At 59.0% G+C, this 57,671-nt stretch carries 47 protein-coding genes (2 of these 47 cut by a window edge); 27 read left to right on the forward strand and 20 right to left on the reverse strand.

What is annotated here, in order from left to right; genetic code table 11:
- The 3 genes from ACIPF8_RS12685 to ACIPF8_RS12695 form a co-directional block, all read right to left on the reverse strand.
- A protein-coding gene (locus tag ACIPF8_RS12685) for a methyltransferase (RefSeq protein ID WP_400421423.1) crosses the window boundary here: on the reverse strand, positions 1-553 show its start. The gene continues 593 nt to the left of window position 1, outside the view; 553 of the gene's 1,146 nt are visible here — the first part of the coding sequence; its start codon is at positions 551-553; its stop codon lies beyond the left edge, outside the window.
- Between the two features lie 250 nt (positions 554-803).
- Positions 804-2,654: a methyl-accepting chemotaxis protein gene (locus ACIPF8_RS12690; protein WP_400421424.1), complete on the reverse strand. Its 1,851-nt coding sequence runs from the start codon at positions 2,652-2,654 to the stop codon at positions 804-806.
- 36 nt (positions 2,655-2,690) lie between these two features.
- Positions 2,691-4,337: a methyl-accepting chemotaxis protein gene (locus ACIPF8_RS12695; protein WP_400421426.1), complete on the reverse strand. Its 1,647-nt coding sequence runs from the start codon at positions 4,335-4,337 to the stop codon at positions 2,691-2,693.
- Between the two features lie 501 nt (positions 4,338-4,838).
- On the opposite strand from ACIPF8_RS12695, the gene ACIPF8_RS12700 reads away from it, so the two are divergent.
- From ACIPF8_RS12700 to ACIPF8_RS12735, 8 genes are all read left to right on the forward strand, one after another.
- A complete protein-coding gene (locus ACIPF8_RS12700) occupies positions 4,839-5,534 on the forward strand; it encodes a DUF3592 domain-containing protein (protein WP_400421428.1) in 696 nt (231 codons plus the stop codon).
- 654 nt (positions 5,535-6,188) lie between these two features.
- Positions 6,189-7,820 carry a methyl-accepting chemotaxis protein gene (locus tag ACIPF8_RS12705; RefSeq protein ID WP_400421430.1) on the forward strand — a complete coding sequence of 544 codons (1,632 nt, stop codon included), beginning with the start codon at positions 6,189-6,191 and terminating at the stop codon, positions 7,818-7,820.
- 73 nt (positions 7,821-7,893) lie between these two features.
- Positions 7,894-8,352 (forward strand): chemotaxis protein CheW, encoded by a 459-nt coding sequence (locus tag ACIPF8_RS12710; RefSeq protein WP_400421432.1) that lies wholly within the window; start codon positions 7,894-7,896, stop codon positions 8,350-8,352.
- Entirely contained in the window at positions 8,352-9,596 is a 1,245-nt protein-coding gene (locus tag ACIPF8_RS12715; RefSeq protein ID WP_400421434.1) for a CheR family methyltransferase, read from the forward strand. The genes ACIPF8_RS12710 and ACIPF8_RS12715 overlap by 1 nt, the downstream gene beginning before the upstream one ends.
- 87 nt (positions 9,597-9,683) lie before the next feature.
- Entirely contained in the window at positions 9,684-10,376 is a 693-nt protein-coding gene (locus tag ACIPF8_RS12720) for a chemotaxis protein CheW (protein WP_400421436.1), read from the forward strand.
- Positions 10,369-12,639 (forward strand): hybrid sensor histidine kinase/response regulator, encoded by a 2,271-nt coding sequence (locus ACIPF8_RS12725; protein WP_400421437.1) that lies wholly within the window; start codon positions 10,369-10,371, stop codon positions 12,637-12,639. The genes ACIPF8_RS12720 and ACIPF8_RS12725 overlap by 8 nt, the downstream gene beginning before the upstream one ends.
- Positions 12,636-13,673, forward strand: coding sequence for a chemotaxis response regulator protein-glutamate methylesterase (locus tag ACIPF8_RS12730; protein ID WP_400421439.1), 1,038 nt, complete (start codon positions 12,636-12,638; stop codon positions 13,671-13,673). Before ACIPF8_RS12725 ends, ACIPF8_RS12730 begins: the two co-directional genes overlap by 4 nt.
- A 30-nt stretch (positions 13,674-13,703) precedes the next feature.
- A complete protein-coding gene (locus ACIPF8_RS12735; protein ID WP_400421441.1) occupies positions 13,704-14,714 on the forward strand; it encodes a diguanylate cyclase domain-containing protein in 1,011 nt (336 codons plus the stop codon).
- Between the two features lie 53 nt (positions 14,715-14,767).
- Here ACIPF8_RS12735 and ACIPF8_RS12740 read toward each other — a convergent pair whose 3' ends face one another.
- The 3 genes from ACIPF8_RS12740 to ACIPF8_RS12750 form a co-directional block, all read right to left on the reverse strand.
- On the reverse strand, positions 14,768-16,027 hold the full coding sequence (locus ACIPF8_RS12740; RefSeq protein WP_400421443.1) for a PepSY-associated TM helix domain-containing protein: 1,260 nt from the start codon (positions 16,025-16,027) through the stop codon (positions 14,768-14,770).
- 8 nt (positions 16,028-16,035) lie between these two features.
- Complete coding sequence (locus ACIPF8_RS12745; protein WP_400421445.1) at positions 16,036-18,213, reverse strand: TonB-dependent siderophore receptor; 2,178 nt, start codon at positions 18,211-18,213, stop codon at positions 16,036-16,038.
- A 482-nt stretch (positions 18,214-18,695) separates the two neighbouring features.
- Positions 18,696-19,640 carry a cation diffusion facilitator family transporter gene (locus ACIPF8_RS12750; protein ID WP_400421447.1) on the reverse strand — a complete coding sequence of 315 codons (945 nt, stop codon included), beginning with the start codon at positions 19,638-19,640 and terminating at the stop codon, positions 18,696-18,698.
- 202 nt (positions 19,641-19,842) lie between these two features.
- Between ACIPF8_RS12750 and ACIPF8_RS12755 the strand changes: the two genes are divergently transcribed.
- Together ACIPF8_RS12755 and ACIPF8_RS12760 are read left to right on the forward strand one after the other, a co-directional pair.
- The gene (locus tag ACIPF8_RS12755) at positions 19,843-20,286 is read left to right on the forward strand and encodes a CHRD domain-containing protein (protein WP_400421449.1); all 444 of its coding nucleotides are present in this window, start codon (positions 19,843-19,845) and stop codon (positions 20,284-20,286) included.
- Between the two features lie 89 nt (positions 20,287-20,375).
- Entirely contained in the window at positions 20,376-21,002 is a 627-nt protein-coding gene (locus ACIPF8_RS12760; protein WP_400421451.1) for a hypothetical protein, read from the forward strand.
- Between the two features lie 49 nt (positions 21,003-21,051).
- Here ACIPF8_RS12760 and aroQ read toward each other — a convergent pair whose 3' ends face one another.
- Positions 21,052-21,633: a gamma subclass chorismate mutase AroQ gene (gene aroQ / locus ACIPF8_RS12765; RefSeq protein WP_400421453.1), complete on the reverse strand. Its 582-nt coding sequence runs from the start codon at positions 21,631-21,633 to the stop codon at positions 21,052-21,054.
- Between the two features lie 123 nt (positions 21,634-21,756).
- Here aroQ and ACIPF8_RS12770 point away from each other — a divergent pair, with 123 nt between their 5' ends.
- Complete coding sequence (locus ACIPF8_RS12770; protein ID WP_400421455.1) at positions 21,757-23,895, forward strand: site-specific recombinase; 2,139 nt, start codon at positions 21,757-21,759, stop codon at positions 23,893-23,895.
- A gap of 713 nt (positions 23,896-24,608) precedes the next feature.
- The gene (cls, locus tag ACIPF8_RS12775) at positions 24,609-25,958 is read left to right on the forward strand and encodes a cardiolipin synthase (RefSeq protein ID WP_400421457.1); all 1,350 of its coding nucleotides are present in this window, start codon (positions 24,609-24,611) and stop codon (positions 25,956-25,958) included.
- Here cls and hutG read toward each other — a convergent pair.
- The 6 genes from hutG to hutU form a co-directional block, all read right to left on the reverse strand.
- A complete protein-coding gene (gene hutG / locus ACIPF8_RS12780) occupies positions 25,953-26,771 on the reverse strand; it encodes an N-formylglutamate deformylase (protein ID WP_400421459.1) in 819 nt (272 codons plus the stop codon). The genes cls and hutG overlap by 6 nt on opposite strands.
- Before the next feature lie 13 nt (positions 26,772-26,784).
- Positions 26,785-28,200 carry a formimidoylglutamate deiminase gene (locus ACIPF8_RS12785; RefSeq protein ID WP_400421461.1) on the reverse strand — a complete coding sequence of 472 codons (1,416 nt, stop codon included), beginning with the start codon at positions 28,198-28,200 and terminating at the stop codon, positions 26,785-26,787.
- The gene (hutI, locus tag ACIPF8_RS12790; RefSeq protein ID WP_400421463.1) at positions 28,197-29,447 is read right to left on the reverse strand and encodes an imidazolonepropionase; all 1,251 of its coding nucleotides are present in this window, start codon (positions 29,445-29,447) and stop codon (positions 28,197-28,199) included. The genes ACIPF8_RS12785 and hutI overlap by 4 nt, the downstream gene beginning before the upstream one ends.
- Positions 29,428-30,033, reverse strand: a complete 606-nt coding sequence (locus tag ACIPF8_RS12795; RefSeq protein ID WP_400421465.1) for a HutD family protein — start codon at positions 30,031-30,033, stop codon at positions 29,428-29,430. Before ACIPF8_RS12795 ends, hutI begins: the two co-directional genes overlap by 20 nt.
- A 28-nt stretch (positions 30,034-30,061) precedes the next feature.
- Positions 30,062-31,600 carry a histidine ammonia-lyase gene (gene hutH / locus ACIPF8_RS12800; protein ID WP_400421467.1) on the reverse strand — a complete coding sequence of 513 codons (1,539 nt, stop codon included), beginning with the start codon at positions 31,598-31,600 and terminating at the stop codon, positions 30,062-30,064.
- A 132-nt stretch (positions 31,601-31,732) separates the two neighbouring features.
- The gene (gene hutU / locus ACIPF8_RS12805) at positions 31,733-33,439 is read right to left on the reverse strand and encodes a urocanate hydratase (protein ID WP_400421469.1); all 1,707 of its coding nucleotides are present in this window, start codon (positions 33,437-33,439) and stop codon (positions 31,733-31,735) included.
- Positions 33,440-33,717: 278 nt separating this feature from the next.
- Here hutU and hutC point away from each other — a divergent pair, with 278 nt between their 5' ends.
- The 4 genes from hutC (at position 33,718) to ACIPF8_RS12825 (ending at position 37,505) form a co-directional block, all read left to right on the forward strand.
- On the forward strand, positions 33,718-34,434 hold the full coding sequence (hutC, locus tag ACIPF8_RS12810) for a histidine utilization repressor (RefSeq protein ID WP_061533208.1): 717 nt from the start codon (positions 33,718-33,720) through the stop codon (positions 34,432-34,434).
- Between the two features lie 80 nt (positions 34,435-34,514).
- Positions 34,515-35,993 carry an MFS transporter gene (locus ACIPF8_RS12815; RefSeq protein WP_400421471.1) on the forward strand — a complete coding sequence of 493 codons (1,479 nt, stop codon included), beginning with the start codon at positions 34,515-34,517 and terminating at the stop codon, positions 35,991-35,993.
- Positions 35,990-36,793 (forward strand): ferredoxin--NADP reductase, encoded by an 804-nt coding sequence (locus ACIPF8_RS12820; RefSeq protein ID WP_400421473.1) that lies wholly within the window; start codon positions 35,990-35,992, stop codon positions 36,791-36,793. Before ACIPF8_RS12815 ends, ACIPF8_RS12820 begins: the two co-directional genes overlap by 4 nt.
- Before the next feature lie 13 nt (positions 36,794-36,806).
- The gene (locus ACIPF8_RS12825) at positions 36,807-37,505 is read left to right on the forward strand and encodes a DUF1120 domain-containing protein (RefSeq protein WP_400421474.1); all 699 of its coding nucleotides are present in this window, start codon (positions 36,807-36,809) and stop codon (positions 37,503-37,505) included.
- Between the two features lie 121 nt (positions 37,506-37,626).
- Here ACIPF8_RS12825 and ACIPF8_RS12830 read toward each other — a convergent pair whose 3' ends face one another.
- From ACIPF8_RS12830 to ACIPF8_RS12845, 4 genes are read right to left on the reverse strand one after another with little or no spacing between them, the layout of a single operon-like run.
- Positions 37,627-38,328, reverse strand: a complete 702-nt coding sequence (locus ACIPF8_RS12830; RefSeq protein WP_400421475.1) for an ABC transporter ATP-binding protein — start codon at positions 38,326-38,328, stop codon at positions 37,627-37,629.
- Complete coding sequence (locus tag ACIPF8_RS12835; RefSeq protein ID WP_400421477.1) at positions 38,325-39,101, reverse strand: ABC transporter ATP-binding protein; 777 nt, start codon at positions 39,099-39,101, stop codon at positions 38,325-38,327. Before ACIPF8_RS12835 ends, ACIPF8_RS12830 begins: the two co-directional genes overlap by 4 nt.
- Complete coding sequence (locus ACIPF8_RS12840) at positions 39,098-40,330, reverse strand: branched-chain amino acid ABC transporter permease (RefSeq protein ID WP_400421479.1); 1,233 nt, start codon at positions 40,328-40,330, stop codon at positions 39,098-39,100. The genes ACIPF8_RS12835 and ACIPF8_RS12840 overlap by 4 nt, the downstream gene beginning before the upstream one ends.
- Before the next feature lie 10 nt (positions 40,331-40,340).
- The gene (locus ACIPF8_RS12845; protein WP_400421481.1) at positions 40,341-41,285 is read right to left on the reverse strand and encodes a branched-chain amino acid ABC transporter permease; all 945 of its coding nucleotides are present in this window, start codon (positions 41,283-41,285) and stop codon (positions 40,341-40,343) included.
- A 229-nt stretch (positions 41,286-41,514) separates the two neighbouring features.
- On the opposite strand from ACIPF8_RS12845, the gene ACIPF8_RS12850 reads away from it, so the two are divergent.
- The 6 genes from ACIPF8_RS12850 (at position 41,515) to ACIPF8_RS12875 (ending at position 45,976) form a co-directional block, all read left to right on the forward strand.
- The gene (locus ACIPF8_RS12850) at positions 41,515-42,129 is read left to right on the forward strand and encodes a DUF2239 family protein (protein ID WP_400421483.1); all 615 of its coding nucleotides are present in this window, start codon (positions 41,515-41,517) and stop codon (positions 42,127-42,129) included.
- 94 nt (positions 42,130-42,223) lie between these two features.
- Positions 42,224-43,720 (forward strand): YdiU family protein, encoded by a 1,497-nt coding sequence (locus tag ACIPF8_RS12855; protein ID WP_400421485.1) that lies wholly within the window; start codon positions 42,224-42,226, stop codon positions 43,718-43,720.
- A 14-nt stretch (positions 43,721-43,734) separates the two neighbouring features.
- Positions 43,735-44,136 (forward strand): peptide-methionine (R)-S-oxide reductase MsrB, encoded by a 402-nt coding sequence (msrB, locus tag ACIPF8_RS12860; protein ID WP_400421486.1) that lies wholly within the window; start codon positions 43,735-43,737, stop codon positions 44,134-44,136.
- A gap of 49 nt (positions 44,137-44,185) precedes the next feature.
- Positions 44,186-44,806, forward strand: a complete 621-nt coding sequence (locus ACIPF8_RS12865) for a septation protein A (protein WP_400421488.1) — start codon at positions 44,186-44,188, stop codon at positions 44,804-44,806.
- Positions 44,803-45,084 carry a BolA family protein gene (locus ACIPF8_RS12870; RefSeq protein ID WP_400421490.1) on the forward strand — a complete coding sequence of 94 codons (282 nt, stop codon included), beginning with the start codon at positions 44,803-44,805 and terminating at the stop codon, positions 45,082-45,084. The genes ACIPF8_RS12865 and ACIPF8_RS12870 overlap by 4 nt, the downstream gene beginning before the upstream one ends.
- Before the next feature lie 112 nt (positions 45,085-45,196).
- A complete protein-coding gene (locus ACIPF8_RS12875) occupies positions 45,197-45,976 on the forward strand; it encodes a peptidylprolyl isomerase (RefSeq protein WP_400421491.1) in 780 nt (259 codons plus the stop codon).
- 230 nt (positions 45,977-46,206) lie between these two features.
- Here the strand turns inward: ACIPF8_RS12875 and purL are convergent, their stop codons facing one another.
- Together purL and ACIPF8_RS12885 are read right to left on the reverse strand one after the other, a co-directional pair.
- Complete coding sequence (gene purL, locus ACIPF8_RS12880) at positions 46,207-50,226, reverse strand: phosphoribosylformylglycinamidine synthase (protein ID WP_400421882.1); 4,020 nt, start codon at positions 50,224-50,226, stop codon at positions 46,207-46,209.
- Between the two features lie 275 nt (positions 50,227-50,501).
- A complete protein-coding gene (locus ACIPF8_RS12885) occupies positions 50,502-51,518 on the reverse strand; it encodes a zinc-binding alcohol dehydrogenase family protein (protein ID WP_400421493.1) in 1,017 nt (338 codons plus the stop codon).
- Positions 51,519-51,654: 136 nt separating this feature from the next.
- Here ACIPF8_RS12885 and ACIPF8_RS12890 point away from each other — a divergent pair, with 136 nt between their 5' ends.
- Positions 51,655-52,554, forward strand: a complete 900-nt coding sequence (locus tag ACIPF8_RS12890; protein ID WP_400421494.1) for a LysR family transcriptional regulator — start codon at positions 51,655-51,657, stop codon at positions 52,552-52,554.
- On the opposite strand, the gene ACIPF8_RS12895 is transcribed toward ACIPF8_RS12890, so the two are convergent.
- The gene (locus tag ACIPF8_RS12895; protein ID WP_400421496.1) at positions 52,538-53,449 is read right to left on the reverse strand and encodes a LysR substrate-binding domain-containing protein; all 912 of its coding nucleotides are present in this window, start codon (positions 53,447-53,449) and stop codon (positions 52,538-52,540) included. The genes ACIPF8_RS12890 and ACIPF8_RS12895 overlap by 17 nt on opposite strands.
- 110 nt (positions 53,450-53,559) lie before the next feature.
- Between ACIPF8_RS12895 and ACIPF8_RS12900 the strand changes: the two genes are divergently transcribed.
- From ACIPF8_RS12900 to ACIPF8_RS12915, 4 genes are all read left to right on the forward strand, one after another.
- Positions 53,560-54,162 (forward strand): short chain dehydrogenase, encoded by a 603-nt coding sequence (locus tag ACIPF8_RS12900; protein WP_400421497.1) that lies wholly within the window; start codon positions 53,560-53,562, stop codon positions 54,160-54,162.
- Positions 54,163-54,283: 121 nt separating this feature from the next.
- Complete coding sequence (locus tag ACIPF8_RS12905; protein ID WP_400421499.1) at positions 54,284-55,486, forward strand: DUF2252 domain-containing protein; 1,203 nt, start codon at positions 54,284-54,286, stop codon at positions 55,484-55,486.
- Positions 55,487-55,703: 217 nt separating this feature from the next.
- Positions 55,704-56,969, forward strand: coding sequence for a D-amino acid dehydrogenase (locus tag ACIPF8_RS12910; protein WP_400421500.1), 1,266 nt, complete (start codon positions 55,704-55,706; stop codon positions 56,967-56,969).
- Positions 56,970-56,996: 27 nt separating this feature from the next.
- Positions 56,997-57,671: the 5' portion of an NAD(P)H-hydrate dehydratase gene (locus tag ACIPF8_RS12915; RefSeq protein ID WP_400421502.1), read on the forward strand. The gene runs 834 nt beyond the window's last position; the window shows 675 of its 1,509 coding nt (coding positions 1-675); it begins with the start codon at positions 56,997-56,999; its stop codon lies off the right edge, out of view.

A 57,671-nucleotide genomic window follows, 5' to 3' on the forward strand; every position in this document is an offset into this window, starting at 1 on the left:
AGTAGACGCCATAGTGGGGATGAATACGATCTCCCAGCGCCGGGATCTCAACCCCTTTCTTGCGCCATTCATGTGCGCCGATCAGGCCCAGCAATTCGCGTAGCGATGCCACAAACGGCTCGCTGGGCTTGCCATAGGCCTCATTGCAGGCCTGTTGCACATCCGGCGCACGGCGCAACGGGATACTGTAATCGGCTTCGAAAGGCAGCAACAGCATGCCCAACGTCCGCGCGCGTTGCGATTGCGCCTGGCGATGCAGGTTAAAGGCATCTTTCGGTGAGGCGGGAGGCTGGCGCGGCTTGCCGCGCTTCTCAGCTTTCGGCTCAGCACGCCGGGCCAGCGCCTGCAACAGCTGGCGGGCATTCTGGAAATCTCCGCGCCACAGCATGCCGGTGCCTTCGCAGGCCAACCGATACGCGGTATCTGCGGTCATCCGGTCGTCGGCTATCACCACGCGCTTTGGCGCGGCATTGCCGCTTTCCGAGCGCCAGCGGGCTGAGCGAGGCTGGTCGTCTTCGACCCAATGAATCAATGGCTGCTCAATTGCGCTCATGGTGCGCCCGCAGGACGCGATTCGACAGAAGGGAAATTCAAGCGCATGGGGTAGTCTCGATCAATATAGGTAGGTAGGAAGCAAGCCATGATGTGCATGACATCATTCCGGCTGCAATGCCGATTTGCCATCGCAGGACGGCAAATCGGGCATTGTCGACAGTTTCCAAGTATACCTCGTGGCCGTGGCGCCGACTGTTTTCTTTCGTCAGGAACGCTTGCCGCGGTAACTACCGGACCTGAGACACGCTCTAGAATGTCTCCCAGTCATCGCCATTGGATGCCGCCAGCTTGGCCTTGGGCGTCTGCCACTGTTGCTGCACTTGCGGCTTTGGTAGTTTTGATGGCTTTGATGGTTCGGACGGCTTTAGCGGCCGGACAGACTGCGTTGCCGCAACGGCCTTGCTCGGCGCTTTGCCGACATCGGCGGATGCGACCGTTTTCAGTACGCTCGGCGCCGCACGCCGCGGCACCGGTTGCGTGGCCGCAGGCCTCACTGCGTCGCGCTTGATGCCTACCAGGACCGGCTCCAGCTTGGCCGCCTGCCGATGTCCGCCTACCTGGAATACTGACACGGCATCCTGCAACCGTTGCGCCTGCCCTTCCAGCGCGCCTGCCGCCGCAGCCACCTGCTCCACCAAAGCAGCATTTTGCTGCGTCACCTGATCCATCTGGGTTACAGCCTGGTTGACCTGTTCGATGCCGCTGCTTTGTTCTTCAGATGCGACCGTTACTTCGCCCATGATGTCGGTCAGCCGTTTGACCGCCTGCACGATTTCGCTCATGGTCTCGCCGGCCCGGCCGACCAGCTCGGAGCCGCCATCAACCTTGCCGACCGAATCGTTGATCAGCTCCTTGATTTCCTTGGCCGCCTGGGCACTGCGCTGGGCCAGGTTGCGCACTTCGGCGGCAACCACCGCGAATCCGCGCCCCTGCTCGCCGGCCCGCGCCGCTTCAACCGCTGCATTCAGGGCCAGGATATTGGTCTGGAAAGCAATGCTGTCAATCACGCCGATAATATCGGCGATGCGTTTGGAGCTGTCGGTAATGCCCTGCATCGTGTGCACCACTTGCCCAACCACATCGCCGCCCCTGGCTGCGATGTCAGACGCGGTTTGCGCCAGTTGGCCGGCCTGCCTGGCGTTGTCGGTATTTTGCCGCACGGTGGCGGTCAATTGCTCCATGCTGGCCGCAGTTTGCTGCAGCGATGCCGCCTGCTGTTCGGTGCGCGCCGACAAATCGCTGTTGCCGGCCGAGATTTCCCGAATTGAGTCGCCGATATTGCTGGTGCCCGAGCGGATTTCGGTAATTGCCGCCGACAGTTGCTGCTGCATCTGCCGCATCGCGTACAGCAGGCTGCCGCGGTCGCTGGCATCCACCAGCACCGCAACATCCAGCTCGCCGGCGGCAATCCTGGTGGCGATGTCGGCGGCGTAGCTCGGTTCACCGCCGAGACTGCGTGTCACGCTACGGATGATCAGCAACATGGTTGCCGACACCGTCACGCCGATGATGAACATGATGAGCAACTGCCGGATCAGGTTATCGTAGAAAGCGCTCTGGACGTCATTGACGAACACGCCCGACACCAGGAACCAGTCCCATGGCGCAAAATAGATCACCTGGCTGATTTTTTCCGCACGGGTGTCGGTAGTGCCAGGCAAACGTCCCATGTAATGGACGATGCCCTGCTTCTGCTCCTTTCCTACCTTGACCATTTCTGTGTAGTACAGCTTGCCTTCGGTATCCTTGCGATCGCCGACGTTCTTGTTGACGATATCCTTGCTGGTAGGATGCATCAGCACCACCGGCCGCGAATCGAATACGAACACGTAGTTGTCCTGTGCGTAGCGCATGCTGCTGATACGCTGCAAAGCCTGGCTCTGCGCATCCGCCAGGCTCATCTTGTTAGCCGCCGCATCATCGGCATAGCCTTTGACAATCCCGGCGGCGCTTTCCACCACGTTCTTGAGACCGGCCTCGCGCTCGCTCATCATGGTGCTGCGGGTATTCAGTGCCGACCAGCCGGCCAGCAACAGCAACCCGATCCACATGACTGCCAGCACCAGCCACAGTTTTGCTTTCAGACTCAACGTTTTCATACGCACATACTTTCACTAAGTGTTGAACTTCATTTTCTAAGCGGCCCGCCGCATCGTCCGCGGATTCGACAGTTGCACAGGCTGCGGAGAGATGTCCCGGCTGCGGTGCTCCGCCCCTCCGTGATGCCGATGATCATTGCCGGTGTTGAATACACTCACCACCTGCGCCAGGTTGGCGGCCTGTTCCTGCAACGACGCGGCAGCAGCGGCGGCTTGCTCGACCAGCGCGGCATTCTGCTGCGTCACTTCATCCATTTGCGTGATCGCGTGATTGACCTGTTCAATGCCGACACTTTGTTCCTGGCTGGCGGTAGCGATTTCGCCGACGATATCGGTAACCCGCTTGACGCTGATCACGACCTCGCCCATCGTGGCGCCGGCCTGTTCAACCAACCTGCTGCCGGTACCGACCTGGTCGACCGAATCATCAATCAGCACCTTGATTTCCTTGGCGGCAGCGGCCGAGCGTTGCGCCAGGTTGCGCACTTCGGAAGCGACCACGGCAAAGCCGCGCCCCTGCTCGCCGGCACGCGCCGCTTCCACTGCGGCATTCAGGGCCAGGATATTGGTCTGGAAGGCAATGCCGTCGATGACGCCGATGATGTCGACGATCTTCTTCGACGAATTACGGATCGAACCCATGGTATCGACCACCTGCGACACCACGCCACTGCTTTGGGTCGCCACCTGCGAGGCGGTCACCGCCAGTTGGTTGGCCTGCCGGGCGTTATCGGCGTTCTGTTTCACTGTCGAGGTCAGTTCCTCCATCGCCGATGCCGTTTCTTCCAGCGATCCAGCCTGCTGCTCTGTGCGACTGGACAAATCCAGGTTGCCGCTGGCGATCTGGCTGGAGGCCGTGGCAATCGTGTCGGCTGAACTCTTGATGTCCGAGATCGTGCGTAGCAGCGATTCGCGCATGCACTTCATTGCGTACACCAGGCTACTTGTGTCGCCCTGACGGGTATCAATGTTCAACGTCAAATCGCCCTCCGCAATCCGATTCGCGATCTCGGCGGCGCGGCCAGGATCACCGCCGATGACGGCCAGCATGCTGCGGTTCGAATAGAGCACCAATACGATCATCAGCAACGCCACTATCAACAGGATGCCGCCGCTCTGATACAGCGACTGCATGAAGGCGCCGTTCAAGTCATCGACGTAAATACCGGTGTTGATATTCCAGTCCCATGGCTGAAACCCTTGGGCATAAGCCAACTTGGGTATCGAATCGGTTGCGCCGACGCGCGGCCAGACATAATCGATGAAGCCCCCACCCGGCTGGCTGCCGGCTTTGGAAATGGCGACATACAGGAAATTTCCGGCGGGATCCTTGAAATCACTCAAATCGCGACCATTCATTTCAGGCTTGATCGCATGCATCACCATCTGCTGCTTCGAGGTCGAAATCGAGAAATAACCATCCTTTGCGTAGCGCATGGCCTTCACCCGCGCCAACGCCTGCTGCTGCGCCTCGCTCTTGCTCATGACGCCGCTGTCCGCCAATCCGGCATATTCCTTGATCGTGCTCATTGCCATATTCGAGACATTGATCAAATCGCTTTTACGCTCTTCCAGGCGGATCTGGCGCGACTGGTAAGCATTGAATACGGAGATTGCAAATAATGCGATCAGGCTGACAACCAGCGGCAACCAGAGTTTTTGCGTGAAAGATAATTTATTCATCTAATAAGTCCCTTATTTTGCTTTTTTTACAATTATCAGTGGTGTGCAACGTCAATCCGCGAATACTGGAATCGGACAAGCGATTGCCATGCGTTCCTCGTCTTAGTGATTAACGGCAACTACAAGCGATAGCTGAAGGGCAATGGAGAGAATTTAGAAAAACTCGGACGCAGGATGCGTGCGCGTTGCGCGCAGAAGGTTGTTCATCAGGTTGCACTGCAGAGGCAACCTTGTTATGTCCACGATTGAGATTCAATATCGATTGCCTCATCGAAAAACCTTTCGATGCATGGAATCGAGCTCATCCTCTTGATTTTGACGCACTCCTTATGATCAAAACTAGATGGGGCACCAGTCGCTCGAAATATGTACTATTTAACAATAAATATTGTCATTTTGAGCACACACACTTAAAATCCAAGCGGAAAATTCAGCATATGCTTGTTGCTGAATATCAAATATCACTCAGTGAATGAGTGATTCAACATAAATGGATTTGCAATGAGAATATTCAAAATAGTTTTCTTATCGATCGGGGTGCTTTTTCTATTGATAGCGGCATTTTCTTCCGTAAGCACACTGAAGTTTAAAAAAACGGCGCTGCACACTGACGGTATCGTTGCACGGCTCAACGAACGTATTTCGCAAGAAAAAGGTAAAACAAGCGTTCTCTACTATCCAGTGTTTGCTTTTATCAACACCAACGGAACGCCACAAATCGTTGAGTCATCTTCAGGTAGCCATCCCGCTGCATACAGTGTTGGTGACAAGGTGCCGATGCTGTATCCGGCAGACAATCCTCAAGATGCTCAAGTCGATAGTGTGTTTGGCCTCTGGATCAGCACCATTGTTTTTGCATTGTTAGGAATTGGCTTTTTTGTGCCTGGCTTGGCAATGCTCATCATTCCCAAAATGAAAGAAAATAAGAGTCAGAAACTCCGGAGTACCGGGTTGCCGGTAAAAGCAAAGATAACCGGCGTAGAGCTCAATGGGTCTCTTCAAATAAACGGCCGTAGTCCGTGGAGAATTGTCTGCCAATGGCATAACTCATCAGAAAATCGTGTCCACGTTTTTAATAGTGAAAACCTGTGGTTCGATCCAGAAGATTATCTAAAAAGCGAAGAAATCACCGTTTATATCGACAGGACGAATCCTAAAAAATATTGGGTAGATACCAGCTTCCTACCCAAAACATAATAAAACCAAGCAACAAGGCGCGGACAACGCGCCTTGTTCATTTTTATCCTGACCAATCTTTTCAAAAGCAGCCCCATGTCTTAGGGCAGCGTCGTTTTATTCTCCCAAAAGCGCCCTCCATACAAATCTGGTGGCTTACGTATGCTTATTTACCCAAAAGCTGAGTAAATCAAATCAGCGTGCCTTGAACAGACCCGCTTGGCAAAAAACTAAACGCTGTCACGCTCAGTAAACACGAAAACCCGCTCATGCCCGGTTATAACGACTCAACCCACAAGCTGCTACGCCAACCTCACCCGATTGCGACGCCGAGAGCGTAGAAATCAGCGGTAATTAATCACCGGCAATTCGAGACTCCCACCTGTCATATCATGGTAAAAACAACGCTTAAATTCATCATATGAAATTTTTGATTGTTACCTGAACGTTTTAACATGGCACTCTCAAATAAAGAACGAAAAACCTGTAATAATCGCGCCCGGCGGGCAATCTAGATTTGCCAAAAATTTTCCCACTTTCAGTCCGACTGGTTTATTGTATCCGCGTAGCAATTAGCGTCCATCGCAGTTGCGGCATAATTAAACTCAAGATATTCCGGTCGGCACGCGCTGCACGAATGCGGCGACCATCCATCAAAAACAGGAGAGACAACACGTGAAGCAATGGACTATCCAACAGAGAATGCTGGTCAGTTTTGGCGTCATTCTGGCGTTGATGGGCTTCATGGCTGGCGTCACCTATCTCAAGCTGGCGGCGATCGAACATGAAACCACCAGCTTTCAGACCGACTCCATGCCAGGCCTGGAATTGAGCACCGGCATTCGTGCCAACTGGTTTCAAAGCTACCTGCTGGTGATACAAGTCATCGCCCTCGATACGCAGCCGGAAAGGCGCCAGCGTGATCTAGCTACGCTACGTGGCGATGCCGAAAAATTGGATCAATTGCTGATCGATTACGACAAGACCATTTTCGTGAGCGAGGACAGGAACAATTTCAACAATTTCAAGGCCGCTCGTACCGAATACCAGCGCGTCATGGCTGAAGTATTGAAACTCGACGATGCGCAAAAGAATGCCCAGGCGCGCAGCCTGCTGATCGAGCAGCTCGAGCCGGCCTGGCAGAAAGGCCGCGCCGCCGCGACCGAGCTACGCGACCTGAACCAGCGCGATGAAGTACAGTCGGTAGATAAAATTGCTGCAGCGGTAGTCGTAGCAAAAACCACGCTGCTGGTGGCGCTGGTGATTGCCTTGATCGCCGCCCTGATCTGCGGCTATTTCCTGTTGCGCGCCATTACGCGGCCGATGGCGGAGGTGATCGGCGCCCTGGAAGTGATCCGCTCCGGTGACTTGTCGCAACGGCTCAATCTCAACCGCAACGATGAATTCCACGCGCTGGAAGCGGGCTTGAACCGCATGTCGGATGAGTTGACGGGACTGGTTGGACAAGCCCAGAAATCGGCGATCCAGGTCACCACTTCAGTCGTTGAAATCGCTGCCACCGCCAAACAGCAGCAGGCCACAGCCAATGAGACCGCAGCGACGACGACCGAGATCGGCGCCACCTCGCGCGAAATCTTCTCGACCTCGCGCGAACTGGTGAGCACCATGAACGAAGTGTCGGCCGGTGCGGAAGAAGCCGCGCGCCTGGTCGGTACCGGCCAGGCCGGGCTGACCCAGATGGAAGACACCATGCATCACGTGATGGATGCCGCCGGCTCGGTCAATGCCAAGCTCGCCATCCTCAATGAAAAAGCCAGCAATATCAACCAGGTGGTCACGACGATCACCAAGGTGGCGGGACAAACCAACCTGCTGTCGCTGAACGCCGCTATCGAAGCGGAAAAAGCCGGTGAGTACGGCCGTGGATTCTCGGTGGTCGCCACCGAGATCCGGCGCCTGGCCGACCAGACGGCGGTAGCCACCTACGATATCGAGCAAATGGTCAAGGAAATCCAGTCCGCGGTGTCAGCCGGCGTAATGGGCATGGATAAATTTTCGGAGGAAGTGCGGCGCGGCATCGCCGATGTGCAGAACGTTGGCGTGCAGCTGTCGCAGATCATCCACCAGGTGCAGGCATTGACGCCACGCTTCCAGTCGGTCAACGAAGGCGTGCAAGCGCAGGCCATTGGCGCCGAGCAGATCAGCCAGGCACTCGGACAATTGAGCGATGCCGCCCAGCAAAGCGTTGAATCGCTGCGCCAATCGAGCCAGGCCATCGACGAACTGACGCTGACGGCCAACGGCTTGCGCAACGGCGTATCGCGCTTCAAATTGAAGCTCGGCTGAAAATTTGATTTTGCGAGCCTGAAGCCGCTGCGGCAAATGCAAACAACGGATACATCGGACACGTCGATATCACATGCTTTTTTTATTGTTTCAAATCGGTCAGGATCATTACGCGCTGGATGCCCGCCAGGTATCCGTCGTGCTGCCGCTGGTCAGTCTGAAACAAGTGCCGGCCAGCGAGTCGTGGGTGGCCGGCGTGTTTACCTATCGCGGCCAATCGGTGCCTGTCGTTGACCTCAGCCAGTTGGCCACGGGCCGGGCGGCGCAGCGCCGTCTCAGTACGCGCATCGTGCTGACGCACTACCCGGCGCCGGGACCGGATAGCCGCCTGCTTGGGCTGATATTGGAAAAAGCCAGTGAGATCATGCGCCGCGAGCCGTCCGAGTTTCGCGATAGCGGCCTCGATCACCGCAATGCGCCTTATCTCGGCCCGGTCACCGACGATCCGCGCGGACTGATCCAGTCGGTCCAGGTTCATGACCTGCTGCCACCGGATGTGCGGGAACAATTATTCCCGGCTGTGGAGAAGTAATGCCGCTGGCAAAATTTGAAACCATGTTGAAACGCACCATGGGCCTCGATATCCAATCGATAGGCAGACCCATGCTGGAGCGCGCCCTGCACGACAGGCGCGGCAAAAGCGGCAGCAACGACCTTGACGCATATTGGCTGCTGTTGCAGATGTCGGAGCAGGAACAACTGCACTTGATTGAATCGGTCATCGTGCCGGAGACATGGTTCTTCCGCAACCGCGAAGCGTTCAATGAAATGGCGCAACTGGCGTTGCAGCGTTCAGCCAACGCCAGCCAGCCGTTGCGGGTACTGAGCCTGCCCTGCTCTACCGGCGAAGAGCCGTATTCGATCGCGATGGCTTTGCTCGACATTGGCCTGACGCCGCAGCAGTTCCATGTCGACGCCATCGACATCAGCCCGCAATCGCTCGACATCGCGCGCCAGGCGGTATATGGAAAGAATTCATTCCGCGGCAATGACATGGCATTCCGCGATCACTATTTCGCGTTCCATGAGCACGGCTATGCGCTGTCTGAAACGGTGCGCCAGCAAGTGCGTTTCATCCAGGGCAATTTGTTCGCCGCCGATCTGCTGCTTGGCGAACCGCCCTACGACATCATATTTTGCCGCAACCTGCTGATCTACTTCGATCGTCCAACCCAGCACCAGGCCATCACCATCCTGAGCCGGCACCTGGCAGCCGAGGGCCTGCTGTTTGTCGGCCCCGCGGAAAGCCCGCTCATCATGCAGCATCCATTCACCTCGCTCAACGCACCTATGGCCTTCGCCTTCCGGCAAGGTGCGCCAAAAGTACAGGACATCGCAAAGCCGCCAGCCCCGTCTGCATTCAAGCCACAGCCGGCGCCGCAACTCCGTTCTGCGCAATGGCATCCTGCAACGCAAATCCCGAAGAGCGCGCCAGCTTCTGTAAACACTCCAACTGCAGCCGCGATTGAGCATGACGGCCTCGACGCAGTGCAACGCCTGGCGGACCAGGGCAAGCTTGTTGAGGCAGCGGGCCTGTGCGAGCAGCTCATCAACCGCAACGGCAGCAGCGCTGCGGCATATTATTTGATGGGCGTCATCCACGATGCAGCCGACCGCAAGCAAGAAGCGGCAGAGTGCTATCGCAAGGCCGTGTATCTGGAGCCGACCCATGGCGGCGCATTGACGCATCTGGCCGCCCTGCTGCAGATCCAGGGCGACGAGGCCGCCGCCAAACTGCTGCTGCAGCGTGCACGCCGTGCGGCAGACAATACCTAGCTGACATGAGGCTTGCCATGCCCCCTATTCATTCAGCCCACCGTGCGTCCACCCCGGCAGGCAACGATCGTGTATCGTGCTAACACCATGAATCCATCTCTTCATCAACAAACTACGACCATGCCGGTACAGATCGACGATTGCTGGAACCGCATCGGCGTACGAGGCGACGGCTCATGCACGCAGCTAGCTCTGCATATCGACTGCCGCAATTGCCCGGTGCATGCGCGTGCCGCCGCCGAATTACTGGACCGGCTGCAGGTGGAAGATCTGTCGCACTACTGGGAGCAGCAGGCGGAGGACGAGCAACAGGATGGCACTGACCTGAAGTCACTGCTACTGTTCCGTATTGGCGACGAATGGCTGGCGCTGCCCACCGTGCTGTTCGAAGAGGTGACCGAACTACGCCCTGTACATGGCCTGCCGCATCAGAAAAACGCCACCGTGCTCGGCATTGCCAATATCCGCGGTGCACTGGTCACCTGCGTCTCGCTGGCGGCCATGCTGGGCATCACCGGCGTCGGCCAGCGTACGCGATCGCAAGAAACGGCTGCGCGTTTGCTGGTGGTGCGACGCCACGGCCAGGCCACCGCTTTCAACGCCGATGAAGTATATGGCACGCTGCGCGTTGCCAGCACGGCACACCGGCCGGTGCCGACCACGCTGGCGCGCGGCGCCGGCCACTTTGCCCATGCGGTCATCCACTGGAATGGTCACAGCGTCGGTCTGCTCGACGAAGAACTGCTGTTCCACACATTGGACAGGAGCCTGCATGACTAGCGACGACATGCGCGATGCGTCGATGCTCGACCTGTTCCGGCTCGAGGTCGACACCCAGGCACAAGCGATGAGCAGCGGCCTGCTCGCCATCGAACGCACAGCCTCGCCGGAGCAACTCGAAGCCTGCATGCGCGCCGCTCATTCGATTAAAGGCGCGGCGCGGATCGTTGGCATCCAGGCTGGCGTGGATGTCACCCACGTGATGGAAGACTGCTTTGTCTCCGCCCAACAAGGAAATATCCAGCTGGGGCCGCGTCGTATCGACCAGTTGCTGCGCGGTGTCGACCTGCTGCTACGCATCGCCGCCAGCGCCGACGACCAGGAATTCTGGCAGGCCGGAGCGGGCCGCGGCGAGATCGACATTTTCCTGCAGGGCTTGCAGGAAAGCCTGGCGCAAGCCGATGAACACGGACAGGAACACGTACCGGAACCAGTGCAGGAAACGCGCTCGATCACTGCGCCCGAACCGAACCTCGAAGCGCCGCGCGCCGCCGCCGAAGCCCAGCAGGATCACGCCGACCGTATGCTGCGCGTCACCGCGACACATTTGAACCAGCTGGTTGGACTGTCAGGTGAGTCGCTGGTGGAATCACGCTGGCTGCCATCCTTTAATGCTTCGCTGCTGCGCCTCAAGCGACAGCATCAGCACGCCGCACATGCATTCGATCTGCTGCACGACACCTTGCGTGGCAGCGATTTATCGGAATTGCAACTGAATGCAATGCGGGAAACCCAGCAACACATCGATGCCTGCCAAAAGATGCTGGCGGAACGCATGGCCGAGCTGGAAGCGTTTGAACGCCGCAATACCAGCCTGTCGCGCCGCCTCTATGACCAGGCGCTGGCTTGCCGCATGCGGCCGTTTGCCGACCGGGTCGGCAATTACGGCCGCATGGTGCGCGATCTCGGCCGCACGCTCGGCAAACAGGTCCGGCTCGACATCAGCGGCGAGAGCACCCAGGTTGACCGCGATATCCTGGAACAGCTGGAAGCGCCACTGGTGCATCTGCTGCGCAATGCGCTCGACCACGGCATCGAAACGCCACAGCAACGGCGCGCCGCCGGCAAACCCGAAGAAGGCGTCATCACTTTGAGCGCGCGCCATCACGCCGGTCTGCTGCAAATCAGCGTAAGCGACGACGGCAATGGCATCGATCTGGAACAGCTGCGCAGCAGCGTGATCCGGCGCGGCCTGGTCGAACCGGCTACCGCAGGCCGCCTAAGCACTTCCGAACTGCTCAATTTCCTGTTGCTGCCCGGCTTCAGCATGCGCGATACCGTCACTGAAATTTCAGGACGCGGCGTCGGCCTGGACGTTGTCCACGATATGCTCAAGCGGATGCGCGGCACGATCCAGATGTTCAGCGAACCCGGGCATGGCATGCGGTTCCAGTTGCAACTGCCGCTGACGCTATCGCTGGTGCGCAGCTTGCTGGTCAACATCGGCGGCGAGGCTTATGCTTTCCCGCTGGCATACGTCAACCGCACGATGATGCTAGACAGGCAACAGATCGAAATGCTCGAAGGCCGCCAGCATTTTTCGTTCGACGGCCGCCAGATCGGCCTGGTTGCGGCCAGCCAGATACTGCGGAGCGGCGAGGCGCCGGCCGGAGAAGACGGGATCGCGCTGGTCGTGATCGGCAATCAAGGCCAGACTTACGGCCTGCAGGTTGATCGCCTGCTGGGCGAGCACATGCTGGTGGTACAGCCGCTCGACACGCGACTGGGCAAGATCAAGGATATCGCCGCCGCCGCGCTGATGGAAAACGGCGCGCCGGTGCTGATACTGGACGTTGCCGACATGCTGCGCTCGGTCGAAAAACTGATTGCCCAGGGTCATCTCGACAAAATCCAGAACAGCGCCGACAATCAGCAGGTCAAATCCAGTAAACGGGTGCTGGTGGTCGACGATTCGCTGACGGTGCGAGAGCTGGAACGCAAGTTGCTCAGCAACCGCGGCTATGCCGTGCGTGTCGCAGTGGATGGCATGGATGGCTGGAACGTGTTGCGCAGCGAACCGTTCGACCTGGTCATCACGGATATCGACATGCCGCGCATGGACGGTATCGAATTGGTGACGCTGATCAAAAAGAACCCGCAATTGAAAGCAATTCCGGTCATGATCGTCTCGTACAAGGATCGCCAGGAAGACCGCCAGCGCGGGCTCGAAGCAGGAGCCGACTACTATCTCGCCAAGGCCAGCTTCCATGACGAAACCTTGCTGCAAGCTGTCGAAGATCTGATCGGCGAGGCCAACGCATGAAAATAGGCATTGTCAACGACGCGCCGATTGCGATAGAGGCGCTGCGACGCGCGCTGGCGCAACGCAAGGACCACGAAATCATCTGGATCGCCGAGGATGGCCAACGCGCCACCGAACTGTGCGCCTGGCAGTTGCCCGACCTGGTCTTGATGGATTTGCTGATGCCGGTGATGGACGGCGTGGCGGCAACCCGTCACATCATGACGCACACTCCTTGCCCGATCCTGGTGGTCACCGGCGATGTCGGCGCCAACGTGTCGGCGGTCTACGAAGCAATGGCCTACGGCGCGCTCGACGCCATCGATACCCCGACCGCACTGGTCAAGCATCCGCGCAATGGCGCCAATTCGCTGCTGGCGAAGATCGATTCGATAGAAAAATTGATCAACCAGCGGCAGACGCCGACAGACAACGGCAGCGCGATAAATCCGGCAAACAAATATGCCATGCCGCCGCAGACAGCCAATTCCAAGTACCTGGTGGCGATTGGCGCTTCAGCCGGCGGTCCCGCCGCGCTGGCGACCTTGCTGTCACAACTGCCGGCCGACTTTCCAGCAGCACTGGTGGTGGTGCAGCATGTCGATGCCCAGTTTGCCGCCGGCATGGCCGACTGGCTGGCCAGCCAGATCAAATTGCCGGTACAGCTGGCACAGGCCGGCGACAGTCCGACTCCGGGTTGCGTGCTGCTGGCCGGCACCAACGACCATTTGCGCCTGACCCGGCCGTTCCAGCTTGGCTACACCGAACAACCCAGCGGCTATCCGTACCGGCCATCGATCGATGTGTTTTTCCAGAGCGTGGTCGAATTATGGGCCGGCAAGGCTGTCGGCATCCTGTTGACCGGCATGGGTCGCGATGGCGCACTGGGCTTGAAAGCCATGCGTGACAAGGGTTACTACACGATCGCGCAAGATCAGGAATCGAGCGCCGTCTACGGCATGCCGAAAGCTGCAGCGCTGCTGAATGCCGCCGATGTCATCCTGCCGATCAATCAAATTTCAGAAAAGCTGCTGAGCATCGTCTCGAAGCAGTAGGAACAAGCAGTCCAGATACGGAGCAAGCATATGTATACCGAATTAAACCTCGACACCGACCAGCCGCCTGACGATTATCCAGTCATGGTGCTGCTGGTTGACGACCAGGCCATGGTGGGTGAAGCAGTCAGGCGCGCGCTGTCGAACCAGATCAACATCGATTTCCATTACTGCGCCCATCCCGACGAAGCGATCGAAGCAGCGCAAAAAACCCGGCCGACAGTGATCCTGCAAGACCTGGTGATGCCAGGCATCGACGGCTTGACTCTGGTGCGCCAGTATCGCGCCAATCCGGCAACGCGCAACGTGCCCATCATTGTGTTGTCGACCCGTGAAGACCCGGCAGTCAAGAGTGCGGCATTCACCGCTGGCGCCAACGATTACCTGGTCAAACTGCCCGACACGATCGAACTGGTAGCGCGCATCCGCTATCACTCGCGCTCCTACGTCAACCTGTTGCAGCGCGACGAAGCCTACCGGGCACTGCGGCAAAGCCAACAGAAACTGTTGGAAACCAACCTGGAACTGCAGCGCCTGACCAACTCCGATGGCCTCACCGGACTGGCCAACCGGCGTTACTTCGATGAATATTTCGGCGCCGAATGGAAACGCGCAGAACGCGAGCAGACTCCACTGTCGCTGTTGATGATCGATATCGACGACTTCAAGCTGTACAACGACACCTACGGCCACCTGGCCGGCGACACCGCACTGAAGCAGGTCGCCGAATGCATCGGCACATTTGCCAGGCGGCCAACCGACCTGGCAGCGCGCATCGGCGGCGAGGAGTTCGTCCTGGTGCTGCCAGCCATGTCGCCTGAACATATGGTGGCGCAGGCGGAAAAGCTGCAAACGGCGGTGCATGCGTTGAACATTACCCACACCGGCTCCAAAAACGACGGCCGCGTCACAGTCAGCATTGGCGGCGCCACAGTAGTGCCGGCGCGCGGAAGTTTGCAGACGAAACTGGTGGAAGCGGCCGACCAGGCACTCTACCGCGCCAAGCGCAGCGGCAAGAACCGGGTTGAAACCGCTGTCTGATTAGGTTGTCGGGTGATCGAACGCAGTGCACTGCACTGCGTATCGAAAAAATGCTATTTCGCCGTGGCCGGCCTCGACGAGGCGACTGCGCCTGCCTGACGCGCCGATGACTGCCGAGCGCGCCGCTTGCGGGCCCAGATGATGACGCCGGTGACACTCAGCAATGCAACAGCCGCGCCCAGCAATGAAATCATGATGCGTCCGGGAATGCCGAGAATCCGCCCCGAATGCAGCGGGAACTGGGCTTGCAAGAACAAGTCGCCGGCGCTGCCGGTGCCGGGTATCTTGCCGCCTGCCGGAGCACCGCTGTCGGCATCGAAATACAGCCAGGTGTTGCCGAGTCCGACATCGCCGTGATCGTTGCCGACCTCGAAGAAACCGACGCCGTACAAACCGAATGCCGACGAGTAGAACACGCCACCAACCGGCGATGTCCAGCCGCGCCGCTGCCCTTCGCTGGCGGCCTGCGCCACAACCTGTTCACGCGTGACCTTGGCATCCACGGCCTGGGCTTGGGCCGGCGCCTTCGGTACGCGGGTATCAAACGCAGTCGGCGTCAGGGTCGACATCGACAGGATGATCGGCCGCATCACGGGCCGCTCCAGATTCATCGAGACCGAGGTCACTGCCAGGATCAGCAGCAATATCCACAGCCATACGCCACCCGAGCGGTGCAAGTCGAAATTCAGTTTGTGCCCACCCTGCCGCCAGCGGAACGCAAATGACTTGCGCCAGCTGCGCCAGTTGGGGAAAGACAGCCACAGCGCAATGAAGCAATCGAGCGTCCACACCACGCCGATGATGCCCATCAGCCAGACCCCGAGCTCAATCCCGCCGACGTCCGGCAGATGCATTGTGTAATGCAGCTTGTACAAGAACGGCAGCAGGTTTTCTCGACTCAGCGAAACCGCGCCCCACATGCGCTTTCCCTGGATTTCTCCGGTGACCGGATCCACTGCGATCTGGTTGAAACCCAGATCGTAAGGTTGTTTGGTGGCCGGATCGACACGCGCCTCCACCATCATGCTGCTGGTATGGCCCGGCTCGCTTTCCGTCATCACATAGGTGACACGCAGGCGCGGATCCTGCTCCTCGACCAGGTTGGCCAACTGCAATCCCGGCATGACCTTGCCCGGTGGCGACTGCTGCGCCTGTTCGGCACTGCGGGCTTGGAACAACTGCGGATTGAGCCAGGCATCCAGCTCGTGATCCCAGGAAATGACGGCGCCGGTGGCGCCGGCGATGAACAGGAACACTGCCGCCGCCAGGCCGAACCAGCGGTGCACGATGACCAGTAAAGGACGTAGCGACATGGTTGCCCTTAATACTTCCAGTTGACGGCAACGCTGCCGTTAATCGGTGCACCGTAATAACCCTGCGACCAGTACAGGCTGGAAATGTATTTCTTGTTGGTCACGTTATTCAGGTTGGCGCTGATGCTGACCTGCTTGTTGATGTCGTAACGCGCCATCAGGTTAAGCAACGCATAGCCTTCCTGCACCGTGGTGATGGTCGGCGTTTGCGTGTAGCTGGTCGTGCCTTGCCAGTTGACGCTGGCGCCGACCTTCAGTTTTTCGAATTGCGGGATTTGATAAGTGGCCGCCATGCGCAAGGTTTTTTTCGGGACATAGTTTTTAACCGAATTGCCATCGTCGTCCTTGATGGTCATCACCGTATAGCCGACGCTACCCTGCAAGCCCTTGGCCATTTCTCCGGAAAGCTCCAGTTCCAGACCTTCCGAATGCGCATTGATGCCGCGATAGTAGGCCTTGGCGCCGACATAACCGGCCTGCTCCGCCGAATTGTTTTGGTCGACCCGGAACAGCGCTGCCGAAGCATTCAAACGGCGGTTGAAGAATTCACTCTTCAAGCCCAATTCGTAACTCTTGCCTTCAACCGGTTTGAGCGTGGCGCCATTGATGTCGGTCTGGTTTTGCGGGTTGAATATCTGGGTATAGCTGGCGTAGGCCGACAGATTCTTGTTCAGGTCATATACCAGGCCGGCGTACGGCGTGGTCTTGCTGGCGCTGGTATCCTGGCTGACGCCATAAGCGACGCCGGTGGTCTTGGCATCGGTATAGTTGGCGCCCAACAGCAGCTTGAGATCATCCGCCAGGTTGAGACGGGTCGCCGCGTACAAGGTCTTCCGCTTGGAGACATAAGAGCTGCCATCGGTCGAGGCGTTGAAATCAGGCTCGGGGTAGTTGCCGTCGAGGGCCGTAGTTTCGGTTAATGGCGTACCAATGCCCTGGCCGTAGTGCGAGACATCGTCGAGTGTCGAACGCGACCAGCTGGCGCCGAAAGTCAGGTCATGACGACGGCCGCCGAGGCTGTACTTGCCGGTGACATAGCTGTCGAGCAAAGTCTGCTTGTTCTCCGAGTGGTACTGCGACGGATAGCTGAACAAGCCGGTGCCGGTAGCTTGATCCGGTGTGCCGTAGACGTAGAAAAGCTTGCTGTCGTTGGTCTGCGTGTTGCGCGCCAGGGTTGTCTTCCACTGCCAGTCCTCATTGAAACGATGATTGAGCTCGGCGAATGCGCGCTGATCTTCTGAATTCCAGAACGACCAGTCGGCCGACGTGCTGGCGCCAACGCCATAGTTGGTCGGCACACCGTTGGTGTAGTACAGCGGCAGTGCTCCCCACATGGCGCCCTTGCCATCATTTTTCTGATAACTGTAGCCAAGCGTCAGTAGCGTGTCGTCGCTCAGGTTGGCCTCGATCACGCCATAGAAAATATTCTTGCTGGGCTGATAGCGGTCCAGGTAGGAATCGCCATCCTGATGCGCCACGACTACGCGCGCCGCCACGGTACCCGCGCTGTTCAACGCGCCCGAGACATCGGCATCGATGCGGCGCGTGTTCCAGGAGCCATAGCTGACGCCGGCCGCAGCCTCGAAATCATAGGTCGGGCGCTTGCGCACGAAATTCACGGTGGCAGACGGGTTGCCGGTCGACGACATCAAACCGTTGGCGCCGCGCACCACTTCGATACGGTCGTACATCGCAGTATCAAGGTCGCCGTTCTGATTGCCGAACACCATCGGAATACCAACGCCGTCGAACTGGAAGTTGGTGATATCGAAGCCGCGTGCGGTGTAGTAGGTACGGTCGGTTTCAACTTTTTCGACGGTAACGCCGGTGGTGCCAGCCAGCACCTCATTGATGTTATCGAGCTTGAAGTCGTCCATCTTGGCGCGCGTCACCACCGATACCGATTGCGGCGTCTCACGCAATGACATGTCCATCTTGGTCGCCGCATTACTCTTGCGCACCGTGTAGCTGCCGGTCTTTTCAGTCGGTGTCTGCTGGTCGTTGCCAGCGGTTACGACCACTTCCGGCAATGCGGCATCTGCTCCTGCGACAGCAGCTTGCTGCGCCAGCGCCAGTTGAGGCGCCACCGCCGACAGCGTCAGCGCCACAGCGGCGCTCATTGCACGCAGCGTTGGTGGACGTGAAGGATCATGCATCGGCGCAGGCGCCGCGTTGTTGTTAGTCATCGGTGGTTATCCCTGAGTTGATCGCAAAAAGTTTTTTATGTTTTGAGGTGAACAATTGCCAATTTGAAAATATGCGACAAGCGCCTCTTTCAGTGACGCGCATGCTAGCCCGACCAGAATGGTCGAGCGCAATTCGGATTGCAGCCACGGCGCGACACAAGGTGAGGATTTTCAAAAGACGAATAATAATGCGAATGATTTGCATTATCAACATAAAATTTGCCGCAGCAGATGCGGCGTGGCGGCGATTAACGTGCAGGATTTATGTCGGATTCGGGTAGAAAGCGGGACGCCGTTGCACTTGCCAGGATCATGGCAAGCGATTTGTCGATCTGATCAACAAAAGAAAATAAAGCAAAAAAAATACAAAAACAACAACCATGAATTGCCGTCACAACAATCAACTCAAGACAAGAACGCGGAGCGTCAGGTACGCTCCGGTTCGCAGCTAGAATGCCGACCAGACGCAGCCGGCACTGCTGTCACGCATGCGTATGCGAGGCTTCGTGTCCCTCTTCCGGCGCGCCGTAATTGCAACCGTCATCGGTATGGACGCAAGGTATTGTCTCGAATTGCAAGGTCGTGTGGTACACCGAAAATTGCTTTGCCAGGACATCCTTGAGCGCCGGCAGCAATTGCTGTTCCGCGCTATAGGCAGGATCATGCACCACATGCGCGGTCAGGCTGGCCTTGCCGCTGGTGAGCGCCCATAGATGGAAATCATGCACGCTCAACACGCCAGGGACGGCGCGCATGGCAGTTTGCACCTGGGCGATGTCCATCCCTTCCGGCACCCCCTCCAACAGGATATTCACGCTTTCCTTCAGTAGCACCCAGGTGCGTGGCAGCACCCACAGGCCGATCAGCACCGCAATCAACGAATCGACCCAGGCCCAACCGGTATAACGAATCAACAACGCGCCCGCGATCACCCCGAGCGAACCGAGCATGTCGCTCCATACTTCGAGATAGGCGCCCTTGACGTTCAGGCTGGCATCCTTGCCGCTGCTGAGCAGGCGCATGCTGATCAGATTGACTACCAGGCCGAACACGGCAATCACCAGCATGCCGGTCGACTGGATCTCGGCCGGGCTGCGGAAACGCTGGTAAGCCTCGTACAAAATATACATCGCCACCAGGAACAGCAATGCCGCATTGAATGCTGCTGCCAGGATTTCGAAGCGATGATAGCCGAAGGTACGGCGGGCGTCGGGAGCTCGCCGGGCAATGCGGATTGCCGCCAATGCAATCGCCAGCGCCATGGTATCGGTCAGCATGTGCGCAGCGTCTGAAATCAGCGCCAGGCTGCCCGTGACGAGGCCGCCGATCACCTCCACCACCAGGAAAGTTGATGTCAGCGCCAGCGCAATCCAGATATATTTTTCGTTCTGGCTGCTGGGTAAGGCATGGGTATGGCCTGCGCTCATGGATATCCTCGGAATGCGTGTTGTTCGTAATGTATCAGTGTTGACGCGATGCGTTCTGCAATCGATTTTTTTCGACGTCGTATGCCTATTAAAAACCCTTTAGCTACTTCAGGGTCAAGCAGACATATAAAACATTCCGTAATGCCGAAAGCGGACTACACTAATGTGTGCGCTTCCCCACAACCAAAACGAAGGAAAGAAAATGGCTAAGCTACTGAAAAATGTCAGGCCGTCGTTGTTCGCTTCTGTCGCCCTGGCGCTCCTGCTGGGAGCGTGTTCGACCATGTCCATGGATATGGGACATACCAGCAAGATCAGCCTCGATGGCGCACACGAAGTGCCTCCTACCGGCTCGTCGGCGACCGGCAGCGGAACCATCGTGGTGGCAGCCGACAAGTCTGTCAGCGGCAGCATCACTACCGACGGCATACAAGGCAAGGTGGCGCACATCCATGAAGGCGCGGTCGGCAAGAACGGGCCGGTTCTGGTAGGACTGGTCAAGACTGGCGACAACACCTGGTCGGTACCGGCCAACACCAAATTCACGGATGCCCAATATGCCAGCTACTTGGCCGGCAACCTGTACGTCAACGTGCACAGCGCCACCAATCCCGCGGGCGAAATCCGCGCACAATTGCTGCCTTGATCCTGACTGCTGCAACCGCCATGCCTGCTCCGTAGACAATCCATCGTACCGGACAGCCATGGCGGCCAGCCCATATTCTGAATAGACGCATGCACCCTGCCCTTCGCATTTCCGGCGCCATCGCTCTTGCTGTCGCACTTGTCGGCGGCGCATTATTTGCAATCGATCGTTCTGCCACCAATCAGTCCACGCAGGACAACGTAAAACCCGCCGACAGCCAGGCAACGGCCCACAATCCGGCGTCCGTCACGCCACCCACGACGCCCGCCGTCGCCGCGCTCGCCGACAACCCCCAGACCGTAACGCCGCAACGTTCGAGCGAACCGGTATTGGAGCACGTCGGCACCATCGCCAAATGCCGTATTGACGGCAAGATCGTCTACACCGACAAAGGTTGTCCGCGCGGCAGCAGCGGCGAATCGCTGCAAATCACCGACAACGCGATCATTCCCGGCTACGACCGGGCGACCGTTGAAAACACGCTGCGCCAGCCGCCCCCACCCGTGGCGCAGGCAGCGCCTCCGGGCAGCGTCATCGAGCCGATCACCTCAATCGGCACCGAACCGAGTGTCGACTGCACGGCGCTGGGGCGTCGGTTCGAGTGGCTCGATTACAACTACAACCGCGCCCGCCACTGGCAAGCGCCGCACATCCGCGACCGCATGCGGCGCGAACGGGACGAAGTGCAAACCAGGATGTTCTGGGGCCATTGCTGACGTTGAAGATTCGTTTTTTTTTGGTCCAGAGCGTGTTACCGCGCTGGCGTCATTTAACGCCCAGGCCTAGTAGCGCAAGTCGCCGCGGCTTACCGTCGATATCGCCACGTACCAGTTGCAGCGAACGGGTTTCTATATAATCCCGGGTCTCCGGCCTGTTCAACAAGGGCCGGGTGCGGTGCAGCGCCGTGATCAGTTGCGGGGTCAGATTATCCAGAACCGGCCGCACGTCGCGGCTGAGATCAGCCACCTGGTCAAATTTGCCGCGCCCCTCGGATCGCCATTGGTCTTGTAACTCCTGCTGCAAGGCTTTGCTGGCATCGAACTGGGCCTGGAAAAATTTTCGGACAAAAGCCGGGTCCAAGCCGTCGGCCTGTTTCAACACATCGTCCAGGATAAGCTTCTCGCGCGGTGGATCGTTGATGGGCGCGCCGGAGTTCCACTTGGCCTTGGCCACTTGCGGCGCTACCGCCAGGCGCTGGTCGATCAGGATCAGCAACTGGTCAATCTGTTCGCTATCGGATATCGTCAGGGATGGCGGAACGCTTTGGCAGGCGGCGAGCGCCGCGAGCAGCAGAATGGCGAGCCAGCGGCCGAATTGGCCTGGAATTTGCATCTTCATATTTTTCATGAGTTCTCTCTTTGGGGCTAGCTCATTTTCAGTGGTTGGACTAGACGTAACATTCGCTCGTCGGGCGAACCGTTTTATCGAACTGAACGTACACTATCGACTTTGTATTCTATAAGAACTTACATGCTGTCAACACTAAAACTCATTGCCGCCGATCCGAACTCCGATGACATCGATCACTTGGTGGCCTTGATAAAGACGTTGCGCCCCAACAAACCTGAGCTCGGCGAACAAGCTGCCGAGAAGGTACGCATATTGGTGCAACTACTGCATGGCGAACCGGCCCAGGCCAGTGCGCTGCGCCATTACGTGCTGCGGCTATTTTCCACTCGTCGTCAAATCAGCCTGTACACCGACACCGGCATCTTGCCGAATGCCGGCTTCTTTACCGAACTATTCCAGCGCCTGTCGTTCCGGCTGTTGCCGCCAGCGCTGGATGAAAACTACTTGCGCGATTGCCTGGACCGCCTGCTGCCGAAAGAAACCGATTATCTCTGGATCAATGCAGTGCCAACCGCCGATTGGCTGGCGCTGTTCGCTTTGCTGAGCAATGCAGCGCCGTACACCGATGCCGAAAACAATGCGGCCAGCGATGCGATCGACCGCCACAAGACCATCGGCGAAATGCTGGAAGCGATCCAGACCCTCTCTTATCGCATCAGTGCGATGGGCCTGGAGCCGGCTTTGCTCAGGCTGTATCCAAGCATCGATGAATTCGAATCGCCGTTCCTGATGCAGAACGTCGAACTGCATCTTTATCTGAACAGCTATCGCCAACACCTGGCCGCTGCCGATTCAGCTTTCGGCCAGGCCGAACTGCCGCCGTTGGAAGATGCGCGCCACCTGTCCGTGATGCTGGACCAATGCGAGACCATCGTACTCAAGATCCGCAAGAATGCGCTGCGCATGGGCAGCAGCGTGTCGCTGACCTACCTGCTGGTGCGCCTGGAGCAAAGCATCGCGCGCCTGCGCAAGCTGTTGACGCTGGTTGATGTCGGCGACGTCAGCATCGCTGCACCCAACACCGAAAAACTCGAAGCCCCTCTGGACCAGAGCGAAATCGACGCGCAAGCCGCAGCCAAGCAGCTTGCCAAGCGCACCCAGGCGTTAAGCTTGGCGCAGGAGCTGATCGAAGGCCACAACCGCAAATACGCAGTGCGCGAACTGTTTGCCGACAACATCAACCTGCTGGCCCGTAACGTCACTGAAAACGCCAGCCGTACCGGCGAACACTACATCGCCGAAGACCGTTCGGAATACGGCAAGATGTTCCGTTCTGCCGCCGGCGCCGGATTCGTGATCGGCTTCATGTCCATGTTGAAGATACTGGCATCCTACCTGCGCGCCGCGCCGCTGGTGGAAGCCTTCCTGTTCAGCATGAACTACTCGGTCGGCTTCATGCTGATCCATGTATTGCATTTCACGGTCGCCACCAAGCAACCGGCCATGACCGCCTCGCGCATCGCCTCCGGCCTGCAAAGCCGCGACGGCCGCAACATCGATATCGAAAGCCTGGTCGAGATGATCGTCAAGGTGATCCGTACCCAGTTCATTGCGGTTGCCGGCAACCTGGTGATCGCCTTCCCGGCGGCCTACCTGATCGCGCTCGGCTACCAGGCACTTTTCGGCCACCATTTGGTTTCTCCCGACAAGGCGGCGCATCTGCTGCACGATATCGACCCGTTCGCCAGCCTGGCCTTGTTCCATGCCGCCATCGCCGGTGTGTGCCTGTTCCTGGCCGGCCTGATTTCCGGTTACTACGACAACAAGGCGCTGTATACCCACATGAGCAAACGGGTGGCACGCGCACACTGGCTACGCGGCATTCTGGGCGAAGCGCGCCAGGCTCGTTTCGGTGAATACCTGGAGCGCAACCTGGGTGGCCTGATGGGTAATTTCTATTTCGGCATCCTGCTGGGCACCATCGGCACCATCGGCTTCATGCTGGGCTTGCCGATCGACATCCGCCATATCACCTTCTCCGCCACCAACTTCGCCACCGCCCTGGTCGGCCTGGACAACCACATGAGCTGGCAAACCGCCGTCACCTCAGTAATCGGCGTCATCGGCATCGGCACCGTCAACCTGTGGGTCAGCTTCTCGCTAGCCCTGTTTGTCGCCCTAAGAGCCCGCCAGGTCCGCTTCCGCCACGGCTTGACCCTGGCCAAAGCAGTCTTCAAACGCTTCTGCAAAGGCCCGATGGATTTTTTCATCCCGCCGAAAAAGGTGGCGATTCCAGAGGAAGAACACCCGGCTGCATAAAATCAAATCCGATCGCTCAAGGGAAAAAATTCCGGGGGCGCTCGCTTTTTTCCGGACGAACATAACTGATGCACCACCGAACGTACTCCGTAGTCCGTTAAAAGGGGTCAGAGTAATTTTCGCAAAAGACTGCGAAAAAAAACTCTGACCCCATTTAACTGCGATGGGTTGGTTTTGACGTTGCAGTTGCAGTTGCAGTTGCTTTTGACGTTGCCGTTGCTTTTGACTTTTCGCATGCTGACGTTGCCAAATGAGACGTGCGACAGTCGGGAATTATGGGACACATGTTTGAGCGCAGCGAGTTTGTGTCCCATCCGACTGGCGCGCGTCTCATTTGGGGACCCGCCAACGGCGGGCAACGGCTGTGCGATCGCCTTTCTTTGCTTACTTTCTTTGGCGAAGCAAAGAAAGTGAGCGGCTGCCGGGCCGCCCCCGGCAAGCTTCCACGGAGTAGCAACCGCTTTAAGTAGCGCAGGATGAACACGCTGAGGCACCGTCGCACTCACTCCGTGGCCCGTTAAAAGGGGTCAGAGTAATTTTCGCAAGAAGCCGCGAAAAAAACTCCGACCCCATTTAACTATGTGGTGGATGATTCCACATCCATCAAACGCAGCAGAAAAGACAATTCGAGTAAGCACTCCAGCAAGCACCCCCACAACACTGTAATATCCAAACGGCAACGAACATCAACGCCACGAGATATGGAAAACACGTTGAACAACCCCGTGCCGCAATGCCGAATCAATCGACTCACGCGATACGCTGCCCTGCTGCTCAGCATCCTCACGGCTGCCTGCTCAACCCTGCCCGATGTCAGCAACCTCAGCACATCGCTCGCGCAGAAAGTCCCGACCGCCACCAGTGCAACCACCGGCCCAGTCCTCGACCAGGCCCGCCTGGCAGAACTCGAAGCCGCCGCCACCGGCAGCCCGCTAGTCCAAGGCAACAAAGTCACCCTGCTATTCGACGGCCCCGAAACCATGACAGCGATGATCGCCGCCATCGAACAAGCCACCAGCACCATCAATTTTGAAACCTACATATTCGACCAGGATGAACTGGGCCAGCGCTTCGCCGATCTGCTGATCGAAAAGCAACGCGCCGGCGTGCAAGTCAACGTCATTTACGACAGCGTCGGCAGCATCGGCACTCCTAGTGAATTTTTCGAAAGGATGCGCGCCGCCGGGATCAAGATGCTTGAGTTCAATCCGGTCAACCCGCTCAAGCGCTTCGGCCGCTGGCAACTGAATCATCGCGATCATCACAAGATACTGGTTGTCGACGGCAAGATTGGCTTTACCGGCGGCGTCAACATCAGCGCCGCCTATGCCAATAGCTCCTTGTTCCGCTCGCGGCGCCGCGTTGCAGCCAATGAAATCGGCTGGCGCGATACGCATGTGCAGATCGAAGGTCCTGCGGTCGCTTCGCTGCAATTGCTGTTCCTGCAAACGTGGGCCAGTCAGCACAGTGAAGATTTGCCCGACCTGAATTATTTTCCGAAACTGGGCAAGGCCGGCGACAAGGCTGTGCACGTCCTCGGCAGCCGGCCGGATGGCGATTATGGCATCTACAAAGCCTACATCCTGGCGATCCAGCAAGCGCGGCAAAGCATCCACATCACGACGCCCTACTTCGCCCCTGACCGACAACTGGTGAATGCACTGGTAGCAGCGGCACAGCGCGGCGTCGACGTCACGCTGATCCTGCCCAGCGTTTCGGACAGCGGACTGGTGTTCCAGGCCGGCCGCTCGTTTTATACGCAACTGCTGGAGGCCGGCATCCATATTTACGAACTGCAGCTGACGGTATTGCATGCCAAAACCGCAGTGATCGACGGCGTCTGGTCGACCGTCGGCTCTGCCAACCTCGACATCCGCAGCTTCCTGCACAATTACGAAGCCAACGTGATCGTGATCGACAGCGATTTCGGCAATGAAATGGAAAATGCCTTCCAGGAGGACCTGCTCGACTCCGACCAGATCACGCTTGGACAATGGCAGCAGCGGCCGTTTTCCGAGCACATCAAGGAATGGTCGGCGCGCTCGCTCGGCTACTGGTTATAGCGCGTGGGCGTCGGCCCAGGCCAGCATGGCTTGCAGGAATCGGCGCAAGGTCGGCCGTACCCGCGCTGCCCGTTCTTCATCGAAGGCAAACGGCAACTGTTCTTCCATGTAGGTGATCTGGGTCTGCTCCAGCTGGACCGCATGGATGTTCTGTTCCGGCTTGCCGTAGTGGCGCGTGATGTGGCCGCCTTTGAAACGTCCGTTCAGCGCATGGCTGAAGCCGTCATCCGTCGCCAGCGCGGCGATCAGTTGCAGCTGCTGCGCCAGCTCCGGCGCGCAGGAACTGCCGGATGCCGTACCAAGGTTCAAGTCCGGCAGCCGGCCCTCAAAGAAACGCGGCACTACCGATGCGATGGAATGAGCATCCCATAGCATCGCCACGCCATGTTCGGCACGCATGCGCTGCAATTCATTCTGCAACTGGTTGTGATACGGCTCCCAATGATTGGCGATGCGACGCTGAATTTCGTTGTCGTCGGGCTGCTTGCCATCTTGATACAAGGCTTCTTTATGGAAGGTGTCGATCGGGCACAGGCCGGTTGTGTCCTGCCCCGGATACAGGTTGACGTTGTCACGCGGACGATTCAAATCGATCACGTAGCGCGAATGGGTCGCCACCAGCACCGAGGCGCCAATCTCATGCAGAAAGTCATACAGCAACGGCATGTGCCAATCGGTGTCGGCCATCTGTAGCGCGACAGGCGTCATGCTGGCAGCGATCTCCGGCGGGATGTATTCGCCGGCATGCGGCATCGAAACCAGCAACGGCAAGCGGCCGCGCCGGAATATGAATTTTTCTATCGTCGTATTCATTTTGTCTCCGAGTTCAATCGAGCAATCCCTTGAGTGTATCTCCATATGCCCTGGCGCTGCTTTCCTGCAGGCCATGGCGATGATCGCGGATCACCCAGTGACCGCCGACCATGACATCGCGCACCGGGCTGGCGCCGTGCTGGCAAAAGACGAAGCTGTCGAGCTGCTGGTCGCCTTGTTTTCCGGCCTGGTCGGCATGATGTGGATCCAGCACCAGCAGGTCGGCGCGTTGCCCCACCTGCAAGCCGGCCACCGCCCTGCCGCTAGCGGCAGCGCCACCGTGCAAGGCCTGTCGATACAGATAAGCACCGACCGACGCGGCGCCATCGCTAGCCGCAACCCCAGTCAGCACATTGCGCTGCCGATGCAGCAGGCGCTGACTGTATTCAAGCAAGCGCAATTCTTCCGCAGCGCTGGTAGTGACATGGCTATCCGAACCGATGCCCCACACGCCTTGCGCGGCGGCGTAGTCGACGCCGTTGAAAAAGCCGTCGCCGAGATTGGCTTCGGTGGTCGGACAGATGCCGGCTACTGCGCCGCTGCGCGCCAGCCGGACGGTTTCATCGGCATTCATGTGGGTTGCATGGACCAGGCACCAGTGGCGATCGACCTCGACATGATCCAGCAGCCAGGCCACCGGACGCGCGCCCAACGCAGCGACGCAATCGTCAACTTCCTTGGTCTGTTCCGCGATATGGATATGCACCGGCGCCTGCGCATCCCACTGGCGCAGCTGGTCCAACATGGCTTGCAGCGATTGCGGCGACACCGCCCGCAGCGAATGCGGCGCAACGCCGTAGCGCAGCCCGGCATGCTGCGGATGCGCCGCCTGCAAGCCTTGTAGCGCCGCCATGATCCACTCCGGCGAATTGATGAAGCGCGCCTGCCCGGCATGTGGCGCCTGGGCGCCGAAACCGCTGTACTGATAGAGCACCGGCAGCAAGGTCAGGCCGATACCGGCTTCCTGCGCTGCGTCTATCAGGCACACCAGGTTTTCAGCCGGATCGGCATACGGCTTGCCGCCAATATCGTGATGCAGGTAATGAAATTCGCACACCGAGGTATAGCCTGCCTGCAGCATTTCAATATACAGCTGCAGCGCAATCGCCTTCAAATCGGCCGGCGACAATTTGCCCGCGAACTTGTACATCAACGTGCGCCAACTCCAGAAGCTATCGCTGAAGCCGGCCTGTGCCTGCGAGCGGTATTCGGTGAGGCCAGCCATCGCGCGCTGGAATGCGTGCGAATGCAAGTTGGTGATGCCGGGTAGCACCGCAGCAGCAACGCGCGGCGCCAGTGCGAACTCGGCGGCGTCAGGACTGACATTGGTCAGGATGCCGGCCTCGTCCCACTCCAGCAGGACATTGTTGCACCAACCCTGCGGCAACAGCGCGCGGTCGGCAATCAGCTGCTTCATGACTGGATTCATGGCTGTCCTCGGGTAATGCTGCCGCCACGCACCACCGTGCGGCAAGGATTGAGACCGGACCAATAGGCCAGCTCGGCCAGTGAGTCAACCGACCAGACCACGAAATCGGCAGTCCGTCCCGGCTCAAGCAGGCCGTGCCGAGCGCCCTGGCCAATCGCTTGTGCAGCATGGATGGTAATGCCCTGCAATGATTCCGCCACCGTCATGCGGAACAATGTGCAGGCCATATTCAACATCAGCAGCAAGGAGGTGGTCGGCGATGTACCGGGATTGCTGTCGGTCGCCAGCGCCATTGGTATGCCGTAACGTCGCAGCAGATCGAGCGGCGGCTGTTTGGTTTCGCGGATGAAGTAATAGGCGCCTGGCAACAGCACCGCTACGGTTCCGCTACGCTGCATGGCGATCACATCGGCTTCTGTCAGATGTTCCAGGTGATCCACCGACAAGGCATTGAAACGTGTCGCCAACTGCGTACCGCCGATATTCGACAGTTGTTCGGCGTGCATCTTGACCGGCAGGCCGAGACGTTGTGCAGCGTTGAAAACCCGTTCGCTTTGCGCGACCGAAAAGCCGATGTTCTCGCAAAACACATCGACCGCATCGACCAACCCTTCGCCATGCAGGGTCGGCAGCATGACGTCGCAGACCAGCGCGATATAGTCGTCGGCACGGCCCAGGTATTCCGGCGGCAGCGCATGGGCGCCAAGGAAGGTCGTATACACCGTGACCGGATAGTGCTGCCCCAGGCGTCGCGCCACACGCAACATCTTGCGTTCGCCGTCCAGGTCCAGTCCGTAGCCGGATTTGATTTCAATCGTTGTCACGCCTTCGGCCAGCAGCGCTTCAAGCCGCCGCGCCGCCTGCTCGAACAAACTGTCTTCATCCGCCAGCCGGGTGGCGCGCACGGTCGAGACGATACCGCCGCCGCGCCGCGCGATTTCCTCGTAGCTGGCGCCGGCCAGGCGCAATGCAAATTCATCGGCGCGGTTGCCGCCGTAGACCAGATGTGTGTGGCAATCGATCAGCCCGGGCGTAATCCAGCGGCCGCCGACATCGTGACGCGGCAACGCCGGATCGGAAAACTCGGCCGGTAGCGATGCTTCGCTGCCAAGCCAGGCAATGACGCCATCGCGCACCACGATGACGGCGTCGACAATGGCGTGATCAGGATTGCCGGCCGGCGCGACGCGGGCGTTGTGCCAGACGCCATCGGCCGAGCGTATTGGATTAACTTGGTTCTGCGGCATGGCGGCCTTCCTGTTGCAGATTGATGTTGATGCTAATGCTGATTAATACACTACCGGCATGCAAGGAACGCAACGACACCGGACCGGACAGATCATCGCAAACCAGGGCTTGCCGCTCCATCAGCGTCGCCTGCTCACCCTGATCGCCCAACACTTCCCAGCCGCCTTGGACGCAATATAGCAAGTCGCAACCCTCGGCCAAATCCTGGTCGGCGTGCCAGACCTGCAACTCCCCGGTCGCGGCGCCACGGCGCAGCATCAGGTTGAAATCGCGGCAGGCGCCGCCGTCCAGCCGAGCGGCAACCTGCTGCTCACCGCGAAAGCGATGCGGCTGCAATGGCAACAACGGCACAGCGGCGCCGTCTTCCGCCAGCAGTTGCATGCCGTCGCCGGCCAGCAAGGTAATCACCCGGTCGACACCGGCAAAGCTGGAAAACGCACCTGACTGGGCCACATCGGCAATGCTCACACGCCACAGGAAGGTGTCGAAGGAAGACGCAGCCGGATAGCTGTATAGCTCGCGCGTCACGCCACCACCATTTTTCCAGGGCGTCGCCGGCAAGTCTTCGAAGCGGATCAGTTTCATTGATTGCTGCCGTCCTTCAAAGGTTTTATCAGGCGTATAACTCAGTGAATAACGATGCGCAGCTGGCGCTGACAGTACCTTGCAGCACCAGTTGCTTCGCCGCTTCGATATCGGGTGCGAAGAAACGATCCTTGTCGTAGAACGCTACCTGCTGGCGCAAGCGCTGCAACACTTCAGCCAACAACGGCGAAGTGGTCAGCGGCAGATGGCAATCAACGCCTTGCGCCGCAGCCAGCAATTCAATCGCGACGATGGTAGCGGTATTGTGCGCCATCTCGTGCAAGCGGCGGCCGGCGAAGGTCGCCATGCTGACGTGGTCTTCCTGGTTGGCGGAAGTCGGCAAACTATCAACGCTGGCGGGATGCGCCAGCGATTTGTTTTCCGACGCCAGCGCAGCCGCAGTCACGTGCGCAATCATGAAACCGGAATTGAGGCCGGACGATTGCACCAGGAACGGAGGCAGACCCGACAGCGAGGAGTCGATCAACAATGCGATACGGCGCTCGGACAAGGCGCCGATTTCAGCAATCGCCAATGCCAGCGTATCGGCGGCAAAGGCCACCGGCTCGGCATGGAAATTACCGCCCGAGATGACTTCATCGTGTTCGGCATAGATCAGCGGATTATCGGTCACCGCATTGGCTTCGATCAGCAACGTACGTGCCGCATTGCCGATCAGGTCGACGCAAGCGCCCATCACCTGCGGCTGGCAGCGCAAGCTGTACGGATCTTGTACACGTTCGTCATTGACCAGGTGCGATTGGCGGATCGCACTGCCGCTCAGCAATTGGCGATAGATCTTGGCGGTGGCGATCTGCCCCGGCTGGCCGCGTACTTCATGCACACGCGGATCGAACGGCGCATCGCTGCCGCGTGCTGCGTCGACAGCCAACGCACCGGTAACGGCAGCCGCTTCCAGCACGCGCTCGGCCAGGAACAATCCGTGCAGGGTCAATGCAGTAGAGACCTGGGTGCCGTTGATTAGCGCCAGTCCTTCCTTGGCGGCCAGCACGATCGGCGCGATGCCGGCCTGGGCCAGCGCTTCCTTGGCGTCGACCAGTTTGCCGTCGACCCGTACCTGACCTTCGCCCAGAATCGCCAGCGTCATGTGCGACAACGGCGCCAGATCGCCTGATGCGCCGACCGAACCTTTGACCGGGATGCACGGCATGATGCCGGCGTTGTAAATCGCCAGCAAGGTATCGATCACTTGCGCCCGAATGCCGGAAAAGCCACGCGCCAGGCTGCCGATTTTCATCGCCAGGATCAGGCGCACCGCGCCATCGTCGATGAGGTCACCGGTGCCGACTGAATGCGACAGGATCAGGTTGCGCTGCAGCAGTTCCAGCTGTTCATCCGGAATGCGGGTCTTGGCCAGTTTGCCAAAACCGGTGTTGATGCCGTAAGCGGCATCGCCGCGTTCGACGATCCGGGCCACGGTGGCAGCCGAGGCGTTGATCGCGGTATAGGCAGAGGCCGGCAATTGCAGTGGAACGGCATCGGCCCAGATACTACGGATTTCGGCCAGCGACATTTTTCCCGGTTGCAGGGTCAACGATGTTTTCATGTTCATTTCTTTCACAATTCACTATTCATTTCAATTCTACGGACAATCCCGATGCCGTAGGGCGCGCGCGTAGTTGTGCCCGCGCGGAATCCGGCAGCAAGCGGGCGCAAATGCGCGCCCACCAAAGCCGCTTTATCGGTTAATCATCGGCAAATTCAGATTGTGCCGCTTTGCGCATTCCACCGCTGCCTCATAGCCGGCATCGGCATGACGCATGACGCCCGATGCGCAATCGTTGACCAGCACGCGCGCCAGGCGCTTGGCGGCGGCATCGGTGCCGTCGGCAACGATCACCATGCCGGCATGCTGCGAATAGCCCATGCCAACACCACCGCCGTGATGCAGCGAAACCCAGGTGGCGCCGCCGGATGTATTCAGCAAAGCATTCAGCAGCGGCCAGTCGGAGACGGCATCGCTGCCATCCTTCATGCTTTCGGTTTCACGGTTCGGGCTGGCGACCGAGCCGGTATCGAGGTGATCGCGGCCGATCACGACCGGCGCTTTCAGTTCGCCGTTACGTACCATCTCGTTGAATGCCAGGCCGGCGATATGGCGCTCGCCAAGGCCAAGCCAGCAGATCCGCGCCGGCAAGCCCTGGAATGCAATCCGCTCGCGCGCCATGTCGAGCCAGCGATGCACGTGCTTATTTTGCGGGAACAGTTGCTTGATCTTGGCGTCGGTCTTGTAGATATCTTCCGGATCGCCGGACAAGGCCACCCAGCGGAACGGGCCTTTTCCTTCACAGAACAGCGGACGAATATACGCCGGCACAAAGCCTGGGAAATCGAAAGCGTTCTTGATTCCTTGGTCGAACGCGACCTGGCGGATGTTGTTGCCGTAATCGACGGTCTTGATGCCCATTGCATGGAAATCCAGCATCGCCTGCACATGCTGCGCGCAGGAGTGAGCAGCATCGGCCGTCAGCCGCGCCTGTTGCGACGGATCGTTTTGCGCAGCCACCCACTGCTCGACGCTCCAGCCGACCGGCAGGTAGCCGTTGATCAGGTCATGCGCGGATGTCTGGTCGGTCACGAGATCCGGCTTGATGCCACCGGCTTTAGCGCGCTTGACCAGTTCCGGCAGCACTTCTGCGGCATTGCCGAGCAGGCCGATCGAAATCGCTTCCTTGCGTTCGGTGTGGTACTTGATCAGATCAAGCGCGTCGTCCAGGTTCTTGGCTTGCTTGTCGAGATAGCGAGTGCGCAAACGGAAATCGATGCTCGACTGCTTGCACTCGATGGTCAGCGAAGCGGCGCCAGCCAGCGTCGCCGCCAGAGGCTGGGCGCCACCCATGCCGCCGAGGCCGGCGGTCAGGATCCAGCGACCGGACAGGTCGCCGCCAAAATGCTGGCGCCCGGCTTCGGCAAAGGTTTCAAACGTGCCTTGCACGATGCCCTGGCTGCCGATATAGATCCAGCTGCCGGCAGTCATCTGGCCGTACATGAACAAGCCCTTGCGGTCGAGCTCATTGAAGTGTTCCCAGTTGGCCCATTTCGGCACCAGGTTGGAATTGGCCAGCAGCACCCGCGGCGCATCGGCGTGAGTCTGGAATACGCCAACCGGCTTGCCGGACTGGATCAGCAGCGTTTCATCGTCATTCAGTTTGGTCAATGCTTCGACGATCTTGTCGAAACATGCCCAGTCACGCGCGGCCCGGCCAATGCCGCCGTACACCACCAGATCGTTCGGCCGCTCGGCAACTTCCGGATCGAGGTTGTTCATCAGCATGCGCAGCGGCGCTTCGGTCAACCAGCTCTTGGCGGTCAACTGGGTGCCGCGTGCTGCGCGGATGGTGCGGCTCGGATCGCGGCGTGGATCGGTGCTGGTCGGTGTGCTCATGGTGACTGGTCTCCGTAAAAGTTATTCGCTCGACAATGTTCGCATTCAAAGTACAAGTTGTATAGGCCAGTAAGATATAATGCCTATACAACTTAGTCAACCGGATTTATCCAAACTTCTGGCGATGCTTCGAGAACGGTTCGCACACGAATAACCTTACGGACAATCATGGCATCAAAGATTCCCGTTGACTTAAAGCTTACTTGAGCTTGCATACTTCGGTTGCCCCCCAACTGTTGTAGTATCCCTAATGAAATTTATTGAGTAGGAGCCGGCGTATGCATGGCGCATTAGCAAAGAACAACAAGGCAGTACCCTCATTTCAACTGGTCAAGGATCATGTATTGCAGCAGATCCGCAGTGGTGAATGGAAACCGGGCGACCTGATCCCGTCCGAACGCGAACTGATGTTGCAATTCAACCTGTCGCGAATGACAGTCAACCGCGCATTGCGTGAGCTGACCGACAATCAAATGCTGGTCAGGATTCAAGGCTCCGGCACCTATGTCGCGCCGGGAAAATATCAATCGACTCTGGTGGAAATCCGCAGTATCGACGACGAACTGGTGGCGCGCGGCCACCGCTACCGTAGCCAGGTGCTGACGCTGGAAGCCAGCGCCACGCCGGTGGCATTGAAGGCGCTTGGCTTCGACAGCGGCTCGGTATTCCATTCAGTGATCGTGCATTTCGCCGACGACATCCCGATCCAACTAGAAGATCGCTACACCAATCCAGCGCTGTTTCCGGATTACCTGCAGCAGGATTTTCATCGCATCACGCCGAATCACTACATGGTGCAGGTGGCGCCGTTGGATCGCGCCGAATACAGCATCGAATCGAAAATGCCAGACGCCGCAGTGCGCAAGCTGCTACAGATGGAAGCCGGCGAACCATGCCTGCTACTGTCGCGCCGCACCTGGGTTCACGATGCCGTGGCGACCTCGGTCAGCCTGTGGCATCCCGGCTCACGGTATCAATTCACCGGCGGTTTCTGAGCCGCACGCGCAGCCAGCGCCATCAGATCCGGCGCAGTAGAATTTCAACTCTGAAGCAGTACAAACAGGACATATCGCCCATGTCGGCTACACCTACCGCAATCAATTCAAACGACGCACCGGCCAGCTGGTCCGATCTGCTGTCAGGCCGCAACGCCCTGCGCTCCATCACCCTGGCCGGCGGCGTCGGCATGCACGCCACCAACGTTTATATCGTCACCACCATCCTGCCGTCGGTAGTCAAGGATATCGGCGGCCTGGAATACTATGCCTGGGCCACCTCGCTGTTCGTGGTGGCGTCGATCATTGCCGCCGGCGTTGCTTCACGCCTGGTCGAATGGCTCGGCTATCGCAGCGCCTGCCTGCTGGCGTTGCTGGTGTTCTCGCTCGGCTCCGCCGGCTGCGCACTGGCGCCGCACATGGTATGGCTGCTGGCGGCGCGTACCGTGCAGGGTTTTGGCGGCGGCGTGCTGGTGGCCTTGTCTTACGCGATGATCCGCGTGGTTTTTGCGCCGCCGCTGTGGTCGCGGGCAATGGCGCTGATGTCCGGCATGTGGGGCATTTCAACGCTGTCGGGGCCGGCCATCGGCGGCATCTTCGCCCAGATGGGCAGCTGGCGCGGCGCGTTCTGGGCGCTACTGCCGGCCGCCATCATCCTGGCGTTACTGGTGCAGTTCACGCTGAAAGTCCCGCCGCAAAGCCGTTCGGACGACAAACCCGAGAGCATCCCGATCCTGAAGATCCTGCTGCTGGCGGCAGCGGTGATGTCAGTATCGGCGGCCAGCCTGTTCAGCAGCATCGTCATGAATTTCGCCGGCATCGCGTTCGGCGTCGCCCTGATCGCGCTGATTGCCTGGCTCGAGCGGCGCGGCGGCACACGCTTGCTGCCGAGCGGCGCGTTCTCGCTGCGCACTCGCATCGGCGCCTTGTATGCGACCATGATATTGATGATCCTGGGATTAACCACAGAAATCTATGTGCCCTACTTCCTGCAGGTGATCCAGGGCCACTCGCCACTGCTGGCCGGTTACCTGACCGGCATCATGTCTTGCGGCTGGACCTTGGCAGCACTACTGTTCTCCAGCTATAGCGGAACGCGCGCCAGGTTTGTGATGAAGGCCGGACCGGTGGTTGTCATCGTCGCGCTGCTGGCGTTGTCGTTGCTGCTGCCGTCGGCCGCAGTGCTGGACAGCTACGGCTTGCTGCCCTTGTGCATCGTGCTGTTGCTGGTCGGCTTCGGCATCGGCATGGGCATGCCGCACCTGATGGCGAAGATATTAAGCAGCGCGCCTGCCGATGAAGGCAACCTGGCAGCTTATTCGCTGACCACCGTGCAGTTATTCGCCACCGCCGTCGGCGCCGCGCTGGCTGGCATGGTTGCAGCGCTGGCCGGCGTTGCTGATCCGGGTGGCCTGGCCGGTGCCTCCAACGCCGCGCATTGGTTGTTCATCTGTTTCGCAGCGGCGCCGCTACTAGCCTTCTTCACGGTACGCCAAGCCTTGCGCCTGAACGCTCCTTCACCCGTCAAGACCGGTCAAGCAGAGGAATCCCTTTCATGAGCAGCACGCCACCCAAACCCGCCGTGTCGCCGCTGAAGGCCAGCACTGAAAGCGTCACCAGCGTGCACTACTGGACCGACAAACTGCTGTCATTCCGCAGCACACGACCGGCCGGCTATCAATTCACGCCAGGACAGTTTGCCCGCCTCGGCGTAACGGTAGGCGAAGAAGTATTGTGGCGCGCCTATTCGGTCACTTCGGCGGCCAGCGAATCGGAACTGGAATATTTCCTGGTGCAGGTTCCCGGCGGCCAGTTCACCGAACAGCTCAAGGGCTTGCAGCCTGGCATGCCGATCCTGGTCGAGAAATTCAGCTACGGCTTCATGACCGTGGACCGTTTTGTCGATGGCGAGGATTTATGGATGCTGGCCACCGGCACCGGCCTCGGCCCGTTCATCTCGATCCTGCAAGATCCGGCGGTGTGGCAGAAATTCCGCAACCTGATCCTGGTCCATTGTGTCAGGAATGCCGATGAACTGGCCTACCAGGAGCTGCTGGCGTCATTACCGACTAGGCCGGAACTGGCTGCCGGCGGTGCGCGGCTGCAACTGCTGCGCTCCACCACACGCGATGCGCAAGCCGCTGGCCCAGGCAATCTGCAGGGCCGCATCACCGCCCTGCTGGCGAACGGCGCACTGGAGGCCGCAGCAGGCCTGGATATCACGGTCGAGAAATCGCGCATCATGATGTGCGGCAATCCGGAAATGATTACAGAAACGCGGGAGTTGCTGCACCAGCGCGGCCTGCGCCCTTGCCGGCGGGCGGTGCCGGGCCAGTTTGTGACTGAAGACTACTGGTAACAAACAATGCCTGATGGCGGCCTCGCCCCCAGGTCTGGAGGCCCATCCGACTGCCCGCCCCAGAGATGATTGGGCAATCTGCCACTACCAAAATCAGCACCAGAGTTCCCCGGCTTGCATTCCGGCGTCCGTCGGCGGCAACGTCCTTGATTTCGGCAATATTTCTGCCGCAATGTTGTCGCCAGACGCCATAACCAGCCTCCCTGGCAAAGTCGGAAACTACACAATTACTTGTGATGCAGACGTGCAGACGGCCATGAAATTCATCGATAATCGGGCAGCTAGTGCGCCTGCAGCTGGTCCCAATTTCGGCTTGGGTACGCAAGCCCATGGTGAGAAAATTGGATACTTTCAAATGCACAATTTCTTAGGCAACATCTTTGGAAACGGTGCCCCAGTTGATGGCATTTTCAGCAAAAATAGTGGTGAAACCTGGATTAGGCAGATGGGCGGAACTACCAACTACATATATCCTCTTGCCAATTTCTACTACGCATTTTCCCCTTCCCGCAGCCTGATAATAGACCTTCCCGTATTTGCCTTTCATATGCGGCTGCGGCCAGTTACCGCCGATCCGGTACAACACCGCATTGGCAAACATGACTGGTCCCTCAACCACTTTGGCATTCTTGAAGCCGCTCTTGGCGAGACAGGCTTTGCGCGTATCGGCCTGCAATTTATTCCATGCCTCGCCGGACGACGCCGATGCTAGGCCGCTGGCGGCTAGCAGCACACCCAATAAGATCAAATAGCACATTTATTTTCCTCGCAGTGCATGTCGACATTGATGGCCGATAAGATTGGCTGCCAGACTGCGGGTTCCGTTGACGCGCTCAGACTTCCAGCCATTGCTGGCGCACTGCCGGATTACCACGCAACTCGGCGGGCGTCCCGGCAAACACAATCTGCCCACGTCCCATCACTAGCACGCGGTCGGCAATTTCCAGCGCAATGTCGAGTTTTTGCTCGACCAGCAGCACGCCCAATCCCTGCTCCCGCAGCAGCTGCAAATGCTGCGCGACCACCTTGACCATGGCTTGCGCCAAGCCTTCGGTAGGCTCATCCACCATGATCGCCTTGGGCGCGCTCATCAGGCTGCGGCACAAACTCAGCATCTGCTGCTCGCCCCCGGACAATACTCCAGCGGCGACATGACGGCGCGCCGCCAATTGCGGCATCAAGCGCAGCATATCGTCCATATTGACACCGGCGACGTCGCGTCCCTGCTGTCCCAGAAGCAGATTCTGCTGCACCGTCAAGGCGGGAAACACGGCCCGCTCTTCCGGCACGTAGGCCAAGCCTTGGCGGGCAATCTGAAAGGTTTTCAAACCGGACAATTCGACGCCGTCAAGCAGCACCGAACCGCTGCCGCGCAACATGCCCATGACCGCTTTCAGCGTACTGGAACGGCCGGCGCCATTACGACCCAGCAAAGCCACGATCTCGCCGCGGGCAAGCTCAAGGTCGACGCCATGCAACACCTGCGCCTGCCCATAGAAGGCATGCAGACCACGAATTTGCAGCAGCGCGCTCACGAGTCCAACTCCACTCCAAGCGCGCCGAGATAGGCTTCCTGCACCGCGCGATTGCCACGGATCGCCGCCGGCGTGTCGCAAGCAATGACGCGGCCCTCGACCAGCACCGCAATCCGATCCGCCAAGCCGAACACCACCTCCATGTCATGCTCAATCAGCAATAGCGTCTTGCCGACGCTGATGCGCCGAATCAATTCCAGCGCGCGTTCGGATTCATCGCGGCTCATGCCGGCCGTCGGCTCGTCCAGCAGCAGCACGGCGGCATCGCCGGCAATCGTGATGCCGATTTCCAGCGCGCGCTGGCCAGCATATCCAAGTACGCCGCCGAGTGTGTCGCGCTGCGCCTGCAATCCGCATTGCAGCATCACCTCTTCCGTGCGCCGATTGACGTCGCCCAGCGCCGCCAGCTTGCGCCAGAACGTATGGCGATAGCCGTGCGCGGACAATACCGCAACGCGCAGGTTTTCCCACACGCTCAGTTGCGGAAAAATATTGGTGATCTGAAAGCTGCGCGCCAGGCCGAGGCGATTCACCTGGAATGGGCTGAGACCGTCGATATGGCGACCATGCAGCAATATCTCGCCGCTACTGGCGGCGTTGCGACCCGATATCAGGTTGAACAGGGTAGATTTGCCGGCGCCATTGGGGCCGATCAAGGCCAATCTCTCTCCTTGCCGCAATTGCAAATCGGCGCCACGGATAATCGGGGTAGCGCCGAACTGCTTGTGCAGATTGCGTAACTCCAGCACGATCGGTTGTTCGCTTGCGCTCATGGCTGCGCCTCCCGATCAATCATTGCCAGCGCGTGCAAATAACGCCGGCGCGCAAACCGCATGCCAGTGGCCGCAGCCAGCATTACGCCAATCGACAAAGCCATCAAGTTATAAGAAGCTGGCGGCACGCCGTCGCCGCTGTCGGCAGCATGCCGATACAGCATCTCGATCAGGCACACGCCGGCAGCACTCATGAGTAATCCCGTAGCCAGCAGCAGCAAAAATGGCCTTAGCAATCGCCGTAATTGCGGCAGCGTCAGCCGGCGCCAGGTCGACACGGCAGCCATCCAGATACCGGCCAGTCCGCCCGGCGCAAACAACACAATGCCGACAAACAGCAGTCCCAGATACAACTGCCAGCCCCGGGTGTAAGTCGATAACAGGGTCGAAAAAAGCACACCGACCAACGCTCCCAGCAACGGCCCGAAGAAATAGCCGATACCGCCGATGAAGGTGAACAGCAGGATTTGCGCCGAACGCAGCAAGCCCAGGTTCTCGGCGCTGGCGATTTCAAAGTTGATGGCACCGAGCGCACCGCCGATGCCCGCAAAGAATGCCGCCAGCATGAACATCAGATAACGCACCCGGCGTGGGTCATGGCCGATGAAAGCGGCTCGCTCCGGATTGTCGCGCACCGCATTGGCAATGCGTCCCAGCGGCGTGCGCGTCAGCGCATACATGGCGGCGCAGGAAACGAACAACCAGAACGCGATCAGGTAATACACCTGCAACGGCGAAGCGAAATCGATGCCGAACAGCGGCGCACCCAGCACCCGATCGGTGCTGACACCGCTTTCGCCGCCAAACCAGGCAGGAAACATCAGCACCGCCGCAGCCGCCATTTCCACCAACGCCAGGCTGATCATCGACAAGGCGGTGCCCGATTTACGGGTGGTGACATAACCAAACAGCGCGCCACACGCCAATCCTGCCAGCCCACCCAACAAGGGCACAAACAGCAGCGCCGCAGCACCAGTGCCGGCCAACCGGTTCATCGCGTGGGCCGCCGCAAATGCCGGCAATCCGGCATACAGCGCATGCCCGAACGACAGCATGCCGCTCTGCCCGAGCAGCATATTGAAGGACAAAGCCAGGATCATCATGCTGCCGCATTGCGACAGGATCGACAACGCTGCACTTTGCGGGAACAACAGCGGCGCCGTTATCAGCGCCAAGGCAAAGAGTGGCCAAAGCCATTTGGCGTGCGATGACGGATGCGTTGTTGTCATGTCCCCGCCCTCAATCGCGCACGCCAAGCAAACCACGCGGCCGCAGCAGCATGACCAGCACCAGCAACAAGTACGGCAGGATCGGCGCCACCTGGGCCAACGTCAATTGCAGCAGCGGATAAGCCGCCGCAGCCGGATCAACGTCGATTCCGAGCCGCGCCAGACCGCCCAACAGCGACACATCGAGCGCGACAGCAAAGGTTTGCAGGATTGCGATCAGCAGCGAAGCGATGAACGCCCCCGCCAGCGAGCCCAGGCCACCGACCACCACCACCACGAAAATAATGCTGCCGACGCCGGCCGCCATGCCCGGTTCGGTGACAAAGGCATTACCACCCACGACGCCAGCCAATCCCGCCAGGCCGCAGCCGACGCCAAACACCAGCGTAAAAATCCGCGGCACGTTGTGCCCCAACGCCTCGACCATCTGCGGATGCGTCAACGCGGCCTGGATCAGCAAGCCAAGGCGCGAGCGCTTCAGCAACCAGGCCGCCGCCAGCAAGGTCAGCACCGCCAGCAGCATCATGAAGCCGCGATAGATCGGGAATTCGGTGGCATAAAAAGTAAACAGCGGACCATCGAGCTGCGCCGGGATCACATACGGCAGCGCCGACTTGCCCCAGACCAGTTGCACCAGCTCGACGGCAAGATAGGACAAGCCAAAAGTAAACAACAACTCCGCCACCTGCCCATGGCGGCGCACATGCCGCAGGCCAAAACGCTCGACCAGCGCCCCCAGCAGCCCGACCAGCAGCGGCGCCAAGAACAGCGCAGGCCAAAACCCAAACTTGGCGCTGATCGCATAGGCGAAATAAGCGCCCAGCATATAGAAGCTGGCATGCGCAAAATTGAGCACGCCGAGCATGCTGAAGATCAGGGTCAGCCCCGACGACAGCAAGAACAGCAGCAAGCCATAGCTGACGCCGTTGAGTAATGTAATGAGGGTGAATTCCATTCAGCGTTAATTAAGCGTTAATTTATTTATGCGCCATTTTGGCTTCTAGTGCGGTCATGACATACGGTTCGGCATTCTACCGGTTTGCCAACATCGTGCCCTGTAGCTGGTCCGGCGCATATCTGCACCAGACCCACAAATTAATTTTACCAAGGTAATATTGACCAGTAAATTAAACCCGGGTAATATTGTCGACATCACTTAATGCAACTTCGGAGATTCTCCTGATATGAACACCACTCCCCCCAGCCAGGTCATCGCCTTTGCCGGCGCGCACCGCATCGCTTCCGGCCAATTGGCCCTGGTCGCGTTAAAAGCCAAGGAACTGCTTGACCGGAACGACGCCGCGACCGTACTGATCTTCGACGACATCACTAGCGTGCAAGTCGAAATCGATTTCCGTGGCAGCGCCGAGCAAGTCTTGCAACGCCTGTCGTTGAATGAAACCCATGCAGCGCAAACGGCAAAAGCCGCCAGCAGCGACGAAGCGCCGCGCGGCCCCGGACGGCCGAAACTGGGCGTGATCGGCCGCGAAGTCACGCTGCTGCCACGCCACTGGGACTGGCTCAACCAGCAACCTGGCGGCGCCTCGGTGGCGCTGCGCAAACTGGTCGAGGACGCGCGCCGACACGGCGAAGAGCGTGACCAGATCCGCCTTGCCCAGGAATATGCATATCGCTTCATGTCGGCGATGGCCGGTGACCTGGTCAATTTCGAAGAAGCGACCCGGGCCTTCTTTGCCGGCGACCAGGCGCGCTTTGCCGAGTTGAGCGAACCCTGGCAAATCGACATCCGCGATCATGCGAGGAAGCTGGCGGCACGTGCCTTTGCTACCGAGGCATGAGGACCGTGACGGGCATCCGCACTCGTCTTTGCGGCAACCGTGAGATACTGGAAAACTCCCGCCATTACCTATAGCAATCAGGATTAACGCCGTCATGAACACTCGTTTGGCCATTCCCGAAGTCCCCGGCTTCGATCAACTGCACTTCGCCAACGCGTTTGCGCAGTTGCCTGCTGCCTTTTACACCAGGCTGATGCCGACGCCTCTGCCCGCTCCTTATCTGGTGGACGCTAGCGCCAAGGCCGCTGGGCTGATCGGACTCGACGCCGAGGCTGCGGCCAGTGACGAATTCATCCAGACCTTCGCCGGCAACCACATCGCAGCTGGTTCGCAACCGCTGGCGGCGGTCTATTCCGGCCATCAATTCGGTGTCTGGGCCGGACAACTGGGCGACGGTCGTGCGATTTTGCTTGGCGATGTCACCGCTAGCGACGGCAAACGATTGGAGCTGCAACTCAAGGGCGCCGGTGCGACACCCTACTCGCGCATGGGCGACGGCCGTGCCGTGCTGCGCTCTTCAATCCGGGAATACCTCTGTTCGGAAGCAATGGCCGCGCTTGGCATCCCGACTTCACGCGCCCTGTCGCTGATCGGTTCCAACCAGTTGGCCATGCGTGAGCGCCCCGAAACCACCGCAGTGGTCACCCGCATGGCGCCCAGCTTCGTGCGCTTCGGTTCGTTCGAGCACTGGTATTACAACAATCGGCAGGAAGAACTGAAAACCCTGGCCGACTATGTCATCGCCGGCTTTTACCCGGAACTGCAGGACGCCGCCAACCCCTACCAGGCGCTGCTTGCCGAGGTGACCCGTCGCACCGCGCATCTGATGGCGCATTGGCAGGCAGTCGGCTTCATGCATGGCGTGATGAATACCGACAATATGTCGATCCTCGGCCTGACCCTGGATTACGGCCCGTTCGGCTTCATGGAAGCCTACGACCCGCGCCATATCTGCAACCATACCGACCAACAAGGCCGCTACGCCTACAGCATGCAGCCGCAGATCGGCCAATGGAACTGCTTCGCGCTGGGCCAGGCGCTGCTGCCGCTGATCGGCAGCGTCGAAGCAACTGAAGCCGCACTGGCCGACTACCAGGCCCAATACGGCGCCAAAATGGATGAATTGCTGCACGCCAAGCTGGGGCTGCAAACACACCAGGCCGATGACAGTAAATTGTTCGATGCGATGTTTGCACTGATGCAAGGCAGCCACGTCGATTTCACGCGGTTTTTCCGCAGCCTTGGCAACCTGCAGCTGGACGATCCGACCGCCGACAGCACCCTGCGCGACCAATTCATCGACCGTGCTGCATTCGACGCCTGGGCGTTACAATACCGGGCGCGCCTGAGAATGGAAAACAGCCAGGACCCGGCGCGCAAGCTTGCAATGGATGCAAGCAACCCCAAATATGTGCTGCGAAACTATTTGGCGCAGATCGCAATCGAAAAGGCGCAGAATAAGGATTTCTCAGAAGTCCGCAAACTGCTGCAGATTCTTGAAAACCCGTTTGACGAGCAGCCGCAACATGCACAGTATGCAGAACTGCCTCCGGATTGGGCGCGCGGACTGGAAGTAAGTTGTTCGTCTTAGATAGGAATTGAACCATGAGCACCACCAAAATCAGCAAAACCGACGCCGAATGGCGGGCCGAACTGGAGCCGATGGAATATGAAGTGACCCGCCACGCAGCGACCGAACGGGCATTCACCGGCCGCTTCTGGGATCACCACGAACACGGCATCTATACCTGCGTCTGCTGCAATACACCCTTGTTCGAATCGGACGCCAAGTTCGATTCCGGTTGCGGCTGGCCGAGCTACTTCAAGGCCATCAATCCCGACAACGTCGAAGAACGCGTCGACCGCAGCCACGGCATGAGCCGCACCGAAATCCTGTGCAAGGTGTGCGACGCCCACCTCGGCCACGTGTTCCCGGACGGACCGCCGCCTACCGGCCTGCGCTACTGCATCAATTCGGCATCATTGCGTTTTGATCCGGCTGACTGAGCCATCTTCGCCGACCGCTACTTATCCTGACTGAAAGCAGACCCAACACATGAAGTTCCTGTTCGACCTTTTCCCGGTAATTCTTTTCTTCGGCATCTTCAAATGGGGCGAAGGCAGCCCCGATGCTGCGCTAGCGCTGGTCAATCATTACTTGTCCGGCTTTGTCTCTGGCGGCGTAGTTACCGCAACCCAGGCGCCGGTGCTGCTGGCGACAGCAGTGGCTATCGTCGCCACAGTCGCCCAGATCAGCTACCTGCTGCTGCGTCGGAAAAAAGTTGATGCGATGCTGTGGGTATCGCTGCTGATCATCTGCGTATTTGGCGGCGCCACCATCTACTTCCATAACGAAACCTTCATCAAATGGAAGCCAACCGTCCTGTATTGGGCCTTTGCCGCGGTATTGCTGGTCAGCCAATTGTTCTTGGAAAAGAACCTGATCCGCACCATGATGGAAAAACAAATGTCCATGCCTGATCAGATCTGGCCAAAAGTAGGCTTTGCCTGGATCGCGTTTTTCATCTTCATGGGTTGCCTGAACCTGTTTGTGGCTTTCAACTTCCCGACCGCCACCTGGGTCAACTTCAAAGTGTTCGGCGTCATAGGGCTGATGTTCGTCTTCGTCATCGGCCAGAGCGTATTGCTGTCGAAATACATCAAGGAATCTGAATGAACAATCAGCGTCTTGATACGATTCGTAACAAATTAATAGCAACTTTTTCGCCGCTGGAATGTCTAGTGGAGGATGAGTCGGCGCTGCATGCGGGACACGCCGGCGCTGCTTCAGGCGGCGGGCATTACAAGATTAGAATAGTCAGCACAGTTTTTGAGGGGCAAAACCGTTTAAAACGACATAGGCTGGTGTATGATTGCCTGGCTGAAATGATGCATAGCGAAATTCATGCACTGGCAATCAATGCGCTGGCACCTTCTGAAACAAAAGCGGCTTAAATAATCTTGAGAAGCTCCCTAAACAAAATAATTGTCCTGCAAACCGACTTCAGTTATTCTGGCCTGTCTAGCATTAATTTATTCATAACTTCTCCCCAATTAGGATGTGATAATGACTTTTAAACCTTCCCGTTTACTGGTAGTACTTTTTGCAGCTGCTGCATTGCCTGTTATGGCGCAAAACCTTGCAGTCGTGAATGGTAAGGCAATCCCATCGTCGCGCGCCGACATGATGGTCAAGCAATTGACAGCACAAGGCGGTCAACCTGACAGCCCGGAACTGCGCACCATGGTCAAGGACGAACTGATCAACCGTGAAGTGCTGATCCAGGAAGCCGACAAGCTGGGTCTGGGCAACAACCCTGACGTCAAGGCACAAGCCGACATCGCCCGTCAATCGATCCTGATCCGCGCCCTGGTTGCCGACTTCATCAAGAAGAACCCAATCAAGGATGCCGACATCCAGGCTGAGTACGACAAGTTCAAGGCACAAGCCGGCGACAAGGAATACCACGCACAGCACATCCTGGTTGAAAACGAAGCCGATGCAAAAGCCATCATCGCCAAGCTGAAAGCCGGCGCCAAGTTTGAAGACCTGGCCAAGCAATCGAAAGATCCAGGTTCGGCAGCCAATGGCGGCGATCTGGGTTGGGCAACACCAGCTTCGTTCGTGAAGCCATTCTCCGATGCGCTGGTTGCATTGAAGCCAGGTCAACTGACTGATACACCAGTCAAGACCCAATTCGGTTACCACGTAATCAAGCTGGACGAAGTACGCCCAGCCAAGATCCCAACCCTGGCCGAAGTAAAGCCGCAAATCACTGAAGCGCTGCAACAGAAAAAACTGCAGGCTTACCAGCAAGATCTGCGCGCAAAAGCCAAGGTGCAATAAGACCTTCGCAGCAAGCAATAATGCGGCAATAAAAAAGCGCTCCTCGGAGCGCTTTTTTTATTCCCAGCGATAACATTCGACGATTTCGCCTGACGTAGGATGGGCGCCTGTGCCCACGCGTTACCTCAATCGTTGAATAAGGTCGGCGTGGACAAAACAACTTGCCCACCCTACCTAACTACTAATTACGACTCCTTGATCGCTCAGGAATCGCAAACATCAAACGGCAATTACCCTACCCACTTGCGCGCATTGCGGAACATGCGCATCCATGGAGAATCCTCGCCCCATGATTCCGGGTGCCAGGATTGCTGAACGCTGCGGAACCCCCGTTCGGCGTGCGGCATGCAGACCGTGAAGCGGCCGTCCGGCGTGGTTACCGAGGTGATGCCTTGCGGTGAGCCGTTCGGGTTGTACGGATAGCCTTCGCTTACCTGCCCCTTGTTGTCGATGAAACGCATCGCTACCAAGGCTTCGTTGATATCACCTGTTTGCGAGAAATCTGCGAAACCTTCGCCGTGGGCGATGGCGATGGCGCTCTGCGTGCCGGCCATGTCCTGGAAGAAAATCGATGGCGACGACTCGACTTGCACCATCGAGAAACGGGCTTCGAATTTTTCCGACTTATTACGGGTGAACTTCGGCCAGGCTTGCGCGCCTGGAATGATCGACTTCAGGTTGCTCATCATCTGGCAACCGTTGCAGACGCCCAGTGCAAAGGTGTCGCCACGCTGGAAGAACAGCGAGAACTGCTCGGCCAGCTTGGCGTTGAACAGAATCGTCTTGGCCCAGCCTTCGCCTGCACCCAGTACGTCGCCGTAGGAGAAACCACCGACGGCGATAAAGCCCTTGAAGTCGTCCAGGCGGGCGCGGCCGGCGATCAGATCGCTCATGTGGACGTCGACCGAGGTAAAGCCAGCCTGATGCATCACATAGGCAGTCTCGACATGCGAGTTGACGCCTTGTTCGCGCAGGATCGCTACGCGCGGCTTGGCTGCCAGGTTGAGGAAAGGCGCGGCGATATTGTCTTGCTGGTCGAACGGGATCTTCGGCGTGATGCCAGGATCGGCTGCATCCAGGATGCGGTCGTATTCAGCATCGGCGCTGGCCGGATTGTCACGCAGACGGGCGATGCGCCAGCTGGTTTCGCTCCACAGGCGTTGCAGATCGATGCGGGTCTGGCTGTAGATGGTCTTGGCGTCGCGGCTGAATTCGATGATGTCACGCGCATTCGGCTTGCCGATGATGTGGCTGCAGGCGCCCAGGTTGAAGCTGCGCAGCACATTCATGACTTCCGATTTCTGCTCGGCGCGCACTTGCAGCACCGCGCCCAGCTCTTCGTTGAACAGCGCGCGCAAGGTCAGTTCGTTGCGACGCTCGGCCACCTGGCCGGTCCAGTTCTTGGAATCGCCCCAATCCGCTGCGTGCTCGCTTTCCATGGTCAGGATGTCGAGGTTGATCGACAGACCGCTATGGCCGGCAAACGCCATTTCACACAAGGATGTGAACAGGCCACCGTCGGAACGATCATGATAGGCCAGCAGTTTTTGCTCGCTGTTGAGTTGCTGGATCGCGGCGAAGAAGCCCTTCAGGTCTTCCGCGCTATCGACATCCGGCGTCTCGTTGCCGATCTGCTGCATGACCTGCGTCAGCGCCGAAGCGCCCATGCGGTTCTTGCCGCGACCGAGGTCGATCAGGATGATGGCTGTGTCGCCGACATCGGTGCGAATCTGCGGCGTCAACGAGCGACGCACATCGGTCACCGGCGCAAAAGCCGAGACGATCAACGACACCGGCGAAGTCACGGCCTTGGCTTGGTTTTCGTCATTCCAGGTGGTGCGCATCGACAAGGAATCCTTGCCAACCGGGATGCTGATGCCAAGCGCCGGGCACAATTCCATGCCGACAGCTTTGACGGTATCAAACAACGCCGCGTCCTGCCCTGGCTGACCACAGGCAGCCATCCAGTTGGCCGACAATTTAACGTCGGAGATATCAGCAATCGGTGCGGCGGCAATGTTGGTCAGCGCTTCGCCGACCGCCATGCGGCCCGATGCGGCGGCATTGATGACAGCCAGCGGCGTACGCTCGCCCATCGCCATCGCTTCACCCAGATAGCCCTCGAAACTCATGCTGGTGACAGCGCAATCGGCTACCGGAATTTGCCACGGACCGACCATCTGGTCACGGACCGACGTGGCGCCAACTGTGCGGTCGCCGATGGTGATCAGGAACGATTTGTCGGCGACTGTCGGCAACTTCAGCACGCGCTGCGATACTTCCAGCAGATCCATGCCGGTCAAGTCGACCGCTGGCAATACCGGATTGACGTGGGTCACATCGCGCAGCATTTTTGGCGGCTTGCCGAGCAGGACATCCATCGGCATGTCGACCGGATTGTTGTCATGCTCAGGATCGATCACCTTCAACTGACGCTCTTCGGTAGCCGTGCCGACAACCGCAAACAGGCAGCGTTCACGCTGGCAGAAATACTCGAACAGCGGCAGGCTTTCCGGTGCGATCGCCAACACATAACGTTCTTGCGATTCGTTGCTCCAGATTTCCTTGGGCGCCATGCCGCTCTCTTCCAGCGGCACCTTGCGCAAATCGAAAATCGCGCCGCGCTTGGCGTCGTTGGTGATTTCCGGGAAGGCGTTCGACAGGCCACCGGCACCGACGTCATGGATCGACAGGATAGGATTCTTGTCATCCATTGCCCAGCAGGCGTTAATGACTTCCTGCGCGCGCCGTTCCATTTCAGGATTGCCGCGCTGGACCGAGTCGAAATCCAGGTCCGCAGTATTGGAGCCAGTTGCCATCGACGATGCGGCGCTGCCGCCCATGCCGATGCGCATGCCTGGGCCGCCCAACTGGATCAGCAGGCTGCCGACCGGCAGGTCGTTCTTCTTGGTGTGCTTGTCGGAGATGCTGCCGATGCCGCCGGCAATCATGATCGGCTTGTGATAGCCCTGCACGTTGCCACCGACGTTTTGTTCGTAGGTACGGAAATAGCCGCCCAGGTTAGGCCGGCCGAATTCGTTGTTGAACGCGGCGCCGCCGAGCGGGCCTTCGATCATGATCTGCAAGGCCGAGGCGATGCGCTCTGGCTTGCCATACTGGCCGGCGTCCTGCTGGCCAGTAACGGTAACATCTGCGGCGTTTTCCCACGCCTGTTGCGCGTCCGGCAGCAACAGGTTGGATACGGTGAAACCGGTCAAGCCAGCCTTCGGCTTGGCGCCGCGGCCGGTTGCGCCCTCGTCGCGGATTTCGCCGCCGGCGCCGGTGGAGGCGCCCGGGAATGGGGAAATCGCGGTCGGATGGTTGTGCGTCTCGACCTTCATCAGAATGTGCGTCAGTTCTTCCGATGCACGGTAGGTATTGCCTTCTGCCGCGCCGCGCGCATAGAAGCGCGAGACAGTAGCGCCTTCGATGATGGATGAGTTGTCGCTATAGGCGACGATGGTGCCCCTGGGCGCCAGCTGGTGGGTGTTCTTGATCATCGCGAACAGCGATTTGTCCTGCGCTTCGCCGTCGATGACCCAGTCGGCGTTGAAAATCTTGTGGCGGCAATGTTCGCTGTTGGCTTGCGCGAACATCATCAGTTCGACATCGGTTGGATTGCGCTTGGCGCTGGTGAACGCCGCCACCAGGTAATCGATCTCATCGTCCGACAACGCCAGGCCGAGTTCGCTATTGGCTTGCGCCAGCGCCTGCTTGCCACCGGCCAGCAGGTCGACAAACGCCAATGGCTTGGCATCCAGTTCGCGGAACAGGCCGCCGGCCTCTTCGGCGCTACGCAACACGGTTTCGGTCATGCGGTCATGCAAGACATCGGCAATGGCGCGCACGCTGTCGTCGCTCAGCTTCTTCTCTGCTCCCAGGCCCAACAAGCCGGCCTTCAGCTTGACCTGAAACGCAATCCCGCGCTCTATGCGCTTGATGTGCGTCATGCCGCAGTTGTGGGCAATGTCGGTGGCCTTGCTGGCCCAAGGCGAAATAGTGCCGAAACGCGGGATGACGATGAATTCCTCGCCACCTTCGCCGACAATCGACGAATCGAACGGGTCGCCATAGGTCAGCAATGCGTTCAGGCGGCCGATATCGTCCTGGCTGAGCGGCGTCGCGGCGTCGACAAAATGGTCGAAACGGCCGGCAACGGCGATGACATTGCTGTCGATCGCTTGCAATTGGGCTAAAAGGCGTTGGGAACGGAAGGCGGGAAGAGCGTTGGAACCGGGCAAAATCAACATGGCGAGGAGGGAGTTGATGCAGCGTGGGCTGCGGGTTAAATCAGAAGCCGTCATTATACAGTGCCGGCCCGCCCCTTGCCCTGAGAAACGATGACAAAATCAACTTGACTGCACTGGGGTGTAACCAGGCAAACATGCTGCTCCCCGAGAAAGAAATTGCAAAACGAATAATTAAAGATATCAAAATAATATCTAACCACCGTCATTCCCGCGAACGCGGGAATGACGCAGCCGCAGCTTGAGAAGCGGCTACACCAGACGATTGAACCCGTGATTTAAAAATCCTTGAGGACAATCTTGCCGATGACACGACCGGTTTCGAGCGTGGCATGAGCCTGCCGCAGGTTTGCAGCATTAATCGGCGACAACACCTGGTTGACCGTAGTGACGATGGTCTTGTTATCGATCAGGCCCGCAATACGGTCCAGCAGATAGCCCTGCTGCTGCATGTCGGCAGTCTGGAACATCGAGCGGGTGAACATGAATTCCCAGACGAACCCGGCGCTCTTGGCCTTCAGCAGGCTGACGTCCAGCGGTGCGGCGTTCTCGACAATGGTGCAGATCGTGCCTTGTGGCGCCACCACGGCAGCCGCCGCCGGGAAATGGTGGTCCGTATCATTCAGGATCAGCACGTAGTCAACACTATCGAAGCCCTGCTCTTTCAGCTGCGCAGAAAGGTCGCCGAAATGGTTGATCACATGTTGCGCGCCCAGTTCACGCACCCATTTTTCAGATTCAGGACGCGAGGCGGTAGCGATCACGTTAAGGCCGGCCACCTTGACCGCCAGCTGAATCGCTATCGAGCCGACGCCGCCGGCGCCGCCGATGATCAGGATCGACTTGCCCGGCAAGCTGGTTGCCGCCGGCACATGCAAGCGATCGAACAACGCTTCCCAGGCGGTGATTGCCGTCAGCGGCAACGCCGCCGCCTGCTCGAACGCCAGCGATTGCGGCATATGGCCGACGATCCGCTCGTCCACCAGTTGAAATTCGCTGTTGCTGCCGGGACGGGTGATATCGCCGGCATAGAACACCCGGTCGCCGACCTTGAAACGGCTCACTTCGGGACCGATCGCCTGCACGACCCCGGCGGCGTCCCAACCCAGCACGCGCGGCGCCGGCTCGACCGTATCCTTTGGTGCGCGCACCTTGACGTCAACCGGGTTGATCGCAATGGCCTTGATCTCGACCAGGATATCGCGCCCCTTCGGCGTCGGCTTGTCGAGCTGGACGTCGACCAGCGACTCGGGGTTTTCTATAGGCAGGTAACGGGTTAATGCAACGGCTTTCATGCTCAAACTCCTGAAATTGGTTAACCGACTCAAGCTGGATTCATCGTAAATCCGATCGGATGCCAACCATTATGATAATGTTGAATTATTTTATAAACATCCGATTAATTGACTCACTTTCAATCAATATTTGATAATGTATTCAACCACGGATCTTCAACTTTTCATCTACACCGCAGATCTCGGCAGCCTGTCGAACGCCGCCCGTCAGCTTGATCTGCTGCCAGCTACCGCCAGCGCCAGCCTGAAGCGGCTGGAACAGCAGCTCAATACCAGGCTGTTCGTCCGCTCGACGCGCAGCATGCGCCTGACGCCGGAAGGCACCCTGTTTCTTGAATATAGTCGCCAAGCCCTGGCGCTGCTGCAGGAAGGCCAGGCGTTGCTCAATGCGGACGGCGCGGTAAGCGGCCATCTGCGGCTGTCGATGCCGTCCGATGTTGGCCGCAATGTATTACTGCCGTGGCTCGACGCCTTCCAGGAAAAATATCCACCAGTGACGCTGTCGCTGCAGTTTTCAGATCGTGTGATCGATCTGTTCCGCGATCCGGTCGATGTGGCTTTCCGCTACGGCCCGCTAGACGACTCGACGCTGGTCTCGCAACCGCTGGCAGCCAGCCGCCGGGTGGCGGTAGCGGCGCCATCCTACCTGGCTAAACATGGCCGGCCGCAGGCGCCGAAGGATCTGGCCAACCATAACTGCCTGCTGTATTACCTGCAGCACGGCTTGTTCAATAACTGGCGGTTTTATGCGGGCAAGACGCCGATTGACGTCAAGGTGCGCGGCGACCGCATGACAGACGACGCCGCGATCGCCCGCGCCTGGGCAGTGGCCGGCGTTGGCATCGCCTACAAATCCTGGCTGGATGTGCGCCAGGACGTAGCCGACGGCCGACTGGAAATCGTCCTGGAACAGTTCGCCGGCGAGGAAACCCCGCTCAGCATGGTGTATCCGCACCGCAGCAGCATGTCGCCATCGCTGCGCGCGCTGCTGATATTCTTGCGTGAGCGCTTTGCTGCCCTCAATGCGGCTGTGTGAGTGCCTCGCCGTCGCGACCGAAATGCTCGACCACGAACTCGATGAACGATTGCAGCTTGGGCGTCATCTTGCGATTTGACGCCACCACGATATGCATCGGCCGGTGCGCCAGTTCATAGTCGATCAGCAAGCGCTGTAGCCGCCCGGCAGCCACCTCATCGCGCAGCAATGCTTCCGGTTGCATGACGATGCCGATCCCGTTCAACGCCGCAGTGCGCAGCGCCAGGCCGTTGTTGGCGCGAAAGTTACCGTGCACCTCGACTTCCTGCCGTACGCCGTCCATAGCGAATTCCCAGCGGTTATAGCGGTTACCATGGACGAAGCTGAGGCAATTGTGCCCGATCAGTTCTTGCGGCGTGCGCGGAGTGCCGCAACGCGCCAGGTATTCCGGTGAGGCGCACACCATTGAACGGTAAGGCTGCAAGGGACGCGCGATGAGTGTCGAATCGGGCAACGCGCCGATCCGCAGCGCCACCTCGAAACCTTCCTCAACCATATCGACCACCCGGTCGTTCAACGACAGATCCAGCTCGACATCGGGATAGCGCTCCAGATAAGCGCGTACCACGGCGGTCAGCATCAGCCCGCCAAAGGTCGCCGGCGCGGTCACACGCAGCACGCCACGCGGCAGCAACTGCATCTCCTTGACTGAGGCGTCGGCTGCCTCGATTTCCTGCAGCGCCTGCTTGCAGCGCTCGAAATACAAATGGCCGATCTCGGTCAGGCTTTGACGCCGCGTGGTGCGATTCAACAAACGCACCCCAAGCTGCTCCTCCAACTGGCGCACATGCTTGCCAACCATCGTCGGCGAAATCCCGGCCTCTTCCGCCGCAGCCGAAAATCCGCCTTTTTCGACCACGCGGACGAAAATCTGCATGCTGGTCAATCTATCCATAGTCGCAATTAAACACCAATGGTTTTAAGTGATAGTAATTTTAATGCATTTATCCACCATCAAGAAGTAATCATACTGAAGCCTGGATCTCACTCATCACGGAGCACAACATGAAAATCGCAGTTATCGGTGCCACAGGCACAGTCGGCAAAGCAGTCGTGGCGCAACTGGCGAGCCGCCATGAAGTCATCGAAGTCGGCAACAGCAGCGGCCAGTATCAGGTCGACATCACAGACATCAACAGCGTGAAAACACTGTTCGACAAGCTCGGCAAGATCGACGCCGTCGTATCGACCGCCGGCAAGCTGCATTTCGGCCCGCTGCAGGAACTGACACCCGAGAATTTCCAGGTCGGCTTGCGCGACAAGCTGATGGGGCAGATCAACCTGGCGCTGGTGGCCCAACACCACCTCAACGACGGTGGCTCGATCACCCTGACCAGCGGCATCCTCAGCGACGAGCCGATCCTGCAAGGCGTGAACGCCAGCACCGTCAACGCAGCACTGGACGGTTTCGTGCGCGCCGCCGCGATCGAACTGAAGCGCGGCCTGCGCATCAACATCGTCAGCCCAACCGTGCTGGAAGAGTCGCTGGCCAGCTACGGCCCATTCTTCTACGGTTTCCAGGCTGCGCCCGCCAGCCGCGTTGCCCTGGCCTATAGCCGTAGTGTGGAAGGTGCACAGACCGGCCGCGTATACCGGGTCTGGGAATAAATAGCGAGAACGCCGGCCCTTGGAGAAAGCGCGTCAGTTTTTGTCAGCATTTTGTCAAGACGATGCAGTAAGATTGGCGACAGACAACTTGACGCCAATCCATTTCCCCAAGAGGCCCGCTATGGTCAATGTCGTAAAACGCATCCAGGAATACAACGCCGGGCGTGATCCGGAACGCCTGCAACTCAAATATCGCAACATCCGCAGCAATCCGTTCGTATTCCTGCGCGGCACCTGCCACCTGTTCTACGAACGCCTGCCGAAAAGCGGCTTGTTCCGCAGCGCGCCGGCAACCTGGATTTGCGGCGACCTGCATCTGGAAAATTTCGGCACCTACAAGGGCGACAACCGCCTCACCTACTTCGACATGAACGACTTCGATGAAGCCGTGCTGGCGCCCACCAGCCTGGAGCTGGTGCGCTTCCTGACCAGCGTCCTGATCGCGGCCGAAGGACTGTCGCTGAGCGCCGCTGAAAGCCGTATTCTGTGCCGCACCTTCCTCGATGCCTACAGCAACGCGCTGACATTAGGCAAGGCGCGCTGGGTCGAGCGCGATACCGCACAAGGCATGGTCGGCGAACTGCTCAACGACTTGCGCGGCCGCCAGCGTGCGCTCTATCTCGACAGTCGCACCGTCCGCAAAGGTAAGCAACGCATATTGCGCACCGATGGCAAGAAAGCCCTGCCGGCGTCGGACAAGCAGCGCGCCAAGGTCACCGCCTTCATGAACGCATTCGCTGCGGAACAACCAAATCCGGAGTTCTACAAGGTGCTGGATGTAGCGCGCCGCGTCGCCGGCACCGGCAGCCTCGGCGTCGATCGCTACTCCATACTCGTGGAAGGCAAGGGATCGCCCGACACCAACTACCTGCTCGATCTGAAGCAAGCCTTGCCCTCCTCGCTGGCCCCGTATCTCAAACTTGAGCAACCGAAGTGGAAGAGCGAAGCAGCACGCGTGGTGGCGCTGCAGCGCCGCTGCCAGGCCGTATCGATGGCCTTCCTGCAACCGGTCATGCTCGGCAAGACATCCTATGTGCTGCGCGGCCTGCAACCCAGCGAAGACCGGGTCACACTCAATCGCTCGCAACAAAAGATGAGCGATATCCAACGCGTGCTGACCACCATGGGCAATATCGTCGCCTGGGCGCAACTGCGCAGCAGCGGCCGCCAGGGCTCGGTGATTGCCGATGAGCTGATCGATTTCGGACAAAGCAAGAAATGGAAGAAGCCGCTGCTGGAAGCGGCGCAGGAATGCACGATACAGGTGCGCAAGGACTGGCTGGTCTACAGCAAAGCCTACGACGACGGCGTTTTCAAGGTTTAACAGAGCCTTTAACAATTAGTCGTTGGCGGGTTCTGGAGTCGCTGCTTTGCCACAAACAGGGAAGGCAGCGATATTTGCCGCTGCCTGCTGTCCTCTTGGCAAGTAATTCAAGGTATGATTCTGATCGCCTACATGAGGCCAGCACGCAAGCCGGCAACACGTCTACGGAGTTTATCCAGATCCGCGGACCGGTTCGCAGAACACCTTGAGAACAATAGTGATACAGCAACAAACACAGAAACAAATCGTGGTTATCGGCGGCGGCGTGATGGGAGTCTGCAGCGCCTACTTCCTGGCCGAGGCTGGCCACCAGGTAGCGGTGGTTGAACAGCGCAGCAATGTCGCCGAAGAGTCGACGCTGGGTAATTCCGGGATCCTGTCTGCCGGCTCGGCCTTGCCATGGTCGGCACCCGGCATGCGCAAAGCGATCCTGGCCGGCATGTTCAACCAGGAAGCCCCCAATGTCCTCAATGCCCGCTTCAGCCCCGCGCTTTGGCGCTGGATGCGACGCTGGATGGCGGAATCCGAGCTGCAGCGCTTTCGCGCCCACACGCACCAGATGCAGCGCCTGGCATCCTACAGCCAGGACTTGCTGCAGCAAATCGAACAGCACTTCCAGATCGACTTCGAGCAAAGCCCCGGTTTGCTGAGGCTGTTCCGCAGCGAGGCGGAAGTCGCTGCGCTCGGCGCCACCCAGGAATTACTGACTGAATGCGGGGTCGCCCACCAGTTGCTCGACGGCGCCGCCGCGCGCGCGCTGGAGCCGGCGCTGGCAAACGCCGGCAATGTCGCCGGCGGGCTGTACTTTCCCGACATCGGCGCCGGTAACTGCACCTTGTTCACCAAGCAGCTGAAAGCCATCCTGCAGGGACTGGGCGTACAGTTTCATTTCGACAGCGCAGTCACCGCCATCGAACCACAGGGTTCGCGCGTGGCTTTGCACATCGACGGCCAGCAGTTGTCCGCCGATGCAGTGGTCTGCGCTACCGGCAGCTCCAGCGCCAAGTTGCTGAAACCGCTTGGGCTGCGCCTGCCGCTGCACGCGATCAAGACCTACACCGCGACTGCCGCCGTCAAGAACTACGAGGATGCGCCGAAGCTGGCAGTCCTCGATTCGTCCTACAAGGTCACCATGGCGCGCATCGGCTCACGCATCCGCCTGGCCGGCATTGCCGAATTCGGCGCCAAGGATATGGAAATCGACGACAAGGCGCTGCGCACGCTGCTGAAAGTGGCGCACGACTGGTTCCCCGACGCCGCCAACTTCAACAGCGCCAGCTTCTGGTGCGGCCACACGCCGATGCTGGCCGACGAAGTGCCGCTGATCGGCCATACCGGCATCAACAATGTCTTCGTCAATATCGCCCACGGCGGCTCCGGCTGGAGCATGGCGCTGGGCGCGGCCAAGGTGCTGGCCGACCAGGTTTCGGGCCGGCCATCAGAAGTTGATCTGGACGGACTGACCGTCGCGCGCTATCGTTAGTCCCCCACCTCTCTAGGTTCAGATCCGATGAACGCCATCTATTCGACCGCCGATATCCGGAAAATTGAACAGGCGGCCTTGCTTAGCTCACCGCCCTACAGCCTGATGCAACGCGCCGGTCAGGCGGCCGCCCAGGCGGCGCTGCGCATCCTGCCCGGCCCTGCGCATGCGGCAACCATCCTGGTGCTGGCCGGCCCAGGCAATAACGGCGGCGATGCGCTGGAAGCGGCAGCCGGCTTGGCCAAGGCTGGCGCCGAAGCGGTGGTGCTACTAAAAGCCGATCCGGCCCGCTTGCCAGCCGATGCCGCCAACGCGCTCAGGCGCGCCCAGCAGCAAGGTGTACACCTGATGCCGCCGGAGCAATTCGCCGAGATCGACAGCAGCCAGTGGACACTGGTCATCGACGGCCTGTTCGGCATCGGCCTGGCCAGGGCGCTGGATGGCGACTTGCGCAAACTGGTGCAAGCGGTCAATGCGATGCACTGCCCGGTGCTGGCGCTGGATGTGCCGAGCGGGCTGGATGCCGATACCGGCACGGTGGTCGGTGCAGCCGGTGGCGGCGTCGCTATCGAAGCCACACACACGATCACCTTCATCGCCGACAAGGCCGGCCTGCATACCGGCGATGGCCCCGATTACGCCGGCCAGGTTGAAGTCGCCACACTGGAAATCGCCGATAATTATTTCCCCGCAGCGCATAGT

The organism is Collimonas sp. NPDC087041 (assembly GCF_044745265.1).
Taxonomy (GTDB): Bacteria; Pseudomonadota; Gammaproteobacteria; order Burkholderiales; family Burkholderiaceae_D; genus Collimonas.

Excerpts from the sequence above, each read along its gene's own strand:
- ACIPF8_RS12690 (WP_400421424.1), bottom strand. The coding sequence starts at position 2,654 with ATGAAAACGTTGAGTCTGAAAGCAAAACTGTGGCTGGTGCTGGCAGTC.
- ACIPF8_RS12695 (WP_400421426.1), bottom strand. The coding sequence starts at position 4,337 with ATGAATAAATTATCTTTCACGCAAAAACTCTGGTTGCCGCTGGTTGTC.
- ACIPF8_RS12700 (WP_400421428.1), top strand. The coding sequence starts at position 4,839 with ATGAGAATATTCAAAATAGTTTTCTTATCGATCGGGGTGCTTTTTCTA.
- ACIPF8_RS12710 (WP_400421432.1), top strand. The coding sequence starts at position 7,894 with ATGCTTTTTTTATTGTTTCAAATCGGTCAGGATCATTACGCGCTGGAT.
- ACIPF8_RS12715 (WP_400421434.1), top strand. The coding sequence starts at position 8,352 with ATGCCGCTGGCAAAATTTGAAACCATGTTGAAACGCACCATGGGCCTC.
- ACIPF8_RS12720 (WP_400421436.1), top strand. The coding sequence starts at position 9,684 with ATGAATCCATCTCTTCATCAACAAACTACGACCATGCCGGTACAGATC.
- ACIPF8_RS12725 (WP_400421437.1), top strand. The coding sequence starts at position 10,369 with ATGACTAGCGACGACATGCGCGATGCGTCGATGCTCGACCTGTTCCGG.
- ACIPF8_RS12730 (WP_400421439.1), top strand. The coding sequence starts at position 12,636 with ATGAAAATAGGCATTGTCAACGACGCGCCGATTGCGATAGAGGCGCTG.
- ACIPF8_RS12735 (WP_400421441.1), top strand. The coding sequence starts at position 13,704 with ATGTATACCGAATTAAACCTCGACACCGACCAGCCGCCTGACGATTAT.
- ACIPF8_RS12740 (WP_400421443.1), bottom strand. The coding sequence starts at position 16,027 with ATGTCGCTACGTCCTTTACTGGTCATCGTGCACCGCTGGTTCGGCCTG.
- ACIPF8_RS12745 (WP_400421445.1), bottom strand. The coding sequence starts at position 18,213 with ATGACTAACAACAACGCGGCGCCTGCGCCGATGCATGATCCTTCACGT.
- ACIPF8_RS12750 (WP_400421447.1), bottom strand. The coding sequence starts at position 19,640 with ATGAGCGCAGGCCATACCCATGCCTTACCCAGCAGCCAGAACGAAAAA.
- ACIPF8_RS12755 (WP_400421449.1), top strand. The coding sequence starts at position 19,843 with ATGGCTAAGCTACTGAAAAATGTCAGGCCGTCGTTGTTCGCTTCTGTC.
- ACIPF8_RS12760 (WP_400421451.1), top strand. The coding sequence starts at position 20,376 with ATGCACCCTGCCCTTCGCATTTCCGGCGCCATCGCTCTTGCTGTCGCA.
- aroQ (WP_400421453.1), bottom strand. The coding sequence starts at position 21,633 with ATGAAAAATATGAAGATGCAAATTCCAGGCCAATTCGGCCGCTGGCTC.
- ACIPF8_RS12770 (WP_400421455.1), top strand. The coding sequence starts at position 21,757 with ATGCTGTCAACACTAAAACTCATTGCCGCCGATCCGAACTCCGATGAC.
- hutG (WP_400421459.1), bottom strand. The coding sequence starts at position 26,771 with ATGAATACGACGATAGAAAAATTCATATTCCGGCGCGGCCGCTTGCCG.
- ACIPF8_RS12785 (WP_400421461.1), bottom strand. The coding sequence starts at position 28,200 with ATGAATCCAGTCATGAAGCAGCTGATTGCCGACCGCGCGCTGTTGCCG.
- hutI (WP_400421463.1), bottom strand. The coding sequence starts at position 29,447 with ATGCCGCAGAACCAAGTTAATCCAATACGCTCGGCCGATGGCGTCTGG.
- ACIPF8_RS12795 (WP_400421465.1), bottom strand. The coding sequence starts at position 30,033 with ATGAAACTGATCCGCTTCGAAGACTTGCCGGCGACGCCCTGGAAAAAT.
- hutH (WP_400421467.1), bottom strand. The coding sequence starts at position 31,600 with ATGAAAACATCGTTGACCCTGCAACCGGGAAAAATGTCGCTGGCCGAA.
- hutU (WP_400421469.1), bottom strand. The coding sequence starts at position 33,439 with ATGAGCACACCGACCAGCACCGATCCACGCCGCGATCCGAGCCGCACC.
- hutC (WP_061533208.1), top strand. The coding sequence starts at position 33,718 with ATGCATGGCGCATTAGCAAAGAACAACAAGGCAGTACCCTCATTTCAA.
- ACIPF8_RS12815 (WP_400421471.1), top strand. The coding sequence starts at position 34,515 with ATGTCGGCTACACCTACCGCAATCAATTCAAACGACGCACCGGCCAGC.
- ACIPF8_RS12820 (WP_400421473.1), top strand. The coding sequence starts at position 35,990 with ATGAGCAGCACGCCACCCAAACCCGCCGTGTCGCCGCTGAAGGCCAGC.
- ACIPF8_RS12825 (WP_400421474.1), top strand. The coding sequence starts at position 36,807 with ATGGCGGCCTCGCCCCCAGGTCTGGAGGCCCATCCGACTGCCCGCCCC.
- ACIPF8_RS12835 (WP_400421477.1), bottom strand. The coding sequence starts at position 39,101 with ATGAGCGCAAGCGAACAACCGATCGTGCTGGAGTTACGCAATCTGCAC.
- ACIPF8_RS12840 (WP_400421479.1), bottom strand. The coding sequence starts at position 40,330 with ATGACAACAACGCATCCGTCATCGCACGCCAAATGGCTTTGGCCACTC.
- ACIPF8_RS12845 (WP_400421481.1), bottom strand. The coding sequence starts at position 41,285 with ATGGAATTCACCCTCATTACATTACTCAACGGCGTCAGCTATGGCTTG.
- ACIPF8_RS12850 (WP_400421483.1), top strand. The coding sequence starts at position 41,515 with ATGAACACCACTCCCCCCAGCCAGGTCATCGCCTTTGCCGGCGCGCAC.
- ACIPF8_RS12855 (WP_400421485.1), top strand. The coding sequence starts at position 42,224 with ATGAACACTCGTTTGGCCATTCCCGAAGTCCCCGGCTTCGATCAACTG.
- msrB (WP_400421486.1), top strand. The coding sequence starts at position 43,735 with ATGAGCACCACCAAAATCAGCAAAACCGACGCCGAATGGCGGGCCGAA.
- ACIPF8_RS12865 (WP_400421488.1), top strand. The coding sequence starts at position 44,186 with ATGAAGTTCCTGTTCGACCTTTTCCCGGTAATTCTTTTCTTCGGCATC.
- ACIPF8_RS12870 (WP_400421490.1), top strand. The coding sequence starts at position 44,803 with ATGAACAATCAGCGTCTTGATACGATTCGTAACAAATTAATAGCAACT.
- ACIPF8_RS12875 (WP_400421491.1), top strand. The coding sequence starts at position 45,197 with ATGACTTTTAAACCTTCCCGTTTACTGGTAGTACTTTTTGCAGCTGCT.
- purL (WP_400421882.1), bottom strand. The coding sequence starts at position 50,226 with ATGTTGATTTTGCCCGGTTCCAACGCTCTTCCCGCCTTCCGTTCCCAA.
- ACIPF8_RS12885 (WP_400421493.1), bottom strand. The coding sequence starts at position 51,518 with ATGAAAGCCGTTGCATTAACCCGTTACCTGCCTATAGAAAACCCCGAG.
- ACIPF8_RS12890 (WP_400421494.1), top strand. The coding sequence starts at position 51,655 with ATGTATTCAACCACGGATCTTCAACTTTTCATCTACACCGCAGATCTC.
- ACIPF8_RS12895 (WP_400421496.1), bottom strand. The coding sequence starts at position 53,449 with ATGGATAGATTGACCAGCATGCAGATTTTCGTCCGCGTGGTCGAAAAA.
- ACIPF8_RS12900 (WP_400421497.1), top strand. The coding sequence starts at position 53,560 with ATGAAAATCGCAGTTATCGGTGCCACAGGCACAGTCGGCAAAGCAGTC.
- ACIPF8_RS12905 (WP_400421499.1), top strand. The coding sequence starts at position 54,284 with ATGGTCAATGTCGTAAAACGCATCCAGGAATACAACGCCGGGCGTGAT.